General features: G+C 38.4%; 60 protein-coding genes and 1 pseudogene (1 of these 61 only partly in view). 17 read left to right on the forward strand and 44 right to left on the reverse strand.

Translation table 11 applies throughout. The features are described from left to right. Window positions 1-234 carry the 5' end (the start) of a YpbB family protein gene (locus AB1471_RS00320; protein ID WP_367777523.1) on the reverse strand. 891 nt of this gene lie to the left of the window's left edge, so 234 of the gene's 1,125 nt are visible here — the first part of the coding sequence; the start codon lies at window positions 232-234; its stop codon lies off the left edge, out of view. 223 nt (window positions 235-457) lie between these two features. Between AB1471_RS00320 and AB1471_RS00325 the strand changes: the two genes are divergently transcribed. Further along, a complete protein-coding gene (locus tag AB1471_RS00325) occupies window positions 458-706 on the forward strand; it encodes a ferredoxin (RefSeq protein ID WP_367777524.1) in 249 nt (82 codons plus the stop codon). A 55-nt stretch (window positions 707-761) separates the two neighbouring features. Here the strand turns inward: AB1471_RS00325 and AB1471_RS00330 are convergent, their stop codons facing one another. From AB1471_RS00330 to AB1471_RS00365, 8 genes are all read right to left on the reverse strand, one after another. Further along, window positions 762-1,919: an RsiX family anti-sigma factor gene (locus AB1471_RS00330; RefSeq protein ID WP_367777525.1), complete on the reverse strand. Its 1,158-nt coding sequence runs from the start codon at window positions 1,917-1,919 to the stop codon at window positions 762-764. Continuing rightward, window positions 1,888-2,460 (reverse strand): RNA polymerase sigma factor SigX, encoded by a 573-nt coding sequence (gene sigX / locus AB1471_RS00335; RefSeq protein ID WP_367777526.1) that lies wholly within the window; start codon window positions 2,458-2,460, stop codon window positions 1,888-1,890. Before sigX ends, AB1471_RS00330 begins: the two co-directional genes overlap by 32 nt. A gap of 147 nt (window positions 2,461-2,607) precedes the next feature. Then, window positions 2,608-4,380 (reverse strand): ATP-binding protein, encoded by a 1,773-nt coding sequence (locus tag AB1471_RS00340; protein WP_367777527.1) that lies wholly within the window; start codon window positions 4,378-4,380, stop codon window positions 2,608-2,610. Continuing rightward, window positions 4,377-5,093 carry a response regulator transcription factor gene (locus tag AB1471_RS00345; RefSeq protein ID WP_367777528.1) on the reverse strand — a complete coding sequence of 239 codons (717 nt, stop codon included), beginning with the start codon at window positions 5,091-5,093 and terminating at the stop codon, window positions 4,377-4,379. Before AB1471_RS00345 ends, AB1471_RS00340 begins: the two co-directional genes overlap by 4 nt. 70 nt (window positions 5,094-5,163) lie before the next feature. Then, complete coding sequence (gene ccsB, locus AB1471_RS00350) at window positions 5,164-6,357, reverse strand: c-type cytochrome biogenesis protein CcsB (protein ID WP_367777529.1); 1,194 nt, start codon at window positions 6,355-6,357, stop codon at window positions 5,164-5,166. Then, entirely contained in the window at window positions 6,335-8,014 is a 1,680-nt protein-coding gene (resB, locus tag AB1471_RS00355) for a cytochrome c biogenesis protein ResB (RefSeq protein ID WP_367777530.1), read from the reverse strand. Before resB ends, ccsB begins: the two co-directional genes overlap by 23 nt. A 17-nt stretch (window positions 8,015-8,031) precedes the next feature. Then, a complete protein-coding gene (gene resA, locus AB1471_RS00360) occupies window positions 8,032-8,577 on the reverse strand; it encodes a thiol-disulfide oxidoreductase ResA (RefSeq protein WP_437342312.1) in 546 nt (181 codons plus the stop codon). A 347-nt stretch (window positions 8,578-8,924) separates the two neighbouring features. Then, window positions 8,925-9,653, reverse strand: a complete 729-nt coding sequence (locus AB1471_RS00365; protein WP_367777532.1) for a pseudouridine synthase — start codon at window positions 9,651-9,653, stop codon at window positions 8,925-8,927. 552 nt (window positions 9,654-10,205) lie between these two features. Here AB1471_RS00365 and AB1471_RS00370 point away from each other — a divergent pair. Beyond that, window positions 10,206-10,553 (forward strand): DUF3870 domain-containing protein, encoded by a 348-nt coding sequence (locus AB1471_RS00370; RefSeq protein ID WP_367777533.1) that lies wholly within the window; start codon window positions 10,206-10,208, stop codon window positions 10,551-10,553. A 597-nt stretch (window positions 10,554-11,150) separates the two neighbouring features. Here AB1471_RS00370 and AB1471_RS00375 read toward each other — a convergent pair. The 5 genes from AB1471_RS00375 to AB1471_RS00395 all read right to left on the reverse strand — a co-directional run bounded on the left by AB1471_RS00375 (window position 11,151) and on the right by AB1471_RS00395 (window position 17,190). Beyond that, window positions 11,151-13,121, reverse strand: coding sequence for a TRAP transporter permease (locus AB1471_RS00375; protein ID WP_367777534.1), 1,971 nt, complete (start codon window positions 13,119-13,121; stop codon window positions 11,151-11,153). Beyond that, window positions 13,114-13,623, reverse strand: coding sequence for a DUF1850 domain-containing protein (locus tag AB1471_RS00380; protein WP_367777535.1), 510 nt, complete (start codon window positions 13,621-13,623; stop codon window positions 13,114-13,116). Before AB1471_RS00380 ends, AB1471_RS00375 begins: the two co-directional genes overlap by 8 nt. 10 nt (window positions 13,624-13,633) lie before the next feature. After that, window positions 13,634-14,644, reverse strand: a complete 1,011-nt coding sequence (locus tag AB1471_RS00385; protein WP_367777536.1) for a TAXI family TRAP transporter solute-binding subunit — start codon at window positions 14,642-14,644, stop codon at window positions 13,634-13,636. Between the two features lie 164 nt (window positions 14,645-14,808). Further along, entirely contained in the window at window positions 14,809-16,014 is a 1,206-nt protein-coding gene (locus AB1471_RS00390) for an acyl-CoA dehydrogenase family protein (RefSeq protein ID WP_367777537.1), read from the reverse strand. Window positions 16,015-16,029: 15 nt separating this feature from the next. After that, window positions 16,030-17,190: a CaiB/BaiF CoA transferase family protein gene (locus tag AB1471_RS00395; RefSeq protein WP_367777538.1), complete on the reverse strand. Its 1,161-nt coding sequence runs from the start codon at window positions 17,188-17,190 to the stop codon at window positions 16,030-16,032. A 714-nt stretch (window positions 17,191-17,904) separates the two neighbouring features. On the opposite strand from AB1471_RS00395, the gene AB1471_RS00400 reads away from it, so the two are divergent. Further along, the gene (locus AB1471_RS00400) at window positions 17,905-18,663 is read left to right on the forward strand and encodes a segregation/condensation protein A (RefSeq protein WP_367778098.1); all 759 of its coding nucleotides are present in this window, start codon (window positions 17,905-17,907) and stop codon (window positions 18,661-18,663) included. Beyond that, a complete protein-coding gene (scpB, locus tag AB1471_RS00405) occupies window positions 18,656-19,252 on the forward strand; it encodes an SMC-Scp complex subunit ScpB (RefSeq protein ID WP_367777539.1) in 597 nt (198 codons plus the stop codon). Before AB1471_RS00400 ends, scpB begins: the two co-directional genes overlap by 8 nt. Before the next feature lie 144 nt (window positions 19,253-19,396). Here the strand turns inward: scpB and AB1471_RS00410 are convergent, their stop codons facing one another. Together AB1471_RS00410 and AB1471_RS00415 are read right to left on the reverse strand one after the other, a co-directional pair. Beyond that, a complete protein-coding gene (locus tag AB1471_RS00410; protein WP_367778099.1) occupies window positions 19,397-19,759 on the reverse strand; it encodes a DinB family protein in 363 nt (120 codons plus the stop codon). A gap of 161 nt (window positions 19,760-19,920) precedes the next feature. Beyond that, window positions 19,921-20,694, reverse strand: a complete 774-nt coding sequence (locus AB1471_RS00415) for a Cof-type HAD-IIB family hydrolase (RefSeq protein WP_367777540.1) — start codon at window positions 20,692-20,694, stop codon at window positions 19,921-19,923. A gap of 371 nt (window positions 20,695-21,065) precedes the next feature. On the opposite strand from AB1471_RS00415, the gene AB1471_RS00420 reads away from it, so the two are divergent. Genes AB1471_RS00420 through AB1471_RS00435 form a run of 4 tightly spaced genes read left to right on the forward strand, consistent with a single transcriptional unit; the run spans window position 21,066 to window position 23,875 of the window. Continuing rightward, window positions 21,066-22,148: a D-alanyl-D-alanine carboxypeptidase family protein gene (locus tag AB1471_RS00420; RefSeq protein ID WP_367777541.1), complete on the forward strand. Its 1,083-nt coding sequence runs from the start codon at window positions 21,066-21,068 to the stop codon at window positions 22,146-22,148. 9 nt (window positions 22,149-22,157) lie between these two features. Beyond that, complete coding sequence (locus AB1471_RS00425) at window positions 22,158-22,751, forward strand: nucleoside recognition domain-containing protein (protein ID WP_367777542.1); 594 nt, start codon at window positions 22,158-22,160, stop codon at window positions 22,749-22,751. A gap of 2 nt (window positions 22,752-22,753) precedes the next feature. Next, on the forward strand, window positions 22,754-23,284 hold the full coding sequence (locus tag AB1471_RS00430) for a spore maturation protein (RefSeq protein ID WP_367777543.1): 531 nt from the start codon (window positions 22,754-22,756) through the stop codon (window positions 23,282-23,284). Between the two features lie 57 nt (window positions 23,285-23,341). Next, window positions 23,342-23,875, forward strand: a complete 534-nt coding sequence (locus AB1471_RS00435; protein ID WP_367777544.1) for a DUF309 domain-containing protein — start codon at window positions 23,342-23,344, stop codon at window positions 23,873-23,875. 11 nt (window positions 23,876-23,886) lie between these two features. Here the strand turns inward: AB1471_RS00435 and AB1471_RS00440 are convergent, their stop codons facing one another. The 10 genes from AB1471_RS00440 to AB1471_RS00485 form a co-directional block, all read right to left on the reverse strand. After that, window positions 23,887-24,267 (reverse strand): GNAT family N-acetyltransferase, encoded by a 381-nt coding sequence (locus AB1471_RS00440; protein WP_367777545.1) that lies wholly within the window; start codon window positions 24,265-24,267, stop codon window positions 23,887-23,889. Window positions 24,268-24,521: 254 nt separating this feature from the next. Beyond that, a complete protein-coding gene (gene lysA, locus AB1471_RS00445; RefSeq protein ID WP_367778100.1) occupies window positions 24,522-25,835 on the reverse strand; it encodes a diaminopimelate decarboxylase in 1,314 nt (437 codons plus the stop codon). Between the two features lie 84 nt (window positions 25,836-25,919). Then, entirely contained in the window at window positions 25,920-27,386 is a 1,467-nt protein-coding gene (locus tag AB1471_RS00450; RefSeq protein WP_367777546.1) for a spore germination protein, read from the reverse strand. Window positions 27,387-27,398: 12 nt separating this feature from the next. Continuing rightward, window positions 27,399-27,821 (reverse strand): stage V sporulation protein AB, encoded by a 423-nt coding sequence (locus tag AB1471_RS00455; protein ID WP_367777547.1) that lies wholly within the window; start codon window positions 27,819-27,821, stop codon window positions 27,399-27,401. Continuing rightward, window positions 27,811-28,428 carry a stage V sporulation protein AA gene (locus tag AB1471_RS00460; RefSeq protein WP_367777548.1) on the reverse strand — a complete coding sequence of 206 codons (618 nt, stop codon included), beginning with the start codon at window positions 28,426-28,428 and terminating at the stop codon, window positions 27,811-27,813. Before AB1471_RS00460 ends, AB1471_RS00455 begins: the two co-directional genes overlap by 11 nt. Window positions 28,429-28,453: 25 nt before the next feature. Then, a complete protein-coding gene (gene sigF / locus AB1471_RS00465; RefSeq protein WP_367777549.1) occupies window positions 28,454-29,203 on the reverse strand; it encodes an RNA polymerase sporulation sigma factor SigF in 750 nt (249 codons plus the stop codon). A 13-nt stretch (window positions 29,204-29,216) separates the two neighbouring features. Continuing rightward, window positions 29,217-29,657 (reverse strand): anti-sigma F factor, encoded by a 441-nt coding sequence (gene spoIIAB, locus AB1471_RS00470; RefSeq protein ID WP_367777550.1) that lies wholly within the window; start codon window positions 29,655-29,657, stop codon window positions 29,217-29,219. Continuing rightward, on the reverse strand, window positions 29,654-30,007 hold the full coding sequence (gene spoIIAA / locus AB1471_RS00475) for an anti-sigma F factor antagonist (RefSeq protein ID WP_367777551.1): 354 nt from the start codon (window positions 30,005-30,007) through the stop codon (window positions 29,654-29,656). Before spoIIAA ends, spoIIAB begins: the two co-directional genes overlap by 4 nt. A gap of 111 nt (window positions 30,008-30,118) precedes the next feature. After that, window positions 30,119-31,285 carry a D-alanyl-D-alanine carboxypeptidase family protein gene (locus AB1471_RS00480; RefSeq protein ID WP_367777552.1) on the reverse strand — a complete coding sequence of 389 codons (1,167 nt, stop codon included), beginning with the start codon at window positions 31,283-31,285 and terminating at the stop codon, window positions 30,119-30,121. A 225-nt stretch (window positions 31,286-31,510) separates the two neighbouring features. After that, a complete protein-coding gene (locus tag AB1471_RS00485; protein WP_367777553.1) occupies window positions 31,511-32,821 on the reverse strand; it encodes a pyrimidine-nucleoside phosphorylase in 1,311 nt (436 codons plus the stop codon). Between the two features lie 398 nt (window positions 32,822-33,219). Here AB1471_RS00485 and AB1471_RS00490 point away from each other — a divergent pair. Continuing rightward, window positions 33,220-33,601: pseudogene (locus AB1471_RS00490) on the forward strand (ArsI/CadI family heavy metal resistance metalloenzyme). A gap of 229 nt (window positions 33,602-33,830) precedes the next feature. Here the strand turns inward: AB1471_RS00490 and deoB are convergent. The 3 genes from deoB to fur form a co-directional block, all read right to left on the reverse strand. Further along, entirely contained in the window at window positions 33,831-35,018 is a 1,188-nt protein-coding gene (deoB, locus tag AB1471_RS00495; protein ID WP_367777554.1) for a phosphopentomutase, read from the reverse strand. Between the two features lie 103 nt (window positions 35,019-35,121). Next, window positions 35,122-36,009, reverse strand: a complete 888-nt coding sequence (gene xerD, locus AB1471_RS00500) for a site-specific tyrosine recombinase XerD (protein WP_367777555.1) — start codon at window positions 36,007-36,009, stop codon at window positions 35,122-35,124. A 208-nt stretch (window positions 36,010-36,217) separates the two neighbouring features. Further along, window positions 36,218-36,688 carry a ferric iron uptake transcriptional regulator gene (gene fur, locus AB1471_RS00505; protein ID WP_367777556.1) on the reverse strand — a complete coding sequence of 157 codons (471 nt, stop codon included), beginning with the start codon at window positions 36,686-36,688 and terminating at the stop codon, window positions 36,218-36,220. 317 nt (window positions 36,689-37,005) lie between these two features. On the opposite strand from fur, the gene AB1471_RS00510 reads away from it, so the two are divergent. After that, window positions 37,006-37,593: an NAD(P)H-dependent oxidoreductase gene (locus AB1471_RS00510; RefSeq protein WP_367777557.1), complete on the forward strand. Its 588-nt coding sequence runs from the start codon at window positions 37,006-37,008 to the stop codon at window positions 37,591-37,593. Between the two features lie 301 nt (window positions 37,594-37,894). Here AB1471_RS00510 and spoIIM read toward each other — a convergent pair whose 3' ends face one another. Both spoIIM and AB1471_RS00520 read right to left on the reverse strand, forming a co-directional pair. Then, entirely contained in the window at window positions 37,895-38,533 is a 639-nt protein-coding gene (spoIIM, locus tag AB1471_RS00515) for a stage II sporulation protein M (protein ID WP_367777558.1), read from the reverse strand. Between the two features lie 67 nt (window positions 38,534-38,600). Continuing rightward, window positions 38,601-39,176, reverse strand: a complete 576-nt coding sequence (locus AB1471_RS00520; protein WP_367777559.1) for an NUDIX hydrolase — start codon at window positions 39,174-39,176, stop codon at window positions 38,601-38,603. A gap of 132 nt (window positions 39,177-39,308) precedes the next feature. Here AB1471_RS00520 and AB1471_RS00525 point away from each other — a divergent pair, with 132 nt between their 5' ends. After that, window positions 39,309-40,235 carry an aldo/keto reductase gene (locus AB1471_RS00525; protein WP_367777560.1) on the forward strand — a complete coding sequence of 309 codons (927 nt, stop codon included), beginning with the start codon at window positions 39,309-39,311 and terminating at the stop codon, window positions 40,233-40,235. 166 nt (window positions 40,236-40,401) lie between these two features. Here AB1471_RS00525 and AB1471_RS00530 read toward each other — a convergent pair whose 3' ends face one another. The 4 genes from AB1471_RS00530 to AB1471_RS00545 all read right to left on the reverse strand — a co-directional run bounded on the left by AB1471_RS00530 (window position 40,402) and on the right by AB1471_RS00545 (window position 43,288). Beyond that, a complete protein-coding gene (locus AB1471_RS00530) occupies window positions 40,402-40,647 on the reverse strand; it encodes a YqkE family protein (protein WP_367777561.1) in 246 nt (81 codons plus the stop codon). Window positions 40,648-40,713: 66 nt separating this feature from the next. Beyond that, a complete protein-coding gene (locus AB1471_RS00535; protein WP_367777562.1) occupies window positions 40,714-41,376 on the reverse strand; it encodes a 3-oxoacid CoA-transferase subunit B in 663 nt (220 codons plus the stop codon). A gap of 20 nt (window positions 41,377-41,396) precedes the next feature. Beyond that, on the reverse strand, window positions 41,397-42,086 hold the full coding sequence (locus AB1471_RS00540) for a CoA transferase subunit A (protein WP_367777563.1): 690 nt from the start codon (window positions 42,084-42,086) through the stop codon (window positions 41,397-41,399). Next, window positions 42,083-43,288, reverse strand: coding sequence for an acetyl-CoA C-acetyltransferase (locus tag AB1471_RS00545; RefSeq protein ID WP_367777564.1), 1,206 nt, complete (start codon window positions 43,286-43,288; stop codon window positions 42,083-42,085). Before AB1471_RS00545 ends, AB1471_RS00540 begins: the two co-directional genes overlap by 4 nt. A gap of 148 nt (window positions 43,289-43,436) precedes the next feature. Here AB1471_RS00545 and AB1471_RS00550 point away from each other — a divergent pair, with 148 nt between their 5' ends. Further along, window positions 43,437-44,333, forward strand: coding sequence for a hydroxymethylglutaryl-CoA lyase (locus AB1471_RS00550; protein ID WP_367777565.1), 897 nt, complete (start codon window positions 43,437-43,439; stop codon window positions 44,331-44,333). 63 nt (window positions 44,334-44,396) lie between these two features. After that, window positions 44,397-45,323 (forward strand): alpha/beta hydrolase, encoded by a 927-nt coding sequence (locus tag AB1471_RS00555; protein WP_367777566.1) that lies wholly within the window; start codon window positions 44,397-44,399, stop codon window positions 45,321-45,323. A gap of 56 nt (window positions 45,324-45,379) precedes the next feature. Here AB1471_RS00555 and AB1471_RS00560 read toward each other — a convergent pair whose 3' ends face one another. Beyond that, entirely contained in the window at window positions 45,380-45,703 is a 324-nt protein-coding gene (locus tag AB1471_RS00560; protein ID WP_367777567.1) for an iron-sulfur cluster biosynthesis family protein, read from the reverse strand. 117 nt (window positions 45,704-45,820) lie between these two features. On the opposite strand from AB1471_RS00560, the gene AB1471_RS00565 reads away from it, so the two are divergent. Beyond that, on the forward strand, window positions 45,821-46,036 hold the full coding sequence (locus AB1471_RS00565) for a CDGSH iron-sulfur domain-containing protein (protein WP_367777568.1): 216 nt from the start codon (window positions 45,821-45,823) through the stop codon (window positions 46,034-46,036). A gap of 43 nt (window positions 46,037-46,079) precedes the next feature. On the opposite strand, the gene AB1471_RS00570 is transcribed toward AB1471_RS00565, so the two are convergent. Beyond that, window positions 46,080-46,409 carry a YolD-like family protein gene (locus tag AB1471_RS00570; RefSeq protein ID WP_367777569.1) on the reverse strand — a complete coding sequence of 110 codons (330 nt, stop codon included), beginning with the start codon at window positions 46,407-46,409 and terminating at the stop codon, window positions 46,080-46,082. Between the two features lie 3 nt (window positions 46,410-46,412). Then, a complete protein-coding gene (locus AB1471_RS00575; RefSeq protein ID WP_367777570.1) occupies window positions 46,413-47,687 on the reverse strand; it encodes a Y-family DNA polymerase in 1,275 nt (424 codons plus the stop codon). A gap of 246 nt (window positions 47,688-47,933) precedes the next feature. Between AB1471_RS00575 and AB1471_RS00580 the strand changes: the two genes are divergently transcribed. Then, window positions 47,934-48,125: a YqzH family protein gene (locus tag AB1471_RS00580; RefSeq protein ID WP_367777571.1), complete on the forward strand. Its 192-nt coding sequence runs from the start codon at window positions 47,934-47,936 to the stop codon at window positions 48,123-48,125. Between the two features lie 141 nt (window positions 48,126-48,266). Here AB1471_RS00580 and AB1471_RS00585 read toward each other — a convergent pair whose 3' ends face one another. The 6 genes from AB1471_RS00585 to AB1471_RS00610 form a co-directional block, all read right to left on the reverse strand. Beyond that, on the reverse strand, window positions 48,267-49,088 hold the full coding sequence (locus AB1471_RS00585; protein WP_367777572.1) for a carbohydrate ABC transporter permease: 822 nt from the start codon (window positions 49,086-49,088) through the stop codon (window positions 48,267-48,269). Continuing rightward, window positions 49,088-50,026 (reverse strand): carbohydrate ABC transporter permease, encoded by a 939-nt coding sequence (locus tag AB1471_RS00590; protein ID WP_367777573.1) that lies wholly within the window; start codon window positions 50,024-50,026, stop codon window positions 49,088-49,090. The genes AB1471_RS00585 and AB1471_RS00590 overlap by 1 nt, the downstream gene beginning before the upstream one ends. 206 nt (window positions 50,027-50,232) lie before the next feature. Beyond that, window positions 50,233-51,654: a response regulator gene (locus AB1471_RS00595; RefSeq protein WP_367777574.1), complete on the reverse strand. Its 1,422-nt coding sequence runs from the start codon at window positions 51,652-51,654 to the stop codon at window positions 50,233-50,235. 18 nt (window positions 51,655-51,672) lie between these two features. Then, complete coding sequence (locus AB1471_RS00600; RefSeq protein ID WP_367778101.1) at window positions 51,673-52,077, reverse strand: sensor histidine kinase; 405 nt, start codon at window positions 52,075-52,077, stop codon at window positions 51,673-51,675. After that, the gene (locus AB1471_RS00605) at window positions 52,078-53,079 is read right to left on the reverse strand and encodes a sensor histidine kinase (protein ID WP_367777575.1); all 1,002 of its coding nucleotides are present in this window, start codon (window positions 53,077-53,079) and stop codon (window positions 52,078-52,080) included. Next, entirely contained in the window at window positions 53,076-54,062 is a 987-nt protein-coding gene (locus AB1471_RS00610) for a sugar-binding protein (RefSeq protein ID WP_367777576.1), read from the reverse strand. Before AB1471_RS00610 ends, AB1471_RS00605 begins: the two co-directional genes overlap by 4 nt. A 556-nt stretch (window positions 54,063-54,618) precedes the next feature. Here AB1471_RS00610 and AB1471_RS00615 point away from each other — a divergent pair. After that, entirely contained in the window at window positions 54,619-55,272 is a 654-nt protein-coding gene (locus AB1471_RS00615; RefSeq protein ID WP_367777577.1) for a YczE/YyaS/YitT family protein, read from the forward strand. Window positions 55,273-56,073: 801 nt separating this feature from the next. Further along, window positions 56,074-57,666 carry a BglG family transcription antiterminator gene (locus AB1471_RS00620; protein WP_367777578.1) on the forward strand — a complete coding sequence of 531 codons (1,593 nt, stop codon included), beginning with the start codon at window positions 56,074-56,076 and terminating at the stop codon, window positions 57,664-57,666. Window positions 57,667-57,671: the final 5 nt, after the last annotated feature.

Below are 57,671 nucleotides of genomic sequence, written 5' to 3' on the forward strand. Positions count from 1 at the left end.
ATCTTGTAATTCTTGAACAAACTTTTCTTCAATCAAAAATTCGCATCTTTCATCGAAATAAGCTCTAGATAATTTGGGTAACGTTTGAAATAAATTTGACACACCATAAAGATGGGCATCTTGAATCGTTTGAGAGGTTTTTTTGCCTGTTAGTAAGTGGTAAATTGCGGAGCGACTTCGATCTCCATTGAATGTGCGAAAACAAGTTAATAAGATTGCATCTAAATATGTCATGGATGAACCCCTTTAGTTGGTTAATCGATTCTTTATTTTACCATAAATTTGTCGATTGATGACAGTATTCTTTTTATTCTTCAGGGAAATTTAAATGAAAATTCATAACTTCACACCTATAATTCAATCCTTTCTATTGAAAAAGTTATCATTGATGTTTAAAATGGTAAGTGATACTTTTTACTTTATTTTCGAAAGTTTTTTTGATTAGGAGGGAATTCAATTGGCAAAATACACAATTGTTGACAAAGATACATGTATCGCTTGTGGAGCATGCGGGGCAGCCGCTCCAGATATTTACGATTACGATGATGAAGGCATTGCATTTGTTATATTAGATGACAATGAAGGAACTGTGGAAGTACCTGACGTTCTTTTTGATGATATGCTTGACGCCTTTGAAGGGTGTCCAACCGATTCAATTAAAGTTGCTGACGAACCATTTAATGGTGATGCACTTAAGTTTGAATAGGTTATAAAAAAGCTGCGAAAACGAAAATTCGTTTTTGCAGCTTTTTTGCACTAATTTATCTAATAATCCCTTGATTTGCACCAACAGGAACTTCAATTGGTTTTGTTAAATCAAAACCATCAATAGGTTCACTTGAAAAGTTTGTGAATTGCACTTTTTCGTATCCAAAAGATTTGGCCGTAAGCAGAAACACTTCAATAAATTGTTGGCGTTCAATCTCTGTTTTACCATCAAGTGGTTGATCCAACGTTATAAATAATTGAGTATCTTTTGCTTCAATTGACAGTGATGCATTTTCAGGAATCGCACTAGTATAGCGAGTATTCGGAAGTGTCGTTTGAGCAGAACGAATTGCTTTTTTCATTGTTTCAAAAGATTCATATGAAGGAACATAATAATATTCCTCTTCTGAATTCTTATACATGTAATAGGCTTTGTGGGCATTTTTTAACTGTATGGGTTTTACCTGTCCAGTTTCACCCGTCTCTGCAACGTTCCCTTCTTTATCTACGATACGCAGTTCTTCATAATTACTGTTACTGAAAGTATGAAGCAATACTTCCATCAAATTAACTTCAGCAGTTGAGTGCATCGTATATTGTCCAGTATCATTTATGGTGTATGACACGGTTTCTCTTTCCTCACTTAATTGACCACTCATCGGATGATACTTCATAAATCCAAGTCCTTCTTCATCAATTGAATCTGACCACTCATTATAAAGCTCCACCATACTCTGACCTCTATCTTCAATTGGTAGAACAAATGTCATAGGAACCACATAATCGTCTTGAGTTATTAAAGCGGTAGTTAAATAAGCTCTATCTCCTAATTCAGTCGCATATAATGCTTTTCCTTTATTAATGATGGGTTGAAGCATCATTGCTGATTCATCAGCTGATTCTTGCGATGAATAGTCTGTCGAAGTAGCTTCACGACTTTCTTGAAGTTGCCCACTACCACTGGTTGGCATGTCGGTAGAACCTCCAGACAATTGTGAATCCGTTGTTTGAAAAGAAGGATTAAAAATAATAAACAGAAAAATCGCAGCTACGCTTGCAGCAATCGGAACCCAACGTTTTTTAGCTTTTTTCTTAGAGCCTTGCTGTATTTGATGATACATTGATTCAGCACTTAGATTACTTTTTATTTTTGGCATCTTTTTCAAAAGTTCTTTTATTTCATGATCTTCCCAGTTTGATCTCCTCATCATTTTCTCCCTCCTTTTCTTGTTTTGACATCATTTCTCTCAATTTTTTGATTGCTCGATGCTGTGTTGTTTTCACTTTTCCTTCTGTCCACTCCAGTGCTTCTGCAGTTTCTGTAATGCTAAGGTCTTGAATGAATCTCATGACAATAACAATTTTTTGATCCGTTGTACAAAGGTCTAAGCATTTATATAACCTACGAATTTCTTCGTTTTGTTCTGCAATTTCTTGTGGTAATGACTGATCTGAAACGATTTCTCTTTTACTCCAGTCAAATCGATCCATCACCCGTTTTTTAATTGTCGATTGTTTTCTAAAGTGGTCGATTGCCACATTTTTCGCAATCGAAAAAAGCCATGTTTTTTCTGAACTTTTCCCTTGAAAATGTTCGAATGATTTCATCACTCGAATAAACACTTCCTGCATTAAATCTTCAGCAGTGTCTCGGTTTTTCACTAAATAAATGAGAAATTGGAACACTTCCTGTTGATAATTGGTATATAGTCTCTGGAAAACGGAGTCCATCCAATTCTCCTCCCCGTTCATTACATTAGTCGTTTAAAGTTTAAAAAAGTTGCATATTTATTTTACTATAACTTTACTTTAGAAAGAAGGAGCGTTTAGTCCTATTCAAAAACAAAAGACCAATTCCCGGAAGAACTGGTCTAAAAAATAAAATTAAACTTGTTTTAATTAGCTACGAGGCAAATAGAAGCGGAAAGTTGTACCTTTATTCACATTGCTTTCAACTTCAATTGTCCCTTGATGTGCTTCAATTAAATTTTTCACAATTGCTAAACCAAGTCCTGTACCTGCTCTTCCACGAGTACGTGCTTTGTCCGCTTTGTAAAAACGCTCAAATATAAACGAAAGATCTTCTTTAGGAATACCGATCCCTGAATCCATTATTTCAACAATAAGCCCTTTAGACGTTATGTTCATAAAAACTTCTATTGTTCCACCATCAAGTGTATGACGAAGTGCATTATCTAGTAAGTTCGTTACCACTTGCTCTATACGATCTGGATCAAACGTCCATTGATCATCTCTAGATAGTGCTGTATTCACAGATAGGGAAAGATCCTTTTCTTTCGAAACGACTTGAAATTTATTAATAATGCGCTCCATAAAAGGAAGTACACCCATTGCCTCTTTATTAAGCGTAATGTGGCCAGCTTCCATTCTAGCTAGATCTAACAATTCATTAACAAGTCGACCCATACGTAATGATTCATCATAAATAATTTGAGCTATTTCTTTTTTCTCTTCTTCCGTTTGTGGGATCTCATCAACAATTGCTTCGCTATAGCCTTGCAACATTGAGATCGGTGTTCGTAACTCATGAGATACGTTTGCGATAAAGTCTTTACGAAGTATATCTAATCGGCGTTCCTCTGTCATATCTCGGATAACAGCGACAGCTCCTCTAACCATATTACCGCTATATAGTGGACTGACGATCGTGACAAATGTCCGACCGTGAATCATCACTTCTCCAATTTGCTCTTCATCTGTCTCCATGACAATTAAAAGTAACTCTTGGAATCGGGGAGGCAGTGCTTCGATTTTGGACGAATTTATTTCTTGATACCAATATTGTAAAAATCGCTCAGCAGGAGGGTTTGAAATTAGGATTGTTCCATCACGATTAAATGTAATCACACCATCAGCCATTGAGCTTAGAATACTTGAAAGTTGTTCTTTTTCTTGGCTTAATGCATCAAGATGATGTTTTAATTGGTGACCCATTTGATTAAAAGCAGTCGCTAATTCTCCTATTTCATCCTGCGTTAATATAGGGACTTTTGTGTCAAATTTACCTCTAGCAACTTCAAAGGCACCTTCTCTCATTTTACGAAGAGGTGCAGTGATTCTTGTTGATAAAAAGAAAGCGAAAATTGTTGTGAGGATAATCGCGATTCCTGCAGCTAAGATGATTAACCGCGTTGTTTGCTGAATCGTTTGCTCAATGGCTTCAAGCGATTGGTAAACAAATACAGATCCAGCTGTGCCATCAGTCAAATTAACAGGTGCTCCGATAATGATGACATTGTCGTAACGATTGGATGAACGATCTTCGCCAATCGGTATCTCCTGTTTTATCGTTGTTTGACGTTCTATTACACTTGACAGCTCTGCGTTATTTTGGATCATTTGTCGAATCGTTTGTTGATCGTCCGAAGATGTACTAGATGAAAACGTACGTTTGTCCTCCAACATAACCAATGCATAAACGGGAACATCCACAAGCTCAGACACGATTTGCAAGCTAAGGTCTATATCGCTATGATCCTCTAGTATCCGTGCAATCTTTTCTGCTTCAAACGTAAGTGATTCCTCGACTTCGTGTACATGGTAATCTTGAAAAAACTCTAGAAGCAAGATCGTTAAAATAAATAACACAAAGGACACAAGCAGCAAAATAGTCATCCACAGCTTGCCAACTACACTACGCCAGATTCTCATTCATTCAATACCTCAAACTTATAGCCCACGCCCCATACCGTTACAATCATTTTTCCAGCTTGTTCAGATACTCGATTTAACTTTTCGCGAAGTCTCTTCACATGTGTATCAACCGTACGTAAATCGCCAAAAAATTCATAGTGCCATACTTCTTTTAATAACTGTTCACGATCAAATACTTTATCTGGACTTTTTGCTAAAAATAAAAGTAACTCGTATTCTTTCGGTGTCAGTGTAACCTCATGTCCATCGGCTGTTACACGGTGTGCATCGTTATCGATTACTAGATGAGGATTAGCGATCATATCCTTTGCTTTCGTATCTGTTTGCAGATAATTCGTTGTGGAAGATCTTCGAAGCAATGCTTTTACACGTAAAACAACTTCACGCGGGCTAAATGGTTTGACGATATAATCATCTGTGCCAACTTCAAACCCTTGTACTCGATTCGCCTCTTCACCTTTTGCTGTAAGCATGATGACTGGTGTCGCTTTTACTTCGCGAAGCTCTCGACAAACCTCCACCCCATCTTTTTCAGGCATCATTAAATCTAACAAAATACAGTCAAAGTCTTCTTCAAGAGCCATCGAAAGAGCTTTTTCCCCATCTTCTGCTTCTTTAATTGAATACCCCTCACGCTCTAAGTACATTTTTAATAATCGACGAATTCTCTCCTCATCATCTACGACCAATATATGTCCCATCTCACTCATCTCATTTCCTCCTTCATATGTAAACTTTCTCATTTAAAATAAGCCCTCACGAAAAGTGGGGGCGTAAAATTTAGGCATAAGAATGTAAACCAGCAATGATCAAGTTTACACCTATTAAGTTAAACATAAGGATAGCAAAACCGATTACCGCAAGCCAAGCTGAACGATTGCCTTCCCAACCGCGCGTTAATCGGAGGTGAAGGAATGCAGCATAAAATAGAAACGTAATAAGTGCCCATACTTCTTTTGGGTCCCATCCCCAAAATCTAGTCCATGCGATTTGCGCCCAGATCATGGCGAATACAAGTCCACCTAATGTGAATACTGGAAAACCAATCAGTACAGATCGATATCCGACTTCATCCATCAAATTTAAATTCACTCGTCTTACAAGGGGCTGCAATAAAGCCGCAATACTCTTACGTGTAATCAAACGAATGAGTAGATAAAGAAGCGTACCAACCGCAATGGACCATAGCACTGAATTTAATGTTTTGGCATCCACAATTGCTGGTGTATTAATTGGTGATACGAATGCACCAGCTGTTTGAAGTTCCCCTTCATGAGGTGTGACTAGTGCAGGCATTTCGAATTGAGCAACGTCTTGTTCACCTGTAGGGGTAATGTAGGTAAAATCAGCTTCATACCCTGCTAGTTCAAATGATGTTGACGTTACGATAAACCCTACAACAATAACAAGACTAAATAAAACGGCTTCAAGCCAAAATGTCTGTTTGCCCTTTTTACTTAAATCAACATCTTTAAGTAAATAGATAAGTCCAGCCACAAAGCTTATCGACAGGATCGCCTCTCCGATCGCTACAGTTGATACGTGAATCGCTAACCAGTGACTTTGAAGTGCTGGAATCAGCGGGCTAAGTTCACGTGGAAACATACTAGAGTAAGCGATAATAAGCAATGCGATCGGTAACGCAAACACGCCTAACACATGTACACGGTAGATATAGTAAATAATGATAAACGCACCAACAAGCATCATGCCAAAGAATGTGATGAATTCAAATAGATTACCAACTGGTGCATGTCCTGATGCCATCCACCTTGTAAAAAAATATCCTAATTGAGATAAGAAACCGATGATGGTAATGGTGATAGCAATCGTTGCCCATCGGTTTTTTCCTGTTTGATTCGCATGTTTTTTTGATTTAATTGAACCTGAAAAAAAGACGGTCGCAATCAAATACAATACAAAGGCCACATAGAGTAATGTACTACTTAAACTAGCTAATTGAGTCACGATCATTTTCCTCCTTTTCTTCAAGAGCGACAGACTTTTTCTCTTTTTCTTCAAATTGATCCGTTATTTCGGTGAGATCAGTGCCTGCTATAGAGTATTCAATATCCTTTTTAAGACCAAACCAGTTTTTATTTGTATGGCCAGCTGCCATCAATTTACCGTCTTCTGTTATTTTTAACCACAAACGACGATGGTTAAAATAAGATCCTTGTATAACACCAATCATAAAGATCGTTCCACCAAGACCTAGGATCCAGAGTGTTAAATCTTTACGTACAGTTAAGCCAGACACATCATGTGTTTCAATTCCGCTAAAGCTTAATGCATAATCATTCTCACCAAGTGGTTCAAGTGTTTCTTGGATTGCAATAAAACTAACTTCACCTTCAGGGTTTTCGGGTGAGAAAAGATTAAATAAGAAAGCTGGATTATTTGGCACTGGTGTAGCGCTTTGAGGCTCTCCATTTTCAAAGCCCTCAAAGTCAGGATAATAACCCATGAGCTCGACTTTATGATTTTCATCTAGTTCATAAACGTCTTGTGGTTGAAATAAGTCAATGTCAAATGAGCCGACTGATTTCTCTGTCGCTTTGTTATCCATAGTAAACGACATCGATCGTATTTCATCCAACTTGTAAGTCACTTGATATACGGCAAAATTATCAAATTTCAAAGGTTGATTTACTTGGATCGCTTTTCTTTGCTCTTCAATCAATTCCCGTTGATCACCAGCAATGCCGCCTTCTTCTCGTTTATAAAGGATGGCGTCTGTTTGATAGTTTTTTACAATGGAACCAACTCGGTCAATCGTATCATTAAATACTTCTGAATCCTCATCCGTGTTGTATGTATCCACTGTAAAGCCTTCACTTTCTAGAAAATACTCCTGATCCGTCCCTGGAATTGCCATGGTTTCACCTTCACGAATCCACAATATCTCGTCCACATACATACCGGGAACGAAGCGGAGCAATCCCCCAATTAGAAAGATAATTAGTCCAGTATGATTAACATATGGTCCCCACCTTGCAAAGCGACCTTTTTCTGCAAGTAGATGACCTTCTTCCTCACGAATACGATAACGTTTATTTTTCAACTTTTCTTTGATTTCCGCAATTGTTTGGTTTGGGTCTGCTACCTCTTTTTCAGCAAACAATCGTTGTCTTTTCATAAAAGATGCATGCCGATTGATTCGCTGATTTTTTAACGCCTTATAGAGAGGGACGACACGGTCTATACTTGCAACGATAATGGAGATTCCAACGGCTGCAATAAAAAGCATATACCACCATGAGTTGTATAAATCATGAAACCCTAACATATAGTAAATTCTTCCAAACCAACCGTAGTGTTCTTCATAGTATACTTCCGGCGGTATTAAAGGTGGTATAAACAACACCTGAGGCAAAATCGTACCAAAAGCTGAAACGATTAGTGTGATAAGGATTAGCCACACGCCTACTTTAACCGAAGAAAAAAAGTTCCAAACTTTATCGATAATCGAAGCGTTGTAAGTTTGAGAGCGCCTGGCCATTCCTTCATAGCGCATAACATCGCTCGTTTTTTTGCTATCTGCATCCTTGGTTAGAGCACGACCACACGATAAACAAAGTTCTGTACCTTCTGGGTTTACGTGTCCACACTTACAGGCTAATTCCTTCATGCTAAAAACCCCTTAATTTATGGTTTGATCATGTCCATGTACGATGCAACCATTTCTTCTGTCATTCCACTTTTTATTATTTTTACGACTTCACCTTCTGGGTTAATGAGTAAGGTCGTTGGCAATGGACCAATGGAAAATGCATACATCACATCTTTTTGAACATCCCTTACAACAGGGAATGAAAGATTATGCTTTTCAGCGAAATTACGCACCTTAAAATCTGATTCACCAACATTAACAGCAATCGTCTGTACACCTTGATCTTTAAATTCCTGGTATTGGTTTTCCATGTAAGGCATTTCTTCTTCACATGGCTTACACCATGTACCCCAGAAATTCAGAAAAACACCTTGTCCTTTATAATCAGATAAACGATGAGATTCTCCATCTAAATCTGTCAAAACGAAATCGGGGGCATCGTCCCCCTCTTTAACGAGTGTACGCTCATCTTCTGACAATGTAGAATAGAGGGTATAGGCGACTGCTGCGATTAACACAGATAAAATGGTAACCCGCATTAGTAAACGCTTCTTCTTCTTGTTACTGGTCACTTTGTCCATCTCCTTAATTCATTGTGCACTTTTCCATAGATGCAATTATAGCATTTATTACTTACGATTCAGGCACAACTATTTGAATGAACTGTGAAAACTACAATCTTTAAAATAAGATTGTAGTTTCATTGTTAAGAAAAATATGAAATTTAATACATTCTTAGTAACAAAATGCCTTCTTGTGCAGATCGTCTTTTACTGCATTGGCTAGGTGGCCGCTTCTGCTTTTGAGGCATCCAGCTACTGCGGCTAGCTCCTCAGGGTCACAAACTATTCACTGCTGAAGGCAAAGAGCGACTTCTGTCAGTGCTCGTTTTGCTTGCCTTGGCTAAGCGAGCCTTCCGATTTTCCGGTTACTTAGTACCACTTTCAGCGAGTGCACGTAATTGCTTTACTTCGTGAGGGGTTAGTTCGCGTGAATCACCAGTGCCTAATCCACCTAAATGAAGAAAAGCATAGTTCTCACGTTTAAGTTTTTGAACTGGATGACCAATCGCATCAAACATTCGTCTTACTTGACGATTGCGTCCTTCATGAATAGTGATCTCAACAATTGTTTTATTTTTTGTTTTATCAGCTGACACAACTTTTGCGCGAGCAGGTGCTGTTATACCATCTTCCAGTTTTACTCCACGCTCTAACATACGTAACGATTCTCTTGAAACCAACCCTTTTACACGCGCCACATACGTTTTATGTACTTCGTATTTTGGATGTGTTAGAAGGTTTGCAAATTCGCCGTCATTCGTAAGCAGCAATAAACCTGACGTATCGTAGTCTAATCGTCCAACTGGATAAATCCGTTCCTTAACGTATGGTAAGAAATCCGTTACGACCTTACGTTTCTTGTCGTCACTAACAGCAGAAATAACGCCTGTAGGTTTATACAAGAGAAAGTAGACCTTGTTTTCCCCTTCAATCTTCACGCCTTCTACTTCAATTGTATCTGAGCTCGTTACCTTTGTTCCTAATTCAACAACAATCTTACCATTGACTTTAACTTTACCTGCTAAAATCAATTCTTCCGCTTTTCTGCGTGAAGCTACTCCACAATGAGCAATCACTTTTTGCAAACGTTCCATTTATTGCACCTCATTTTACATGTTCTCTATCCTTAGTGCATTATGGCACAATAACCGCAAAAAGCAAACATTAGATGGGCATGCATTCATAAATTGCAATATTAAATGTAACACTTAGTGAAACCCAGCCCAGATTGCAAATAAGTTGAGAGAAAAAGCTATATAAAATGGAATATAGAGAAAATCTTTATGAACGAAAGGATTGTCATAACAATAATCTTCAGTCTGTTTTAAATAAACTAAAAACAAAAGACTAAATTTTCAAACAAAAAGGTAGTAAAATAGATTTTGTGGAGGATATTAAGTACCCTGTAATTATTCCGTACAGAACTTAAAGAATATTTTAATAAAAGGAGGGCTGAATTTTAAACTCTTATATAAAGCGATGAATAACCTTATTTCCTTAACAGTTTGAGCTACACCCTATTCTTCTTTTTAAAAGTGTTTCTTCTATTCAAATTGGTAAAAAAAGTTGTTAGCCTCATTCCAGAGAAACACACTTAATGGAAGTGGCTTTAATAACAAAATAACTCCTGGAGAGGAAGATGCTTCATGTTTAATGGAAAAACAATTTTCATCGCAGGTCACGCACGTTTACCCCAGGGGATGGCGGCTAAAAGTGTCTTTGAAACACTAACGATTACAGCTGAAGTTGATGTTAAATATGGAGTTGTGCTGGAGGCATCTTGTACATTGGCAACAGAACACGCACGTGAATTTATTGGACGTCTATTAAAAGGGACTAGTTTAAATGACGGTATGGGTGAAGCCATTGACTCTATTCAAACGTATTACCGGGGCAAGGCAACAAATGCACTGATCGCTGCATTAAAAGAACTCGAACTACATTTTAAGCAAATTGAGTCTGGAGAAAAACGAAAGAAAACGAACACGGGTTAAATTTATTTGGGAAGATTAAAAACGAATTGACAAGTAATGTGTGTAAATAACATACGAACTGCTTCGCTATGACTCTATTTGCAAAGAGCGATGAAGTAAATATAAGCCAGTTTTACATATAAATCCCTTCGTTATTAGGGAACTTGTGCGGCTGGCTTTTTATATTTCCAGTTTGCCTGATTCACCTATTTCACACAATAACAGGAGGGATCATTCAGGAGTATTGCAGAAAAGAAGAAAAGCAAGTTTGAATAGAAAACTGTAACATTTCGATTTGTATTCAAGCATAGGGCGAAAGAACTTATACATTTTGCTCTGCCTCTTCCGGTTTTGAATGAGGGATTCTTTTAGGAAAATCTAATAATTGATTGCGGTGAAGGTGTTGAAAGAGCATATTCAAGCTTTGCCGTTGAACCGTCCTTCTAAAATAAAATAGTGGAAATTATTGGCTTAGGTGAGGACGTTTTTCGTCCTATTGATGACTCGATTGTTGAGCAGTTGTCTCATGTATTCATCCATTTCTATCTCTCTAGTTCTCTATCCAACCTTTCTCACAGGAAAGCAGCGAAGAAAACATGTCTACGCTGCCTAATCAAATTAGACTATTTTTTCCGGCGCAACTGCATTTCGTTTCCAATGAAGAACTTGCACGATCACCAAACCGATTACTAATGTTAGGCCGATTGCATCTGTTACTACATTTGGAATGATTAATGTCAATGCGCTCACTCCCGCAATTAAACGGAACAACACATTCACATCAGTGAGGAAATAACCTTCAAACGCAACACCGAGAGCAAGGATACCAAGCGTCGTTGTAATCATAACCCATGCGATTTCCCCTACCGATGCATTTTGCATTAATAACGCAGGCGCATAGACAAAAACATATGGGACCAGTATACCCGCTGCCGCAAGCTTAAGAGAGATGAATCCGGTTCGATTCGGTTCCCCGCCTGCAATCCCCGCCCCTGCAAATGCAGCAAGTGCCACTGGAGGTGTTAAATTAGCAAAAATACCGAAGTAAAAGACAAACATATGAGAAACAAATGGTTCAATTCCAAAATGCATTAAAGCCGGAGCTGCCATTGTTGATGTAATAATATAAGTTGGAATCGACGGGAGACCCATCCCTAAAATAATGGAAGCAATCATCGTAAAGAACAGTGTTAAAATAAGCATGTCATTTCCGAGAATCAGAATAGCCGAGGTCATCTTTAGACCAAATCCTGTAAGGGATGCTACACCGACTATGATTCCGACCATTGCACAAGCCATCGCTACTCCGAGTGCATTACGGGTACCTTCCTCAAGCGCTTGAAGGATATTTTTAATGTTCAATCGTGTAGTGGCTCTAAACATGGCAATAACGACGGTAGAAATAATGGCCCAAGAAGCTGCGTAAATCGGGGTGAATCCACCAAATAGCATATAAATTAAAATAACAAGCGGAATGACTAAATGTCCTCTCTCTTTCATGACTATTTTCATTCTTGGAAGCTCTTTGCGGGACATTCCCTGCAAACCAATTTTCTTAGCACGCAAATGGACTACAACGATCACTCCAAGGTAATACAACAAGCCAGGGATAATGGCAGCAAGAGCGATCTGGGTATAAGGCATTCCTAATGTTTCTGCCATTATAAATGCTGTCGCTCCCATGATCGGGGGAAGAATCTGTCCACCAACAGATGATGCTGCTTCAACAGCACCAGAAAAATTTTTAGAATAACCGGTTCTCTTCATAAGAGGGATGGTGAATGCTCCTGTAGTTACCACGTTTGCAACGGCCGATCCATTGATCGATCCAAGAAAACCACTAGAAATCACACCTACTTTTGCAGGTCCTCCAGAAGTGTGACCTGCAATTGCCATCGCCACATCATTGAATAACTGACCCATGCCAGTTCGGTTTAGGAAGGAACCGAATAAGACGAATAAGAAAATATATGTTGCAGATACGCCAATTGCTGTTCCGTATATCCCCTCGGTCGTTAAATACATATACGTTAAAATGTCCTCGAATGAATAACCTCGATGAGCAATAACTGTCGGAAGATGAGGGCCGAAAAGAGCATACAATAAGAAGAGGGAACACATAACGGTCAATCCCGTACCGACGACACGACGACCTCCTTCCATTACTAGCATGACAACTAAAAAACTAAAAATAATATCGGTATGATTAGGAAGACCTGCCCTTTGGACGATCCCCATGTAATCAACAAAAATATAGACGATCGTTGCAATAGATAGGAAGGCCAGTAAAAAATCAATAACTGTCGCGCGCTGTTGCGGTGCTTTTTTCCGTGCTGGAAATAACAGAAAGACAAGCGCTAAAATTACACCGGTGTGGAGTGCTCGATGCTGCAACGTTATGAGTGGTCCTGTAAAAGAAGTAAAAAGATGAAAAAGTGCCAGCCCGACTGCTAACAATGAAACTAATCGGATCATCCATGGAATATTCAAATTCCTGAAGCGTGACTCCGAATCGAACTTCTCCAATATTTCCTGACTATCTACTTCTACTGTTGTGTCTAATTGCTCATCTAATGATTCTTTATTCATCTGACTCCCTGCCTCTCTCTATAAATTTCAGGTAAATCCATTCATATAATAGAAGAGATTCGTAATGGATCTGAACAATCTGATTCTCAGGTACAAAGTCGCTTAGTGAATACTTTTTTCCACTAACTTCAATATAATAATGTGAAATCGGTAGATAGAAGAGCGAATAATAAGGGATGGTTCGTTCTATTTCTGTCAAACGTATGTAACCATTAGAAAGTACCTCAACGACTCCATCCATATCTGGAGTTCCGGCCCCGTATGACTTAAATGTCGTAGATTCCAAGACAAATTCTCCGCTATTTAGTACATGATAGGTCTCTTCCCAAGGAGTTAGTTCGACCGAATGACGCCAACCAATACTAATTTGTTTTTTGTCATTCGGAAGAAAATATAACGGTCTTCCTCCCTCTTCTGTCAACAAGAAACCAGATTGAACCGGAATGAGTAAAATTCCGGTTCCAATCAACAATAGAAGTAAAGTTAAAATTACCTTTTTCATCTACAACAGTTTATTCCGTAACCCCTTCTTCATCGAAGAATTTCTTAGCTCCTGGATGAAGAGGTGCGGGAAGATTTTCTAGAGCGGTATTTATATCAATGTCTTTACCTGCATTGTGGCTGTTTTGTAGCCGCGAAATATTTTCATATAACGCCTTTGTCATTGCATACACCACTTCGTCAGACACATCTTTATGCGTCATAAGGACGTTATTTACACCTATTGTGTTCACATCTTCTTCCATGCCGTTATATGCATCTTTCGGAATGGTAATTGGGAAAAATGTTGGATATTTTTTTTGCATTTCCAAGATCTTCTCTTCATGTATTTCTACGATAGCAACTTCCTCGCTCGTTGCTAGTTCTAAAATACCGGCGTTTGGAACTCCGGAGGAAATGACGACTGCGTCAATATGTGCATTCTTTATCCCTTCAATACCTTCTCCAAATGATAGATAGTCTGCTTGAATATCGTCATACGTCATATCATAAGCAGCAAGAACACGCTGAGCACTTATTTCTGTCCCAGAAGCGGGTGCCCCCACTGCGACTCTTTTTCCTTTTAAATCCTCGACTGTTTTAATGCCGGAATCTTTAGTAGCAACGATTTGTAGATAATTCGTGTAGAGGGATGCAAGCGATCGGATATTTTCTTGCGCTCCCTGTTCTTCCATACTATCGATTCCCTCATATGCGTCCGCGGCAGTATCCCCCATTAAAAATCCCATTTCTGCCTTTCCTTGATTTAGCGTTGTAGCATTTACTGCAGATGCGGCCGTCGATTGACTGTTGGATTTAGCTCCCATGTCTTGATAGATTTCCGCTATTGTTGCACCAAGCGGATAGTATACTCCTGAAGACCCCCCTGTAAGAATCGTAATGAATTCCCCATCAAGTGCTTGTGCATAATCTTCTCCACCAGAATCGGAATTTCCACTTTTGTCACCGTCTTCAGCGTTGCAAGCAGCAAGCATTAGGACAAGTGCCATGATCATGCTCACGAAAAATAATAATTTTTTCAAAATCAAATTCCTCCCAAGTTTGATAGTTATTTTTTCAATTACATTGGTTTATTCGAAACAAGGCCCATAACCTGATTGACAGCGTTTTCATTTTATCGAAAGAAAGCTAGTACCTTTAAATTGCCTTCCTCTAGCATTCAGGTAATATATAGCTAGTTTACGATTCAATTATATTGCAATTCATCATCCCAAGCAGGAAGCATTTTATTTAACTGTTTATCCTCTCGATAACCTAATACATATTCAGCTTGCATAATCGTATGGATTTCCCGTGTTCCTTCATAAATGACTGGAGCCTTGGAATTCCGTAAATAGCGCTCAACAGGATACTCATCGGAATAGCCGTATGCACCGTGAATCTGAACTGCATCATCTGCTGCCTTATTTGCGAAATCACATGCTTGCCACTTAGCAAGTGAGGTTTGTCGTGTATTGCGTTTACCTTCATTTTTCAATTCTCCTGCACAGTAGACGAGTAAACGGCTCATTTCAAAACCTGCTTCCATATTTGCAATCATTTGTTGAACAAGTTGATGTCTACCGATTTTTTTACCGAATGTCTCTCGTTCATGACAATAACCTACACTCGCTTCAATACATGCCATTATTTGTCCTACTGCCCCTGCTGCAACAGTGAAGCGTCCGTTATCCAGTGCCGCCATCGCAATTTTAAACCCTTCGCCTTCCTCTCCAAGCAAGTTCTCCTTTGGCACTTTAACATCCTCGAAAAATAGCTCACCTGTATTTCCTGAACGAATTCCATGTTTTCCTTTGATTGCTTTTGATGAAAATCCTTCCCAATCCCGTTCTACAATGAATGCCGATATCCCTTTATGCTTTTCTGACCGGCCTCCTGTATATGCAAAGATTAAAAAGGTATTTGCTATATCACATAAAGAAATCCACGTCTTTTGTCCATTTAATATGTAATAATCGCCATCTTTCACTGCGGTCGTTTGCAACGCTGCGACGTCGGACCCTGCTCCAGGCTCAGTTAATCCAAAAGCCCCGATTTTTTCACCTTTTGCTTGAGGAATTAAATATTTTTGTTTCTGTTCTTCCGTCCCCCACTGTAATAATGTAAGGCTGTTTAAACCTGTATGGACTGAAACTGCCGTACGAAAAGCGGTATCTCCGCGCTCCAGTTCTTCACAGACGATCGCTAATGAGTTATAATCCATTCCACTTCCACCGTATCTTTCGGGAATACAAACTCCCATTAAACCAAGTTCTGCTAGTTTAGGCATAATAGCTGGGTCAAACTCCCCATTCCGGTCCCAATCTGCAATAAAAGGCATAATGTTCTTATCTGTAAACCCTCTCACTGTGTTACGCAACATGACCTGCTCTTGTGAAAAAGAAAAATTCATTTACTATCTCCCCTTTTAATCATTTATTTTGGAACTAACTAAACGACCGATTATTTCTTCATTATGTTCTCCGCGATCAGGTGGATGGTACTTCACTTGGACTGGAGTTCGCGATAGCTTTAATGGACTACCAACCATTTTTATCATCCCGGCTGTCGGATGATCGTGCTCGATAAACATATTACGAGAGGCCAGTTGTGGGTCATTTACTACTTGTTCTAAATTTTGAATAGGACCACAAGGAATGTTATTATCTCTACACTTCTTGTGCCAATAGATCGACGGTTTAGTCAAGAATTTTTTTTGTAATATAGGAATTAATTCTTTTCTATTTTCAACACGCATTGGATTCGTCTTAAAGCGTTCATCAACCGCATAATGTAATTGACCCATTACACGACATAGGGATTTAAACTGATCGTCATTTCCAACCGCAATGACAATCTCACCGTCTAACGTCTGAAATGTTTGATATGGAACGATATTTGCATGTTCGTTCCCAAGAGGGGTTGGTATTGCTTCAGACATTAAATAATCACTACCAGTATTAACCAATGCACTTACAGCACAATCGTAAAGTGCTATATCCAGCTTCTGACCTTGTCCTGACTGCACTCGTTCAAGTAAAGCACTTTGAATCCCAATACATGCGTACAATCCTGTTAGAATATCCGTTATTGCAACACCAGACTTTAGTGGTCCAGATTTTTTATTACCAGTAATACTCATTAACCCGCTCATCGCTTGAATAATAAAGTCATAACCAGGCATATTTCTATCAGGTCCTGTTTCCCCAAAGCCTGTTATTGAGCAATATACGAGACGAGGATTGATTTCTTTAAGAGTATCGTAGTCTAAGCCGAATTTTTTCATCGTCCCTGTTTTAAAATTATTAATAATCACATCACTTTCGCCTACAAGTTTTTTAATAACCGCTACACCTTCTTCACAATTCAAATCAACCGTAATTCCTTTTTTGTTGCGATTGGCACTTAAATAATAAGCACTTACTCCATTTTGAAAGGGAGGTCCCCATTTACGCGTTTCATCATTTCTGTCCGGTGATTCCACTTTTATTACTTCTGCCCCAAGATCACCTAAAATCATCGTGCAGTACGGTCCTGCAAGCACGCGTGATAAGTCAAGGACTCGAATATTCTCCAGTGCCCCAGTCATCATTTCACTCCCCTACTAAATAAAAGCCAATCCAAAAATGACTACAGTTTTGCTGTAAGTCAAATTGAACTGGCTTTTACCTGCGACGAAATATCCGGCAAGGACTTTCAACAGATTAGGCAGTATTGGCTTTTTATTTTGTACTGATCATGCTTAATAAACGCTGTTAACATGATTAGTCACTTCTTATACTACTACATTCCAACCTAATTGAAAATATATTTAAAATATTCAGTTTGATATTTTATCGTAAATTGCACTATTACATGGAAGTGCTTAGTTAATTCCACCTCTAAGGATATAGCAAGGGTTGGTTTATGACCGTCCACTATAACCTACCTTTTAAGGATGGTTTTAAGCCCCTGTTATATTTCACCTGCCTCTGTGTTGCTAAGATGTTTAAAAGCGCGTGTTAGTGTGATAAATGGGACTGATTCCATAGTTGATCCCTCCGTTTAATTATTGACTATAGTTGACATTAATTAAACGGTTTCACTATGGCTTTTCTAAGTGTTTAAGGTGCTGCTTTTTAAAATGAAAAGAATCACCTATTGGAAGTGATGACACAATGATCTATACTAGTTAAGCGCAAGTGGCTCGTTCAGATCCGACAAGCATAAGATACAATGCAGAGGGAGATGTCCATTTCCTACTCAATGACCTAGAGGAGCAGTGCTTGTGCTGGTTAATGAAACAAAGAAAATGGTGATACATATGGAATACAACGTTAAAGTTGAAGCATTTGAAGGACCATTAGATCTCCTTCTTCATTTAATACAAGGACTTGAAATCGACATTTATGATATTCCTATGGCAGAAATTTCCGAACAATATATGCTTTATATTCGAGCGATGAATGTACTAGAGTTAAATGTTGCAAGTGAGTATTTAGTGATGGCAGCTACTTTGTTGGCAATCAAGAGTAGAATGCTTTTACCAAAACAAGAAGAAGACTGGAATGATGAAGATCTATCACTTGAGGAGGATGACCCTCGTGATGAACTCGTTGAACGCTTGATAGAATACCGTAAATTCAAAATGGCCGCCTCAGAGTTAAAGGACAAAGAAAAAGACCGAGGAAGCTTTTTTACCAAACCTCCAACAGACTTATCAGAATATGAATCAACCAAACAAGAATCTATAGAAGGTCTTGAACATGACCTTCATGATTTACTCGGGGCGTTTCATAAGCTTTTACGTAGAAAAAAACTTCAACGACCAATGTCAACAAGAATTACGCGTCAAGAAATTTCTATTGATAAACGGATGGATGAAATCCTGAATCAATTAAGAAAAAAAAGCGGATTACATCCCTTTCACGACCTTTTTCCGATTGCAGAAAAGCCACATATGATTGTATCATTTTTAGCAGTGCTTGAACTGATGAAACGGAATGAGGTCGTGGTTCATCAAGATGAAAACTTTTCAGAGATAATGGTTGAAGCATCAAAAGGAGTGACCATGGTTGGATAAACATGAAATACAAGCCATTATTGAAAGCCTTCTTTTCGCTGCTGGGGATGAAGGGCTTAACATTGCTCAATTAGCAAATGTTCTTTCACTAAGCGAAGAAGATATCCTAACTCACATGACAGACATGAAAGAACGTTATCTGCAAGAAGCATCTCGTGGGATACACATTGTCGAGCTTGCTGGAACCTTCCAATTTGCGACCAAACGGAATTTATCATCTTATATAAAGCGACTAGTAGAAAGTCCAACCAATTCAACTCTCTCTCAAGCTGGACTTGAAACGCTCGCTATTATAGCTTATCGTCAGCCCATCACTCGTATGGCAATCGAGGATGTTCGCGGGGTCAAGACTGACCGACCTCTCCAAACGCTCGTGTCCAAAGGTCTTATAAAAGAAAAAGGACGTGCAGAAGGAGCCGGAAGAGCTATTCTTTATGGGACGACAGGTGAATTTCTTGATTATTTTGGACTAAAGGATTTATCTCAGTTACCCTCACTACCTGACGATGTTCAGGAGCTTGAAGGTGACGAGGAAACAGACTTATTTTTTAAAACATTGCAAAATTCTTTTACAACTGAAGAGGGATAAAGCTACCTCTATTACAGATTAATCTTAAATTAAAGCATTGGTGATGTGGGTTTTAAAACTGTTGTGAAAGAGCGTATTAATTTAATTACACGAAACCATATGATACCCACTTCTTAAATTAGCCAAAAAGAAGTGGGGTTTTCATTAAGAATATTCTCTAACAATTAAATCAGATGAAATTGGTTTTAACCCAATTTCCCTAGACCATACGGATAATTGGCCAATGTGTTCAGGAGTCAACGATTCAATTAAACTTTGGGTAATTCGCATTGTTAGATTGGAAAATCTTTTAATATCATTAAGAGTAGCTATTGAGTTAATATCTTTTGTGACAACAGGCTCCCCCTTCATTTGATTAACCCATATTTGTTCGCAATCAATTACATGAAATAAATTATGTATAATGCTCCCCATACCACCGATACGTTTTTTCGTGAGCTCCTCATTTGAAATTGTTTCACACCATTTAAACCATTCTTCTCTGATTTGCCAATTATACAGAAACATATCTATCAATCAAATCACTCCAAAAATAAAGTAATATTTTAAAAGCGAGCTAGGGCTACTTCGGAAGTCTATTTCTTATTTAGCCTACGAAACGTATTAATAATTGATGGTTTTAATTAAGATAATAAGAGTTTCTTAAAAAAGAACTCCTTTGTTAATGGTTAGATTATCCCATACTTTTTTAATGCAAACTCGACCCCGTCTTCACTTGATTTTTTAGTTATGAAATCTGCAACTTTTTTTAATTTTTCAGTCCCATTCCCCATAGCTATACCAGGTCCTACTAATTCCAACATGTCTATATCATTCTCTCCATCACCAAACGCAATAGCCTCCGATTTATCAATGTCAAAATACTGTAGAACTTTTAGTATGGCTAAAGATTTAGATACCTCTTCTTGTAATACATTCAACACAAAAGGATGCCATCTTTTAAAGTTTAGATACGGAAATTTATGAATGTATTGATCAACCGTTTCGTCAGTTGCATACAAACACATTAAGTATACCTCTTGTTTATAAATCAGTTGATTTATTGCAGGATAGTCATTCAATGACAAAGTTTCCTTCAATGCTTTTAATATTTTAGGATCTTTGACACCGTTCATACTAAAATCTTCAGTGAAGAATGACAGACCATGATTTTCTGTGTACGCAAATTCAAACACTTCTTTAATTATATTTTTATCCATCGGCACTTTATGAATAACCTTTTGATTGTGCTTCACATACGCTCCATTTGCTGTGATGAAAGTATCTATTCCTAATTCTCTTATTTCTCTGCACATGGATAACGGTCTTCCAGTTGCCGCAACTACCCTTAGACCTTTGTTTTTTAATGCTTTTATTGCTTCTTTGGTATTATTTGAAATACTACCATCTTCATGGTGCGTAATCGTTCCATCAACATCGAAAAAAACAATTTTGTAATCCATAAAAACCCCCAAACAAGACAAATATTACCACACCCTAATACTATAAACGCGAATATAATATCACGCAATATTTTGATAAAAACAGTCCAGAAAATATACTTGGGTAGAACTATTTCTGGACTAGAATTGTCTACTCAGGTAGTGAGGAGGAGATCTTCCCTAGAGAATTATAAGGACAGTCATGCAGACCGAGTTAACGCAGTCGGAAACCTCGCCCACCTTTACACATTTAAGCTACACATCAAAATTATATGGATCATTTCTCGTCTGATTTCTGAACAAATGCAAGCTTTCAACAAAGCATTTTTTTGTCATGAAGAACATCTTTTCACATAAGCTAGTCGTATCATAAATGTTGGATGGTGAGGAGTTTGATTTATGTTTTACGCATCATAATGATTGTGATCTTAGGTTTTTCTGTAGCAAGCTATTCTACCTCTGCCGCTAATCCCCCATCCGCTTCAGCAGACCAAGCAATTTTGATCGAAGCAGAAAGTGGACGAGTCCTGTACGAGAAAAATGCACATGATGAACAAAAAATCGCCAGTATCACAAAAATCATGACTGCCCATCTAGCCATCAAATACGGCGATCTTGAAGAGATGGTTAAGATCAGTTCAGAAGCTTCTATTACAGAAGGATCGAGCCTTTATTTAAAAGCTGGACAAAAAGTATCACTGAATGATTTAGTCTATGGATTGATGCTACGATCAGGCAATGATGCTGCTGTTGCAATTGCTGAACATATAAGTGGCACGGTGGAAGAATTTTCAAAGCTTATGAATAAAGAAGCAAAAGAAATAGGAATGGAGAACTCTAATTTTACCAATCCACACGGTCTTGACTTAGATGATGTCCATTATTCTTCATCCTTTGATATGGCTATACTCACGCAAGAAGCGATGAAAGATGACACGTTTGCTTCTATTTTTGGCACAACGAACCATAAGGCGGAAAGCATTGATCCTTCTCCCGTTTGGAGAAACAAACACCGTCTTGTAAATGGGTTGTACCCTCATGCAACTGGTGGAAAGACAGGCTATACGAAACAAGCTGGAAGAACGCTTGTAACGGTTGCTGAACGTGATGGGATGGAGCTAATTGTCGTGACGATTCGTGCATCAAATGATTGGAATGATCATATGAGTTTGTTTGAATATGGATTTGAAAATTATAAAATGGAAACAATCTTACAGCCTGTCACATTCCCACCACTTCCTGGACAAGCTGAAAACGAGTACTACACAGTAACAGATGCCTTTCGTTATCCTGTCACTGAAGAAGAAGAATCCTTACTAGTTATTGAAAGTAAAATCAGTAATAACCGTAAAGACCCACCAACTGTTCTAGTTAAACTAGATCAAGAAATCATTCATGAACAAACCCTTATAAAAGAAATTCGGAAAGATTCTAGTTGGTGGAGTCGACTGATCAATAGATTATCGTTTTGGTAGGTGGATGAAATGGTAAACCTGATCTGGATTGCGATGATCGTCGTAGGAATTGTGTATAGTATGTGGAATGGTACTGTGTCAGAAGTCAATACGGCTATGTTTGATGCATCAACACAAGCGGTGGAGCTTGTTATTGGCTTTGTCGCAGTTTTCACATTTTGGTTAGGGATGATGGAAATTGCGAACCAGTCAGGATTACTCGATAAGCTTACCAAACTAACAAGACCACTACTGGTTAAAATATTCCCTGAGCTGTCCCCAAAAGATCCTGCCTTAGGATTTATTATGTCTAACATAACGGCTAATTTTTTTGGACTTGGCAACGCGGCTACACCTTTTGGGTTAAAAGCGATGTCTGCATTACAAGCAAACAATCCAAATCCACATGTACCTACAAGGTCTATGGTGACATTCTTATGCTTGAACACAGCTGCTTTAACGCTTTTTCCGACAACCGTGATTTCACTTCGAATGACTCACGGTGCAATTGAACCGATGGACATCGTCATTCCGGCTTTTCTTGCAACATGTTGTTCTTGTTTAGTTGCTTTAACACTGGATCGAATATTTTATTTCTTTACCATTAAAAAGAGGAGGAGATAAAGTTGGATGTAATCGCATCGATCTCTACCTTATTTCTCCCTCTTCTAGTGGTGCTGATTTTACTTTATGCATTAAGCAAAAAAACCGATGCCTATGGAGCATTTACTGAGGGTGGCAAAGAAGGCATTCGATTGTCTATATCCCTATTACCTTTTTTACTGGGAATGCTTGTGGCAATCAATATATTACGCGCTTCAGGTTTGCTAGATGCTATGAACCAAGCGTTATCTCCTGTCCTCGCCTTCTTATCCATTCCACCAGATTTAATATCTTTACTTTTCATTCGACCAATTTCTGGATCTGCATCACTTGGCATGCTGGCAGATCTAACTGCAACTTATGGCCCCGAGCACTTTATCTCTCGCGCCGCTTCGATTATACAAGGTAGTACAGACACAACTCTTTATGTATTAACCGTCTATTTTGGTGCTGTTGGAATTAAAAAGATGGGACGAGCTTTAACAATTGGGCTGTTAGCAGATATTGCAGGGATGACCATTGCGATTTTGATCACCATTTGGTATTTTTCATAAATCATTTAGGATAAAATCATTGTGTGCTATCATTGTAGTGAGGTAGGAGGTATGGAGATGAACAAAAACTATCCTCATGCGTATATTGACTATTTAGTTCATTTTCATGGCGACCGTGACTATTTTGAATGCCATGAAATATTAGAGCATTATTGGAAAGAACATACTCGTATGGACAGAGATTCCATATGGGTTGGGTGGATACAATTAGCAGTGGCGCTTTACCACTATAGAAGAAACAACTTGACAGGTGCTCTCCGGACGGTTGAAAAAGCGATTCCTAAATTCCGTTTGCACGAACAAGATCTTCCAGAATTCGGAATCAATAAGAAGTTATTCTTAGATCGTATGCAGTCGTTACAAGCCGCTATCAAATCGAATACACCTTACAGTAGCATCCATCTACCAATTGAAGATGAAGCATTAGAACACATTTGTATAGAGAAATGTACAGATAAAGGATTTGGATGGAGAACCTGTAGTGATCTCTCAAATGAAATGATTGTAGAGCGACACCGACTACGAGATCGTCAAGACATTATCGCCCTTCGACAACAAGAATTAAAAAAACGCCAACAGAAAAGCCACTGACGCTCGTTGAGTCAGTGGCTTTCGTCTTGTTGATCAGCATTTGGTAGATCTACACACGTGCATTTTGTTAAAAAGCCTTCTGTATAAGAAGTACTCACAAACACTTTACCTGAATGCATGTCTCGCAATGTCGCGACCATTTTCTTGCCAATCCCTTCATTACGGTGGGACGGACTTACTGAAATATGTTGGATCAGTAAATTATCATCACAATTTTTGACACCAATTAGTCCAATGATGTCTTCTTCTTTCCATAAAAAAAGCTCATTACTTTTATCTTCTTCATACATTTTCATCGATTGCTGCAACTGTTTAATTTCTTTCTCAGTTGGCATAAAGGACATAAGACCCATTGCAATCTTTTCAAAGGATTTCTTATATCTTATTAGCATAGTTATCCCTCATTATGGTCATGATAGTGTAAATCCTTGATAGGCAAGGAAGTTGTATCTTCTGCTATCGCTCTTTATCATACTAAAAAAAGAAGATTAGTTCAATAACCGAATAATTGTTGATTATACTATGAAAGACCAATAGATTATCCCCCAGACGATCGCCAAGATCATTAAAATCACGAAAACAATTCGATTTTTCTTTTTCATCTTTTCACTCCTTACAAACATGATTGTCCTTTGCGGTTGTACCACTATTCATGCGTGTAAAGTGGGAGATCATGACGAATAAGGTCATCAAACGATTCTCTTTTAATGACTAATGTAGTTTCCCCGTTTTCTACAAACACGACTGCAGGTCTAGTGATTCGGTTGTAATTATTCGCCATTGAATACCCGTAAGCACCTGTACAAAAAACTGCAAGAACATCACCAGCTGTTGTTTCTGAGATTGGCAAATCCCAAATCAACATATCTCCTGATTCACAACATTTCCCAGCAATCGACACCGTTTCATGTAGATTCGCTTCCGGCCGATTGGCCACAACTGCTTCGTAACGCGCATCATAAAGTGCTGGACGAATATTGTCACTCATCCCTCCATCCACAGCTAAATACGTGCGAATATCTGGTACGATTTTCGTTGAGCCAACGGTATATAACGTTGTACCTGCATCTCCTACCAGTGAACGACCTGGTTCAATCCAAATTTCAGGCATTTCCAATGAATGTTTTGCCATTAATGTTTTCACTTCGCTTATAATGTCCTCAACATAAGCAGATGGTTCGATTGGCGTATCATCCTTCGTGTACCGAATGCCAAATCCACCACCTAAATTTAATACCTGCGAAGTAAAATCATATAATTTATTCCACTCACCTAGTTTTTGAATCATTTTTTCAGCTGCTTTAATAAAACCTGTTGTTTCAAAAATTTGGGAACCGATATGACAATGAAGTCCGAGAACAGTTAAACGGTCTTTTTGTATTGTCTGTTTAAGTGCTGTTTCTGCTTGTCCATTGTGCAAATCAAAACCAAACTTCGAGTCTTCTTGTCCAGTTAAAATGTAATCATGTGTATGGGCTTCGATCCCAGGTGTGACACGAATCAAAATGTTTGCTTTTTTATCTTGTTCTTCGCATATTTGGGACAATAAATTTAACTCATAAAAGTTATCAACAACAAAACAACCAATCCCGTAATCAAGCGCCATCAAAATCTCATCTCTGCTTTTATTGTTACCATGGAAATGAATACGCTCTGCATCAAAGCCTGCCTTAATTGCTGTATATAGCTCTCCACCAGACACAACATCTAAGCTTAAACCTTCTTCATCAATGAGTTGGATCATGGCAATTGAAGAAAAAGCTTTACTTGCATAAGCAACTTGAGAGGGTACACCTAATCTCTCAAATGCTTGCTTAAAGCCTTTTGATCGCTCTCTTATTAAAGCAACATCGTATACATAAAGTGGTGTGCCATATTTTTTACCAAGCTCAACCGTATCAACTCCACCAATTGTTAAGTGACCTAATTTATTCGTGCTTGATGTTCCGTAATAATGCATCATACTGTTCCTTTCTACACTGGACAAAAACTATCCGTTAATAATTATAAGAACTGTACCATAATCAAGCATTATAACGCAACGTCATTCACCTGTCTTATGCTGTCTCACTCTATTCTTCGTTTTCACAATCATTGGTCTAAGCATGGCACTTGTCATCGGAAAACGCATGATAATTTGAAAAAATGCTTTTGGACGAAACGGAGCTAACGGCCAAAGGTACGGTGTGGAGAATGATTTTATATTCATTAAATACAAAACATAAATAGTCAGACCAATGACAAGCCCATCCACGTGCAGAAGCCAGACCAAGAAAAGCAACATTACTCGAACCATTTTATTGGCTACACTTAGCTCATAGCTTGGTGTTGCAAAGGTCCCGATTGAGGCTACAGCAACGTAAAGAATAACCTCTGGTACAAATAGGCCGACATCAATCGCTATTTGCCCAATTAATACAGCTGCGATAAGTCCCATAGCAGTTGCTAAAGGGGTAGGCGTATGGATAGCTGCGAGCCGTAAAAATTCAATTCCAATATCCGCAATGAGTACTTGTACAATTAATGGTACATTCGTATCATTATCTTTCATCCCTAAAAATGATAACGAGTCTGGCTTAAGCGTGGGATCAATTGCAAGTAAATACCAAAGTGGTAATAGTACGATTGATGCGATAATTCCAACTAGTCGTATCCAACGTATAAATGTACCTACTGCTGGAGACTGACGAAATTCTTCAGCATGCTGCACGTGGTGGAAATACGTTGTTGGTGTGATCATGACACTTGGTGACGTGTCCACATAAATACAAACATGTCCTTCAAGGATATGGGTAGCAGCAATATCTGCACGCTCCGAATATCGTACTTGTGGAAATGGATTGAACCCTTGCTTAACCAAAAATTCTTCAAGTGATTTGTCTGACATGGTTAGGCCATCAATATCAATTGCTTCTAGCTCGTTTTTAATTACATTCACTAAATCTTCATTTGCTAAATCTTTTATATAACCCACAGCGACATCGGACTTTGATCGTTTACCGATCTCCATCATGTCAAAACGCAGTCGCTCATCTCGTATGCGCCGTCTCGTAAGTGCTGTATTTATAATAATATTTTCGACAAATCCATCTCGAGAGCCACGGACTACTTTTTCTGTATCAGGCTCTTGAGGCTCTCTCCCTGGATAACTTCTGACATCAATAACATAAACATGGCGATCCCCTGAAACTTTAATCGCAAGTAGTCCAGCAAACACTTGTCTGATGACATCATCTACCGTGTCGACCACTTCTACGGATTCGCTAATTAATCGATTATGTATGATCGCTGATAGTTGACTTTTATCTTGTTTAGATACTTTCGTATCGACTAATTCTTCTAGAATTTGTATAATATCACGTGATTCACAAAGACCACTTATTGAATACACATGAACTGGTGTACCTGCAATAATGAATTTTCGAACGATAAAATCATAGCTTTCACCTAATCCAGCTCTAGTTGTCAAAATTTCGTCTAAGTGTTCTGCCTTTATAGGTATTGACTGCATGCTCTCTCTCCTTTACTGAAATGGGACAAATAGCAACCAATAAAACAGAGATCCGGCTATTTTCCCTAATACAATAGCTAACATGATCGTTTGAAGTTTTGCTTTAATACCCAGCCTTCTTTTGACAAGCGGGATCACATCAAGCACTTCTGTTAACGCGGCAGCAAGCATCCCAACAAAAACTCCTGATAACAGTCCAACAATAGGTACTAATAGGACGGCATAGCTTGTCTGTACATCGTATAAACTTCCCCCTACCCCCATTAATGTTCCTAGCACAATCGCTCCTTCTAATGCTCGTAAACGCTGCTTTGACCCAAGCAGTTGTATGAGTCTAGGAATAATTCCAAGGACAGTTAAAAATGCAACAAAGCCCCCTCCAACAGCAAGCCCTGAAGCTAAACCTACAAAGGAAACGAGTACATTACTGACCATTTTGAGCCCTTTTTTTACGTTCTTGATCCACAATATAATCTTCTAAAGACTGTTCATAGTTAAACACTTCAACATCCAGTGGACTAGGCTCTTCATTGAATTTCTTTTGAAACAGATGATTAAAAAATAGGATCATACCAAGTCCAAGTCCAAAAGAATAAGGGATTTGAAACCATAGCGGATGCTCCGTCTCCTTACCTGTCATCATCTGAACAAGGGTAATTTGTGTTTCTTTCATACCGACGTCTTCATGGAAGTACATAATAGTTAAGCCTGCACCTACAAAAAGTAAGCTCCACACAAAAAGAAAAAGCGGAAGAGAGCCTTTCTTTTCTGGATCTTTAAGTTGGATAAGTGTAGCTGAAGCACCTAAAAACTCAACATTTACAGTTGGCATGTCCTTTTTCATTAAATCAAGCACATCCAGTTGATCGATCAACACGTACGTTTCTGACGTATTCTGTTCTGTACTGATTAATTCTAACTTAGGCATCCTTTTCTTTAATGTAACAGGGGCAGTAATATTTGCTATATCAGATAATAAAACTGAATTGCCTTTTTGTATGTTAGTTGTTCGCTTTAGCTTAATATAGGCAGTTTGAGACATGGCTCTCCTCCTCCTTTCTTTTAGTTTACGCCTCTTTTACGTCATCCATCCATTTCCGTATAGATTGCAGCACTCTTTTTTCAATTCGGGAGACTTGCACTTGGGATATACCTAAACGATCCGCTACCTCAGATTGTGTACAGTCTTTGTAATAGCGGAGGAAAATAATCACTCGGTCTCGTTTCTCTAAGGTTAATAACGCTTCTTTTAACGCAAGCTGATGAAACCATTGCTCTTCATCTTTCGCAGCCATTTGATCAAGCAACGTAATAGGGTCCCCTTCATTTTCATATACCGTTTCATGAATCGAAGTCGGTGACCGAGAGGCTTCTTGTGATAACACAACCTCATCAATCGTCACCTCCAAATCTTCGGCTATTTCCGATATGGTAGGAAGACGTCCAAACTTACTGCTTAACTTTTCCCTTGACCTTTTTACTTTAATGGCAAGCTCTTTGATGGAACGGCTTACTTTTACGGCTCCATCGTCACGTAAAAAGCGCTGTATTTCACCGATAATCATTGGTACAGCATAGGTTGAAAACTTAACACTATATGACAAATCAAATTTATCAACCGCTTTCAATAAACCAATCGAACCGATTTGAAATAAATCATCGGCATCGTGTCCACGGTTTAAAAACCGCTGAACGACTGACCATACAAGTCTAACGTTATTTTCAACCATCCTACTTCTTGCCTCTTGATCTCCAGCTTGGCTTTGACGTATCCATTCCCGAACGGTTTCATGGCTAATTGTCGTCTTCGCACTCATGGACTTTGCACCCTTAGTGACACCCAGCCTGAACGGAGGCCAAGTGTTTACTCATTCGAATCGTTGTGCCTTGTGAATGTACTGAAGACACATCAACAGAATCCATAAAATGCTCCATTATTGTAAAGCCCATTCCTGATCGTTCCATTTCTGGCTTAGTTGTAAAAAGAGGTTGCCTTGCTTCCTCAATGTTACTCATCCCTAAGCCCTCATCTTTTACTTCAATCGACAGAACGTTGTCTTCCATCGTAAGTGTCATATACACCCACTGATCATCTCGACCTTCGTAACCGTGAATAATAGCATTCGTGACCGCTTCTGATACGACTGTTTTAAGATCGGTAAGTTCACCAATGGTTGGGTCATAAGATGCTACAAAGGATGCAACGACCATTCTCGCAAACGCTTCGTTGTCACTAATTGAACGGAATTTAAAAGCTGCATGGTTGTTCATCCCGCTACCCCCAATCTCATTAACGCTTGATCCTCTGACGGCTCGATAACCATAATACGAAATAGACCTGACATTTCAAACAGTCGTTTCACTGGTTTTGAAATCGCACATATGACCATACTTCCCTCTTTTTTTTGCAAATGCTTGTATCGGCCAAGCATTAAGCCAAGACCTGAACTATCCATAAAGTCTAGTTTTGCAAGATTTAAAACAATGTGCTTAATGTTCTGTTCTTCCATTAACTCAATTAGCTCTCCTCGAATTTTTTCAGTCGCATGGTGATCAAGTTCACCTTGCATGCGAAGAAGTAACACGTCTTTTTTTATTTCAGCTTGGACAGTGAAAGCCATTCGGTTCCCTCCTTAAATTTATTGTTCAGAAAGACAATTCCGCGTGGCTATTCTTAAATCCTGCATGCTGACAATAATAGAAGAAACTAGTGCGCATTCGACTGTTTTTACTTAGCGAATCATTATCATTTCTTTTATCGAACGACCAAGTAATTCACCCCATGAAGCTTGTTGGACGTCCGTTTTCGCTACGATTGGAACTGACGACATTTCTTCGCCATCGACAATGAGTGACATACTGCCTATTTGTTGCCCTTTTTTAATTGGTACTTTTAAATCCGACTTTAATTCGAGTGTTTTCTCCACTTGTTGATCACTATTTTTTACTGGAGCTAACCAAGACAACGGCTCACTCAATACGCCTTTGACGAGAAATGGAGAGCCTTTTTCAATTGGCACTTCAGCGACCATTTTGCCTTCTTTTTCTAATGTTTTGCTTTCGTAGTTCTTAAATCCATAGTCGAGCATCGAAGTGACGATTTCATTTCGTTCTTTTGACGTAGGTGCTCCAAATACAACAGCAATAAAGCGCATATCTTTCTTTTTAGCGGTAGCCGTTAAACAATACATGGCTTCTTTTGTAAACCCTGTTTTTAATCCATCTGCTCCATCGTAAAATCGAACGAGTTTATTTGTGTTTACTAACCAAAATGGATCGTCACTGTCCTCCCGTAAATAATCTTCATAAATGCTTGTAAAATCAATGATTTCTTCATACGCAAGAAGTTCTTTTGCAAGTTGAGCCATATCGTATGCGGAACTGACATGCCCTTTATCAGGAAGACCTGTTGTATTTTTAAAGACTGTGTTTTTAAGTCCTAATGATTTTACTTTATCGTTCATTTGCTGAACAAAAGCTTTTTCAGATCCAGCAATATGCTCAGCCATTGCTACAGATGCATCATTCGCTGAAGCAACTGCAATTGCTTTGACCAGATCTCTTACCGACATCTCTTCTCCTACTTTCAAATACACTTGAGATCCACCCATTGAAGCGGCATTCTCACTTGTTGTAACGACATCATCCCAAGAAATTTTTTCCGTTTCTATCGCTTCCATAATGAGTAGCATCGTTGCAATTTTTGTCATCGATGCGGGTGGTAATGATTCATCATTGTTCTTTTCTAATACGATCATTCCTGTATGCTGGTCAATCAAGATGGCTGATTTTACATCATCTAATGGTAAAGCTGTTTTTTGTTCATTTGCCAACATCGTTTTTGGTACTAAGGAAAACACCAATACTATGCATAAAACTCTTTGGATCCACTTCGTCATTGTGATCGAACCCTCCACATGCTTTTGGTTTATTTTTTCCTAGAAAGGTCACTTTATACGTAAAAGGTAGGAGTATTTTTAGACATCCAAGAAAATTTATGTGCTGTGGTTTTCTTCAATGGGAGTTTAGCGGAGACCATTTATGTGTTTCCCCAACATAAAAACGCCTTCCCATGTTGGGGAAGACGTTTTGTTGGTTAAAAAGATATCTTCAATTATTATCGATTACTCTCCAGTTACAGTACCAACAATAAGTGTTGGTACTGTAACTTTTTGAGTAGTAATCTTAATGCTTTCAAGAAGTGTTTCTTTTACTTTTTCTACTTGAGAAAGATCATTCGCGTAAATAGTGACGAGCGATTCCCCTTTTTCAACTTTATCACCGACTTTTTTATCTAACATCAAGCCGACAGCAAGATCGATTTGAGAATCTTTCGTTGCTCGACCAGCGCCTAACCACATTGCAGCCGTTCCGACATTATCCGCTACAATCTCTGAAACAGTTCCAGCATTTTCAGCTGGTAATTCAATGCGATGCTCAGCTTGCGGAAGTTTTGATGGATTATCCACTACACTCTCGTCTCCACCTTGCCCAGCTAAAAACTCTTTAAAGCGCTCAAGTGCTTTACCGTTGTCAATCGCATGTTCTAGCTTTTGACGTGCTTCTTCAAGTGAAGAGGCCTTCTCGGATAGATACACCATATAACTTCCTAGCTCTAAACAAAGCTCGGTTAAATCTTCTGGCCCTTCACCTTTTAGTGTATCAATCGCTTCTTTTACTTCTAGCGCATTTCCGATCGCGAATCCCAGTGGCTGGCTCATGTCTGAAATAACTGCCATCGTTTTTCGTCCAACATTATTGCCAATACGAACCATAGCTTCTGCTAACTCACGTGCTTGCTTTTCGTCTTTCATGAAAGCACCAGCACCAGTTTTGACATCAAGAACAATCGCGTCAGCACCGGCAGCAATTTTTTTACTCATAATGGAAGACGCAATAAGAGGAATGCTGTTTACTGTTGCTGTAACGTCACGAAGTGCGTATAATTTTTTATCAGCTGGCGTTAGGTTTCCACTTTGCCCCATTACAGCTACTTTTATTTCATTTACAAGCTTTGTGAACTCATCACTCGTAAGTTCCACATGAAAACCTGGAACAGCTTCCAGTTTATCGATCGTTCCACCTGTGTGACCAAGTCCACGCCCACTCATTTTTGCAACAGGGACATCAATCGCTGCTACCAAAGGACCTAGGATTAATGTTGTTGTATCACCAACACCTCCAGTAGAGTGCTTATCAACTTTGATGCCTTCAATAGCTGAAAGATCAATCTGATCGCCTGATTCTACCATTGATAAGGTTAAGTCAGCTCGTTCTTGTTCAGTCATTCCTTGGAAGTAGATTGCCATTAGTAATGCGCTTACTTGATAGTCTGGAATATCGCCTGACGTATAGCCCGCTACTACGAACTGAATTTCGTCTGTTGTAAGAGCTTGTCCGTCACGTTTTTTTTCAATTATATCTATCATTCTCATCGTTATCGATCGCATCCCCTCTATTCATTCTCAATAATCTAATTCTTTATACTATTATGAATATCCTTCTTTTTGGGCAAAAAACATACCTACAACAAAGACTGCTCGGGATATTTAGCGTACACACCCTTCATCAAAATTTTTTCCACACGCTGAACAAGTAAGGATAAATTCATCCATCATCTTCTGCATTCGTTTCACTTAGTAAAAAGTAGTTCAAAAAGTAATTTGCTACGTGGTAATATATAAAATCAAAAAAAATTGATTTAATAAGAAGAAATAAATTGTCCTTGTATCTCCCTTTATTAAATCAACAAAGATTACAAATCATGAGTTAACTCAAGCTAGTTATTTTTTTAATTCATTCATCAAAAGAAATTGATTCAAGGAGTGATTTTATGTTAAAAACACACGTTGGTTTAAATGTAACAGATTCTTCAAGCATCCATTGAATTTTACTCTAAGATCTTTAATGAGAAACCGGTCAAAATCAAAGATGATTATGCAAAATTTCTCCCAGAGGAGTTAACATTAAACTTTACATTGAATGTAAGAAATGAAGTAAAAGGTAATCAGGTTGGTCACTTTGGTATTCAAGTAGCCAGTCTTGAAGAGGTATTAAAACATAAAGAACGACTAGAAAAGCTTGGTTTCTTCGCCAAAGAAGATATGAATACAAACTGTTGTTACGCTTTGTAGGATAAGTTTTGGGTGACGGATCCTGAAGGAAATGAGTGGGGATTTTTCTTCTCAAAAGGCGATAGCGAAGATACAAATTAGAGAAAAAAGAAATAGGCTGTACAATAATTGTATTTCAAGTTGGTAAAAAAGAAACAGCTATTGAAAGGAGAGCCAGTTGTTCATCATTTAACGAATCACCGGCTTTTTTAACTTCATCCTATTCATGTTAAAGGAAGTTATTTTTATCCCTAATCTTTTATTCACACAAACAAACGTACTCTTCTAATCCCTGTAATCTCAGATACTTTAGTGTATAAGTCTTTAATAATTAGTCGTTTAGATCTTTCAGGAAACTCTTTCCGAATGCAGGCATCTTCACATTGAAATTTTCTGCAATCGTCGCACCAACATCAGCAAATGTGTCACGAATAGCTAATTCTTTGCCGTTTGAAATGCGTTTAGAATATACAAGCAACGGAACAAATTCACGTGTGTGATCAGTCCCTTCATGAACTGGGTCATTCCCATGATCTGCGGTGATGATCAACAAATCTTCATTTGTCATTTTTTCAAACACTTCAGGAAGACGGGCATCGAACGCTTCAAGCGCTTCACCGTACCCTTGAGGATCACGACGGTGGCCAAATAACGCATCAAAATCAACAAGATTTAAAAAGCTCAATCCAGTGAATTCACGGTCAAACGTTTCAATTAGTTTATCCATCCCATCCATGTTGTCTGTCGTACGCAACGAATCAGTGACTCCTTCACCATTAAAAATATCTGAAATTTTCCCGATTGCAAGTACATCAAAGCTACCGTCTTTTAGTTCATTCATAACTGTCCGCTCAAACGGCTTTAGCGCATAGTCATGACGGTTTGTCGTACGTTTAAATGCACCAGGTTCACCAACAAATGGACGGGCAATAATACGACCAACCAAATATTTTTCATCGAGTGTAAGTTCACGTGCAATTTCACAAATACGATAAAGTTCTTCTATTGAAACCACTTCTTCATGTGCTGCAATTTGTAGAACAGGGTCAGCAGATGTATAAACAATAAGCGCACCTGTTTTCATGTGTTCTTCACCAAGTTCATCTAAAATCTCTGTTCCACTTGCAGGTTTGTTTCCAATCACCTTGCGACCTGTTTTTTCTTCAAGAAGTTCGATTAGTTCTTGAGGAAAGCCGTCTGGATAAACTTTAAATGGCTTATCAATATTGAGTCCCATTAGTTCCCAGTGACCTGTCATTGTATCTTTACCAACAGATGCTTCTGCCATTTTTGTATATGATGCTAATGGTTGCTGCGCTTTTTCAATTCCTTGTACATTTTCAATATTAGAAAGACCTAGCTTGGCCATGTTTGGCATGTTTAAGCCATTCATATGTTCAGCGATATGTCCTAACGTGTTAGACCCTGTATCGTTAAATTTAGCAGCATCAGGTGCTTCCCCGATCCCAACAGAATCCATCACTACTAAATGTACACGCTTATATGTAGGGTTTGTCATTTTTTACTCCTCCTCAAATTCACTTTTCTTCTATTTCACCTATTATATTCAAATTTCGACAAGGAATTCGTCTGAAGTCTGACAACTAACTTTAAACCGAGCACTATGCCCTCGGATGAAACTTCGAATACACGTCTCGAATCCGTTTCGTCGAGACATGTGTATAAATTTGAGTTGAAGAGATATCAGCATGTCCAAGCATCTCCTGTACGGCGCGTAAATCTGCTCCATTTTCCACTAAATGCGTGGCAAATGAATGGCGCAATGTATGAGGAGTCAGTTCTTTTTCAATTTTAGCTTTTTTGGCAAGCCCCTTTAGTATTTTCCAAAAACCTTGTCTTGTTAATCGGTTTCCTTGCTGATTCAAGAACAATGCATTGGTCGTTTTTGGCCGTAGCTGGTTTCGCGTTTGACGAATGTAAATGTCTAGAACTTCAGACGCTACTTTCCCGATCGGAATAATTCGTTCCTTGTTGCCTTTCCCAATACAGCGTATAAATCCCATTTCCAGGTTAGCATCATCCGTATTCAAACCAATCAATTCGCTTACACGCATGCCAGTCGCATACATGAGCTCAAGCATTGCGCCATCACGGTAACCGCTCGGCTTAGATAAATCAGCAGCTCCAAGCAATTGTTCAACTTCTTCTACACTTAATACTTTCGGTAATATCTTCTCGGATTTTGGTGTTTCCAGGTGCTCAGTTGGATCTTGCTCACAGCGTCTTTCTCTCATTAAAAAATGGTGAAATGAGCGAATCGATGAAGTGTGACGTGCGATCGTTTTTGCAGACTTTCCTTGCGCTTTTAAATGAGCGAAAAATTGTAAAATATGTACGCGTTTCACTTCACAGATAGCCTCAACTCGTTCGACTTTTTCAACATACACCAAGTATGCCTTCAAATCGCGCTCATAAGACTGTACGGTATTAGATGATAGTCCTTTTTCCACAATCATGAATTGAATAAAATCGAGAAGCTGATCCTTCATCTTGACGCCTCCTAATTGTCCTCATTCTATTGTAGTACGCTTTCATACTATTGTCACTCACAAAACGGCTGTTCAGTCCCGATAAGCCCATGCCGCTTAGCCCAATAGGTACCTTTTGCTAGACTATGGAGCCATGATTCCGAATGCTAGCTTCTCAAGTTAGACTTATTTCTTTCCACTGTAAAAGTCATGCATCTCAGCATGACTTTTACTCTTTATTTGATGAATCATCTTCAGCAGATGACTCTTGGCAACGATAACAAATTCCGTGAAATGTAAGTCTGTGATCTTTTATTTTAAACTTCCAATCTCGCTCTACAATTTCTTCTACGTCCTCAAGCAAATCTTCCTGAATTTCATCGACTGAACCACATTCAATACAGATTAAATGGTGATGAAAATGAGCAGCGCCTTCTTTTCTAAGGTCATAACGCGAAACACCATCTCCAAAATTAATCTTATCGACTACTTTCAACTCTGTTAGTAATTCAAGTGTTCGATAGACGGTCGCCAATCCAATTTCAGGTGCTTTTTCCTTCACGAGGAGGTATACATCCTCAGCGCTTAAATGGTCTTCCTCATTCTCAAGCAAAACCCGAACAGTGGCTTCTCGTTGAGGTGTCAATTTATAGCTTGCTGAATGCAGTTGTTTTTTAATTCGTTCAATTCTGCTTTCCATGATTAACCCTCCCTCGCACTGTCATAAATATTATATCAAAAGGAGGGTTAATTGCAAACAATAATCATTATAAATTAGTAATTATAAATAATACTATATAATACTAATTTTAATATACTGTATTGACTGGCTACTTTTTACCCATTATGTACACAGTCCCCAAACATTATCATTTTGAAAATAGGATGAATTTTTCACCAGTTAAAAAACGAGCCTCTTTGGGTATTCCTATATTTGGTTAATCAACCGACGAGTTATCAAAGTAATGGTTGTGGGAACAATAAAAAGAATACACGATGATGAAGGAGAGATTTGTTTTGAAACACCTCGTTATATATGCTCATCCAAATCCACAAAGCTTTAACCATGCCATTCTAGAAAAAGTTGTACAAAAGCTAGAAGACCACGGTGAAGAGGTTATCGTACGTGATTTATATGCTTTAAATTTTAAACCTGTACTAAGCGGTAGTGACTTTACAGCATTCCAATCGGGTCATACACCGAAAGATATTCAAGAAGAACAAGAACATGTAAAACAAGCTGATGTCATCACCTTCATTTATCCAATCTGGTGGACTGGACTACCAGCTATTTTAAAAGGCTACATTGATCGAGTATTTGCATATGGCTTTGCTTATGCTGTTAACGAGCAAGGTGGCTATGAAAAACTTTTAGCAGGTAAAAAAGCGGTACTATTTAATACCATGGGGCATCCTGAGGATTATTATGAGGAAATCGGTATGATTGAAGCAATGAAACAAACGAGTGATAATGGTATCCTTGATTTCGTAGGTATTGAAACAATGGAGCATAAGTTCTTTGGGTCTGTGCCATCAGTTGATGATGCAGCTAGAAAACAAATGCTTGTTGATGTAGAAAATATTATTGCTACACTGTTTGGATAAAGGTAAATAAATCTAAAAAGTCTTACTCGATGTAATAGATCTATCGAGTAAGACTTTTTTGCGAAATGAAGCACCTGAACAATCACGTAAAAAACATCAATTTCGCTTGATTTCCTTTACGGATCAAGAGAGGCACTGCTGATCGTCACGCAAATGTAAAAGATTTTTTGTCAGAAGACATTCCCGGCATTACCAAGCAAGACAAGCGCCTGACATTCGCGTGGGAAACGAGCTGAAATCTTTTATCGGTAAAAGAACGGGCCTATTAGGTAGCCTGCATTCAATAGTTATGTCATTCTAATTAAGCACTTGGATGAAACCATTTCATCCACAATGGCGAAATAAATGCCTCAATTACTCCTCCTAAAACGACGAAAACAATCATGCATGTAAATAAAATCGTGTAGTTCAAGCTCGCCATTTTAAATGTAGGTGTAAAAGCTTGTCTCGTCACAACTCTTCTCCACAGATGAAGTGTGATTATGATCGCATGTACACACACAATCACATAAACTGGAACTAACAAAAGATTTTGTGGCAATACAACCCCGAACGAAATCCAAACACCTTCCCAACCGTATTGGGTGATAAATAGACCGGATGTAAAACCAAACATCATCCCTTTCACAAATACGATCAACCAAGCAATTGGAAGACCGATCAACGTAAAGCCTGTACACCATATAAGAAACATGAGCGCAATGTCTAACATAATATAGCCTCTAACCTGTTCATTGAGCAGCGAAAACAATTTTATTTCACCTGCTGCTTCGTAGGCTCTAAATGGATCGAGTAATGGCTGTAGCTGGTCAGTTGGTAGTCTATTAACTAATAGTGCACCTGTTAAAACCCCTCCACATAAAAGTGCCATAACAAAAACATAAAGGGATGCATGTTGCTGGATATGGTAGATGAATTTGCGTGCGATTGATTTCTGCATCGAAATGCCCCCTCACAATAAACTTCATCCCATTCTATGTATGAAATGAGCGTATCATGAGTCCGTTTTATATTTTATTTTGAGATTTTTTCTGTTGGTCAATCATCTTTTGCAAACGTAAATATTGCACCGCATAAGCCGTTTTCGCATCAAAAATTCGTTGATCAACTAGACACTCCTCAGCCTCTTCAAGTGTTAGTTCATAGAGTTCAACAAATTCATCTTCGTCTGTACCCTTAGCATTTTGAATCTTATATAAATTATTTGCAACAAAAACATGAACAAGCTCATCTGCAAATCCAGGTGACGTGTAAAACGAAATTAAATGTGTTAGTGTCTCACTGCCATAGCCCGTTTCCTCTTCTAGTTCACGTGCAGCTGTTATAACAGGCTCTTCACCTGGCTCAAGTTTCCCCGCAGGAATTTCTAAAATGGAACGTTCCAATGCTTTACGATATTGCTCAACCATAATCAGCTTATCGTCATCTGTCAGCGCAATCACACAAACCGCACCTGGATGCTTGATAATTTCACGCGTGGAAGTTTTCCCGTTTGGCAATGCTACTTTTTCAACTTGTAAATTGATAATTCGCCCTTCAAACAAAACCTCTTTTTCAATCGTCTTTTCTTCAAACCTGTTCATATGTAATGACCTCCTTCTTCTTTCATACTTATTGTACCAATTGTTTAAGGTCTTATGTTCCACATGTTCTTGTTTGAAGGTGAGAACGAGAATACAATAATATCTACAGGTAGTTATAAAGGAGATGATCAGATGGAAAAACGAAAAATTGGAAGTTCAACTCTTGAAAGCTCGTTGATTGGACTGGGCTGTATGTCACTTGGCACTGAGGAGAAAAAAGCACGGGAGATTATTGAAGCTGCACTTGAGAGCGGAATTACGTATTTCGATACGGCTGATTTATATGATTTTGGTGTCAATGAAAAAATAGTTGGCAACGCATTAAAAAAAGTCCGTAATGATGTTGTCATCGCATCAAAAGTCGGTAATCGCTGGAAAAACCAAAAAGATGGGTGGACATGGGATCCTTCAAAATCCTACATAACCGAGCAAGTGAAATCGAGTTTGAAACGTTTACAGGTCGATTACATCGACCTGTACCAACTTCACGGTGGCACACTTGATGACCCAATTGATGAAACCATTGAAGCGTTTGAAACACTAAAAGAGCAAGGCTACATTAAAGAATATGGGATTTCTTCTATCCGACCAAATGTGATCAAAGAATATGCCGAACGTTCTCAAATTGCATCCAACATGATGCAATACAGCCTACTTGATCGCCGTCCAGAAGAACAAGCCTTTCCGATTTTAGAAAAGCATAACGTTTCTGTCATGACTCGAGGACCACTTGCAAAAGGAATGCTTACAGAGAAAACATTCGAAAAAGCAAGTGAATCGATTAAAAAAGACGGCTACTTATATTATTCATATGAGTCGTTAAAAGAAACGCTTTACTCCTTGCTTGAACGTTTTAAAGAAGACCGTACAATGAATGAACTTGCTTTAAAATTTAATGCAGCTAATCCAATTGTGGGTTCGATTATTACTGGTGCAAGCTCACCAGAACAAGTGAAGTCAAATGTACGAGCGGTTAGTGGTGATCCACTTTCTAAGGAAGAGTATGAGTTGTTAAAGGCATTGACGAATGGCCGTGGTTATTCAGTGCATAGAATTTAAGAAAATGAAAAGCGGTCCCGATCATTGTGGGGACCGCTTTTTTGATGTTTAGTTCTAGTAGCTTACTAGCCATCTCGAGTCATAACTCGCTCACTGCGGTGATGAAAATACCCTCGTCAATCGGCTTATGCTGGTCAGTGCTGGACAAGCCATTTCGCTTTTCAGTCTACTTTTTGTAGTCTTTCCAGTTCATCGAGCTTTCTTCAAACAATTCTTCAAATGATTTGTTTTTCTCTCGAATTCTGCGCTCTTCTTCTTTTTTCTTTTGTTCTTCTTCGCGACGTACATGCTCTTGATCAACAAGCGCTTTTTTCGTTGCTTGAAGCTTTGATAAAAGATCGCTGTCGAGGGAATCTTTTAAAGTCGCTTTACGATCATCATTTTTTTGTATAGGCTTCTTTCTTTTTTTCATATACATTTCCTCCTCATCCGCTTTATTCTAACCGAAAGCGAAGGATGAACAAAGAGAATTGTGCTCTTAAAATGCGTCTAGTATGACGTTATCAGACACATGAAGTTTAGGTTCAGTTGACTCCACAATATCTTCAACAGAATAGCCATTCGCAACTTCCACTAGGACAAGTCCTCTATGTGTTACATCAATAACTGCACGCTCCGTTATAATTCTATCCACTACTTTTTTCCCTGTTAGTGGTAGTGAGCAATTGCTCAAGATTTTAGATTGACCATCACGATTTATATGCTCCATGATGACGATGATTTTTCTCGCACCATGAACCAAATCCATTGCCCCACCCATTCCTTTAATCATCTTGCCAGGAATCATCCAATTTGCAAGGTCGCCATTCTCAGAAACTTCCATCCCTCCAAGTATCGCGATGTCCACGTGTCCACCTCTAATCATGCCAAATGATTCCGCACTGTCAAAGTAAGCAGCTCCACGTACGGCCGTTACAGTTTCTTTTCCTGCATTGATCAAATCTGCATCAACTTCATCCTCTGCCGGATAGTGCCCGATACCGAGCAATCCATTTTCAGATTGCAATACAACTTCTTTATTTTCGGCTAAATGGTTGGCTACAATCGTCGGCATTCCAATTCCAAGGTTTACGTAGTCACCGTCGTTTATTTCACGTTCTGCACGTTTTGCGATTGTTTCTCGCACCCTTTTTTTATCCATTATAATCATCCTTTCTACGCTTAATTTGCTATTGTTCTGCGTTCAATTCGTTTTTCTTGCTCACCTTGAAGTAGATATTGCACGTAGATGCTTGGTGTGTGGATTTCGTTCGGATCTAGATCTCCTTTTCCCACGATCTCTTCTACTTCGGCAACTGTTACTTTGCCAGCAGCTGCAATCATCGGATTGAAATTGCGTGCTGTTTTGCGGTAAACAAGGTTACCCATTTTATCCGCTTTCCACGCACGCACAAAGCTTATATCCGCATGCAATGCTTCTTCTAATAAATATTCTTTTCCATTAAATTCACGAATTTCTTTTCCTTCAGCAATTGGTGTACCAACGCCTGCTGGTGTGAAAAAAGCAGGGATCCCTGCTCCACCTGCACGAATTTTTTCTGCTAATGTACCTTGTGGAACAAGCTCAACTTCAAGCTCGCCAGACAAGACTTGACGTTCAAATTCTTTGTTTTCACCAACGTATGAGCCGATCATTTTTTTTATTTGACGATTATGTAAAAGTAGCCCTAACCCCCAATCATCAATGCCGCAGTTATTTGAGATTACAGTCAAATCTTTCACACCACTGTCACGCAAAGCTAAAATCAAATTTTCCGGGATTCCACAAAGGCCGAATCCTCCGACCATAATGGTGTCTCCATCTTTCACATGTGAAACCGCTTCTTGTGCGTTTTGATAGATCATTTTCATCTCAGTTCCCCCTTTTCGTTTACTCGCTCAACGATGGTTGCGACACCTTGTCCACCACCGATACATAACGTTGCAAGTCCTAATTTCGCTTCACGTTTTGTCATTTCATGAATCAATGTGACAAGAATACGCGCACCACTTGCTCCGATTGGGTGACCAAGCGCAATCGCTCCTCCGTTTACATTTAAAACCTCTTTATTAAATGACAGCTCGCGATCGACAGCGAGTGATTGTGCGGAAAACGCCTCATTTGCTTCAATCAGCTCTAATTCATCCAATGAAACGGCTGCTTTTTTCAGTGCTTTGTTAACAGCTTCTACAGGTCCGATCCCCATAACGCTTGGATCAACTCCAGCACTCGCATTGCCTTTAATCGTAACAAGTGGCGTTAATCCAAGTTCATTCGCTTTTTCTTTCGACATCACCACAAGTGCTGCTGCACCATCATTAATTCCTGATGCATTACCCGCAGTGACTGTGCCATCCTTTTTAAACGCAGGACGTAATTTTCCTAGCGACTCTTTCGTTGTTTCTGCTCTTGGATACTCGTCCACTCGAAATGCGATTGGGTCCCCTTTGCGTTGCGGAATCATCACTGGCACAATTTCATCTTCAAATCGACCTTTTTCAATCGCATCAACAGCTTTTTGCTGACTGCTTGCTGAAAATTCATCTTGTTCATCCCGCGTTAGTGAATACCGATCACACAAATTTTCAGCTGTTGTACCCATATGATAATCATTGAACGCGCACCATAGACCGTCTTTGATCATGCTATCAACTAACTTTTGATCGCCCATTTTAAAGCCTTCACGCCCATTTGGAAGAAGATGTGGCGCTCGGCTCATATTTTCCATTCCACCTGCTACAATAATATCTGCATCACCCGCTAAAATAGCTTGTGTCGCTAAATGAACAGCCTTTAGACCCGATCCACACACTTTATTGATCGTCATGGCCGCTACATACGCTGGAATTCCTGCTTCAATGGATGATTGACGTGCAGGATTTTGTCCAAGCCCCGCTTGTAGCACATTCCCCATGATCACTTCATCTATCTGTTCTGGTTGTACGCCTGCTTTTGTCACAGCTTCTTTAATTACGGTTGCCCCAAGTGTTGTTGCGCTTATTCCTTTTAGGGCTCCATTAAATGACCCAATGGCTGTTCTAGTTGCACTAACAATAACGACTTCCCTTGACATGTTCTCCCCCCTTAAATTGCTTCCACTTACACACATTCTATGAAAGCGCTTTAATTCCTTCTTTTTCGCCATGAGAATTTCTGTTAAAATTAACTTCAGAATGTTTTTACAATAATAATTATAACAAGATAAAAAAGGGGATGTCATGATGCAATACCCAACAAATGTAACCATCATCGAAGTAGGTCCTCGTGATGGACTACAAAACGAGTCACAATTTGTACCTACTGAAACCAAAATAACGTTCATTCAAAAACTTTGGGGTGCTGGAGTTAAAGAGATGGAAGTGACGTCTTTTGTGTCACCTAAATGGGTACCACAAATGATGGACGCCAAAGAAATTATGAACGAGGTACGCGGGACACCTGGCACCATTGCGTTAACACCAAATAAAAAAGGAATTGACGAAGCACTTCAGGCTGGTGCAGAAGCTGTTGCCATATTTATTGGTGTAAGTTCCACCTTTAACGAAAAAAATATTAACCGAAAAACAGAGGAAGCGATGGAAGTACTGGTTCCCCTTATCGCTGATTTAAAAGAACAAGGAATTTTCGTTCGTGCATGTATCTCTACTGCCTTTCACTGTCCGTATGAAGGAAAAATTGACCCACAAGATACATTGGCCCTATGCAAGCAATTTGTCGAAGCCGGAGTGAACGAATTGAGTGTGGCTGATACGATTGGAAAAGCGACACCAAGAGAATCCTTTGATCTATTTACCTTACTAAAAGAACATGTCCCAAACGTCTTGCTGACTGCTCATTTTCATGACACGCGGAAAATGGCTCTTGCAAATATTTATGCTGCGTTATTGGCTGGAGTGGACCGTTTTGACAGTTCAACAGGTGGGTTAGGTGGTTGTCCCTTTGCTCCAGGTGCCAGCGGAAACGTTGCGACAGAAGATGTTGTGTACATGCTTCACGAAATGGGCGTCGAGACAGGGATTGACCTTGATGAACTTGTTGAAGCCATCAATATTGTTAAGCCTTATGTATCAAGAGCGTTTACTAGTGGATACTATATGAATAAATCATTAAGTACGTAAAAAGTTTTTAGTCTCTACTGCTATATTTTAACTAGCAGATAGACTTAAACATGAGGTGATCGTTTGAGAAAAAAAGGATTAGCTGTTGCCGTTAGCTGCGCTGGTGTACTAGGTGCTGCCGCTGTAGGTTTGGGTGTCTATTTTTCCAACCGAATTATGTACATGGCAACGAAAAAAGAGGACATTATTTTAGAGCGTGAAATTTCAGCTAAACGGTTAATAATGAATGAGTACAACTCCCTTCCGAAAGAAGAGGTTTGGATTCATTCACCCAATGGCTATAAAATCAAAACGGTTTTTATCCACCCTCACCCCGCAAAGCGATACGTGATCTTTTGTCATGGTGTAACGGAAAATAAAATGAACTCTGTTAAATACATGAACTTGTTTTTATCGAAAGGGTTTAATGCGGTTATTTTTGATCATAGACGACATGGTGAATCCGGAGGGAAAACAACCAGCTTTGGTTTTTACGAAAAAATTGATTTAAAAGCAGTAGTGGATGCACTTTTAGAACGTGAAGGCAAAAATGTCACCTTTGGTATTCATGGAGAATCGATGGGTGCTGCAACGACCTTGTTGTACGCAGGATCGTTGGAAGATCGTGCGAATTTCTACATTGTGGATTGTCCATTCTCTGATTTTAGTGAGCAACTAGCTCATATGTTTCAAAAAGAAAGAGAGCTCGTTCCTTCATCAAAGCTTGCAATTCCTCTGGCAAATTTTTTTATTAAATTGCGCGACGGCTATACAATTCAATCCGTTTCGCCAAAAGAAGCGGTAAAACACATCGAAAAACCTGTGTTATTCATTCATAGTAAAGATGATAACTTCATCCCTGCTCACATGACTGAAACGCTTTACGAACTAAAAAAAGGACCGAAAAAGCTTTTTATTGCCGAAAAAGGTGATCATGCACAATCGTATGTTGAAAATAAGGGAAAGTATAGTCAATGCGTGGATGATTTTCTAGAGGAAAACGACGTATAACTGGGCGCTGTGCTGTTGGACCACCGTATATCGGTGATCACAGTACAGCGTTTTTCTTATTTATTTTTAAATGACATCCGTCCGTTGATCGTTTGACTAGGGCTTTTCAACTGGAACATTCCTGATTGCTCAGAGTAATCAATTTTCAATTCTTTATCGTAAAAAACCATTTTTGATTTTTCTACTAAAACCTGCATGTTGTTCGTCTCGATGACTACATCTTCTTCCTCAATCACTTCATCAACATACCATAAAATCGGGACACCATTCATGACACAGCCTGTTCCTTCTGTATCATATTTTAGTTTCAAAAAACCACCCTTACCATTTATTTTTTCAAGAATTTTCTCTTTCGCTATTTCGGTTATCGTAATTTGCATTATGTCGTTCCTCCTTGTGGATCATAGTATAGCACGGACGTTTAGATTATTAGCGCATCTTGCTTTTTAAAGAAAGTTCCAGTAGGATCAAGGATAGTAAGAATGGGAGGAATTAAAATGGATAAGGTACAAATTAAGGTCATGGATAACGGCTCATTACGTGTAACAGGTAACGTTGAACTCGTTGATGTAGATGGCAATCGCTTCACTACAAAACCTACATTCTCATTATGCCGTTGCGGTCTCTCACAAAACATGCCATTTTGTGACGCTGCGCATAAAGGAAAGTTCGATTCTTGTGTTCGCGCAGAAAAAGCGTTGGCTGAAAAATAATATATGTACATACTCCCAGTCGATGTGGCTGGGAGTTTTTCAATTAAGTACGCTCAACAGACCGTACCGCAGATAGTTTGATGAAACGCGTCTTCCCGGTTTTCTCAAGCAGCTCGAGCGTTTGCGTAAATGGATCAATTTTCCTCACATATCCAGAGCACTTCACATACAAGTTTCCGTCATGATAGGTCATGTTGATCTTCACTTTTTCCTCTAAAGCAAGCACCAATACGTTGTTCCACTCTTCCATTTGCTGTTCATCCATATCCGCCTGCTGCTCGTATTGATCACTTTCTGCCCAGTTTCGTATCATTTTGACGTGCTCCGGCAACATCATGGACGTCCATTTAATCGTTCCTCGATCGCGTAGCATCCTCTAAACCTTCCTCTCTGTTGATTTGTGTCCACCAATGAGTGTGGCTCTTCTTCTTGATGTTCCTGCTTTCGTATAGGAGATGGCCCTTAGCAATGAGGCTGAACCATAGCGTTCGCGCACTGCATCCATCGTGTAACCGAGCTTATGTTGACGATCTCGGTTTGGATTAAATAAATCCATTTGCAAGGAGTGATCAGGCACAAGATTCGTCAACGAAATCGAAATTTTCCTGACCGGCTGTGGCTGCAGGTTTTCGCGAAGTAGCTCAAGACATAATCGGTAAAGCTCCATCGTGATCGCTGTTGGTTCGTGTAGCGAACGCGAGCGATGAAATGAATCGGCAGTTGCCAGATGACTATAGCCAACACCTAGATGCAAGGTACGCGCTGCTAAATGGTGTTGACGTGTTCTTCTTGCTACCTCTTCACACATTTCCAAAAGGACATGCTCAATTTCATGCAACTCTGTATAATCTCGAAGTAAAATTTGACTTCTCCCAAAACTAATTTGTCCATCCATAATCGGCGCACCAATTTCCGATAAATCAATGCCATGCGCATGGTGATAGAGCTGGTTGCCCATCACGCCAAATTCGCCCTCAAGACGTTCGAGACTGTGTTGCGCCAAATCCCCCACTGAAAAAATCCCCATGCGGTTCAAACGTTTTTCCATTCTTCTACCGATTCCCCACATCGTTGACAACGGCGAAATCGGCCAAAGCTTCGTTTTGACTTCGTCGTATTTCCACTCCGCAATCCCTTTACGCTTCGCTTCAATGTCCAAACACAGTTTAGACATCAGCATATTCGGTCCTATGCCAACGGCACACGATAAACCAAATTCCCGCGTCATATCATCGGTAATGTGACGTGCTACTTCCCACGCATCTCCCCATAATCCATTTGTGCCATCAATTTTCAAAAAACTTTCATCCACACTGTAAATATGAATGGATTCTTTCGGTACATAGCGATGGAACAGCTTTGTAATTTCAGTTGAAATACGTAAATATTGCTTCATATTCGGTTCACGAAGCTCAATCCGCTCATCACTTGGAAGCTCATGTAACCTCGAACCTGTTCGAATTCCAAATTCTTTTTTTAATCGCGGTGAGGCAGCTAGGATAACACTCCCCTTTTGTTTTTCATCTCCAACAATAGCGATTCGGCACGTCAGCGGATCCTGCCCCAACTCAACGGCGGTACAGCTAGCATAAAAACTTCGCATATCCACGCACAAAATTTGATGCTTGGGCATTGTTCCATAATCAATCATACACCTCACCACCAGAACGTTTGTTCTTATATTATCAGCGAATATGTGAAAAGACAAGTGGCATTTAATGGTGAAACCGAAGAAACGTACTGATGGAGAATAAATCGGCCCTGACGAGTAATAAATAAATTCCTACGGTGACTAAAACAAATCGCACCTCACCTACCCGTTCTTTAACATACCTAATTGAATTATTCGTTCATTAGACCCTATACTTATTTTAGAAACTAAAAAGCGAGGATGGCAATGGAAAAAAGATGGGTTAAAAAAGGGATCACAAGAGTGATGGCACAATACGGAAGAACTAGCAACGAACCGATTTCGCAACAAGATATGGATACATTAGTAGAGGAAATATTCGAACGGTACCACTCAGGAGAAGAAGGTACGCTCGATGACTGGCTTCATGATGTTGTGTATGGGTTTTTGACTGACTGAACTGGCTTGTCATCTGGTTCCCTGATTTAGGGGTGATAGGGTTGAGGGGTTTCCACTAACTTTCCAAATATCTATTATCCAGGTTAACGTACTAAACCTGGATAATAGCTTTCATTAAAGACTAATCAATCATTTTCTAACCTACCCCTTAACAGACCCCGCCAAAAGACCTCGTACAAAATACTTCCCTAAGAATATGTAAACAAGCAATGTCGGCAATGCTGCAATGAGCGCCCCCGCCATTTGTACATTCCATTGTACGATCTGACTTCCGGATAGATTCTGTAAGGCTACCATAATCGGTTGTTTGTCAGAGGTTGTGATCGTGACAGCAAATAAGAACTCATTCCATATGTTCGTAAACTGCCAAATCGCCACAACGACAAAACCAGTGATCGAAAGAGGAATAATAATATGTCTAAATATCCCAAAAAAGCCTGCCCCATCTATTTTGGCCGATTCGATCATTGAATCAGGAATATTCGCATAAAAGTTTCGAAACATCAATGTAGTAATTGGCAAGCCATATACGACGTGTACGAGAATTAAACCTGGTATTGTATTGTACAATTCAATCAAACGTAAAAACTGAATGACTGGAATTAAAATACTTTGATATGGAATAAACATCCCAAATAAAATGAACGTAAATATTATGTCAGAGCCTTTAAATCGCCATTTTGACAAAACATAACCATTCATCGCACCCAATAAAGCAGATAATAATGTGGCAGGGATAACCAAGTAAATGCTATTCATAAAATTCGGAGCTAAATTCGAAAAAGCTTCCGCATAAGAGCTAAAATCGATTGAAGTTGGCAAGGCCCACATAGTTGCAAGTGACACTTCATCTATTGGCTTTAAACTTGTAACTAGAATTACATAAACAGGCATTAAAAAGATTACTGCGAAAAAGATTAAAATAAAATATTTGAATGCTTTTCCAATACTAAACGACGCCATCAGTTATCACCCTTTCTACTACTCCATAAATATGGAACAATAAATACTGCCACTAAAAGTAACATGATAATTGCTATAGCAGCACCATTCGCATAGTAATTTCCTCTGAATGTCGTTTCGAACATATACACCCCAGGAACATCGGTTACAAAATTCGCACCTGATCCTGTCATTGCATAAATTAAATCAAATATCTTCAACGAAATATGGGCCATAATAATAATGACACTGACCGTAATTGGCATCAGCATCGGTAGAACGACTTTACGATAAACCTGAAATTCGCTCGCCCCGTCCATTCGTGCTGCTTCTCGTAATTCATCTGGAATCCCGCGTAACCCTGCTAAATACATCGCTAATGAGAAACCAGTCATTTGCCATACTGCAGCAATAACCACTGCAATAATCGCTACCGGCAAACCAAATTCAATACTTCCCCACTCAAATCCGGCTAGAATATTTGTATCAGTATACCATTTCGGTTGGATTCCAAAAACGCTTAAAAACTGATTAAATCCAGTAGACGGATTTAATAACCATTGCCATACTACTCCAGTAACAATAAAAGATAACGCCATTGGGAATAGAAATATATTCCGAAAAATGGCTTCCCCTTTTAGCTTCTGATCGATTAAAATAGCTAAGCTCATTCCAATGACAATCACCAAGCCAATAAATAAAATAGTAAAAAATAAAGTATTACGTAGATCGGCTTGAAAACGGAAATCATTAAATAAATAAATATAGTTTTTCAACCCCGCAAATGAAAAGTCTGGAATAATTGAATTGTAATTACTTAATGAAACATATCCAGTCCACCCGATAAATCCATAGACAAAAACAAGGATTAATAAAAATGATGGAATTAAAAACGCTATCGCTGTCCAATGATCTTTTGAAATAATTTTTTTACTTTTCATCTGCACACCCTTTGTCATATATATCCTCCTCACATCGAGGTCCCTTGGTTCGAAATAAGTGTTCAAAATGTGCCTAATAAAAAGATTCTACTTTACCACTTACACTGCCTCCATCTTTTCACGACTAATAATCCCCCTTCATTATGATGGCGCTTTCATTATGTATTATAAAAAAATTCAAACAATTATTACGTGCAAATTACTGTACTATTTTACGTTTTTCTTCATTTTTTAAAGATGCCTTGTTGATATTGTTTAGGGGATTCATGATAAAACTTTTTAAATACTCGACTAAAATAATTTGGATCTTTATAGCCTACCATAAAGCAAATTTCTTTTAATGAGTGCAAATTGCCCTCAATTAATTCTTTTGCTTTTCGCAAGCGAACCTTTGTTAAAAAATCAATAAACGTCTCGCCAAACTCTTGTTTAAATATATTCGAAAAGTAATTTGGACTTAAATTCACTGAAGCTGCTACATTTTCTAATGTTATTGCCTCATTAAAATGATTGTGTATATATTTTTTTGCTTGAGCTATATATTGCTTAGACTGATAAAATTCATTTATTTTCATACAGCATAAATGAAGATATGAATACCAGTCCTGATCCGTTTGTAATGCAGTAAAGGAGCTTTTATGCATGGTAATATCATGATTGCTTAGTATATTTTTTAGATTAATATATAAATCTTCTTTTTCACCGGCTGTTAAACGATCATAGTATTTTTTAAAATAGATTATAGCCTCATCACTATGTCCTTTTTCCACCATATAGCCTATTCCGGCAATTACATTTTCTTCATTTCCTATCTTTTCATTTGCTTGAAAAAAACCATATTTACTTTTATTCTCTGAAGCTAGTTGCAAACAAGCTTCATAAGCTTCATGGTAAGATTTCGAAAGTTTTTCTAATGAAAAGGATGGAAATCCAATGCCGATATACATATCTTCACCGAGCACAATGTGTAACTTTCTTGCTAAGGTTAATACATCTGCTTTCTCTATCATGATAGGTGCGGTAATACACATGACAACCGCTTCTTCGTTTTGAAATAATATATAGGAATAGGAGGCATTCGTTGCAAGAGCTTTTTTAATATCCCCTAAATCATAATCAGTATTTGACTTCATAACGAAAAAACAGCCACTCTTCATGGTAGGAAATAACGCTTCTTGCAGTGCAAATAGATCTTTAGGGAGAGGGGCTTGCATCGCCTTCGTAATAAACAGTTCCTTTAGCAGCTCAGTCGATTTCATTTTACTCTCCCGTGTTAGTTCAATTTCCTTTACCACACGTAATAATGCTTTAACAATTTCCTCTTTTTTCCCTGGTTTTAAAATATAATCTTTAATCCCAAATCGCATCGATTCTTTCGCATAATCAAATGAATCATAAGCTGAAACTAAAATAAACTTAATCTCTGAATTTGCCGCATAAATCTTTTCAATTGCCTCCAATCCATTTATCCCCGGCATCTTTATATCCATAAATATAATATCTGGATTCGTCTTCTCAGCTAATTCGATTGCCCTTCTTCCATTTACTGCCTCCCCAACGACAACCATATCTGTAAAATTAGCTTCTATAAATTTCTTCATTGCTTTTCTCTCTACCAATTCATCTTCAGCAATTAGTATTCGCACCTTTTGAAGCCCCTTTCATTAATGATTTTTAGGTAACAATAGACGTATTGTCGTTCCTTTTCCTCGTTCCGAATCAATCTCCACCACATCACGAACCTGATAATGTAACTGTAAACGTCGAATCACATTTGTTAATCCGATCCCAGTAGAATGTCCAACATGCTCTTCATCCAATTTCGACAATGTTAGAACCTGCTTAATTTTGTCTTGTTCCATCCCAACACCATCATCACTAACTTCTACAATTATATCATTAGCAGTTTGGTAAATTTGTAAGGTTACCGTTCCTCCATCCTCTTTTTCCTCAATTCCATGAATAAAAGCATTCTCAACTAACGGTTGTAAAGTTAAACGTGGTATCTCTATCCTTAGACAGCTCTCATCAATTTTCAGTTTAAATTGACTCCGTTCCGAAAAACGTATTTAATAATCCTTCACTATCTCCACTTCATCGCGAAGCGCAACGTTCTTATCAATCTGTCCTAAACTATGACGAAGCAGGGTTGCAACGGAATCTATTAACCTTGAAGTTGATTGGGCATCCTCTAAATAAGCCATTTTAGATATTGTATTTAACGTATTAAATAAAAAATGTGGATTAATTTGATTTTGCAAATGCTTCAATTCCATTTCCTTTAATAAACGATCCAGCTCAGACTGGTCTCTTATTTCTTCAACCAATTCATGAATATTCGAGCGCATATGATTAAAGGTTTCTCCAAGCAATTTCAATTCATCGTTTGATTGAATGTTAATCGGTTCCCCAAGTAAATCTCCTTTAGACACTTCATTTGCTGCATGAGATAATTTATCAATAGGCTGTGTAATCCCTTTCGAGAACCATAGCGCGAAGAATATTGCTAGCATAATCGTTGTAATAAATAAAAAAAAGATGAACAAGAAGAAGTTTTCATTTCGCACTTGTAAATCCTGATAAAAAGATTGGTAAGCCGTTAATTCCACATCAATTATTTCTAAAGCAGACGTCTGAATATAATCTGAAGCTGTTCTTGTTTCCTCTAAGTGGTATGTATACTGTTCAATATCATCTTTTAAAACAAAACCAATCGTAAGCTCACTCTCGAGGATAAAGGTCTCAATTAAATTGATATAATTTTTTATTTTTATTTCATTCGTATCATCAAATGATTTTGTTAACCGATCCTTTTCATTTTCTAATACACGCTTCGTCTCAAAATAATTGGTTCCATTATTCGCTTTGTTATCGGTCACAAAGTTTTTTGTTTGTGTATATAACTCTTCAGACTTTTGCGAGATAGAGTTTAGTATTAAAAACCGTTGGAAACTATCATCGTAACTATTCGTAAATTCATTTGAGCTTACAAAAATAGATATTGCCGTTACTTGAAATAAAATAACAAACACAAAAAAATATACTAATAGCTTTCCACGAATCGTCTTCATTGCATTCCACCGTTGGCTCGCTGTAAATCCTTCCTCTCTACAATTTTAGAAGAAGTAAAAATTTGATTTTCTAATACCTCTTGTTTTTGTAAACTGATCATCACATTCACGGATTCAAAACCCATTTCCTCGGGATACTGTTCAATTGTGGCATCGATTTTATTATCTCGAATTAACGCTAACGTTTCTGGTAAAACATCAAAAGCAGTAATATATATTTCTTTATTCGGAGCTATTTCATGCAGACCTTCAACCATTCCAATTCCATCAAGTGAACTTGTTCCAACTAATGCAGTGATCTGCGGATATTCCTTTAGCAACGAATATGTTGCTTGGGTTGCGCCAATTTCGGTGATATCTGATTCTTGTATATCTACAATGTGAATTCGTGAATTAGATTCAACCGCTTGTTTAAAGCCAGCGATTCTCTCCTGCTGATTGATTGCCTCAAAACGCCCAGTAACAATTCCCACATATTGCTCTCCAGTCGTATTTTCAATAATCGTTTGACCAGCAAGCTGGCCCGCATAAAAATTATCCGACCCAACGTACGCCTTTCGTTCACTGCTTTTCACATCTGTATCAATCGTTATAATCGGTATATCACGTTCGACCGCTTTATGTACAAGATCCACAAAACGCTCCCCTTCAATTCCTTGCACAATAATGCCATCCACTTTCGCAGATATCATTCGATCTAACAGCCTTAATAATTGATCATTATCAGCTTTTTTAGGCGCTACATATTCCAAGTAAATATCATTTTGTGCAGCTGCTTCTTTCGCTCCTTTTTCTATTAAGCGCCAATAATCATTTTCCGTCTCCTCAGCAATCAACGCAAAATGATACGTATATTCCTTTGGCACTACGTTATCCATTTCAATGTAAAATGTTTTATACCCATAAATCAACATCCCTATAAAACTGCTCAGAAAAAAAACACCACTTATTATGTAGAGTAATCGTTTAGTGCTAGTAGTCATGTTGTTCCTCCTCTAAATAGTATTTGTTTTCAGAATCATAGCGCTGTCTACACGACTCTTCCAGCCTCTTTTTTCCATCTCTTTTCCATTCCCTCCTCATTTTTTGCTTTCTAAACCGAAAGACTATCGAAAATATGAATACATTAGCCTATTTCGCAGACTAAATAAGCGGGTGAACCTTTGATGTACTTTTCTATTTCAGCGTTTTCTTATGTAGGTACAAGACTCGGTTAAAGTCTTACCAAATAGGATTTCCATCTGCTAAATCCCCTTGCTAAGTATCTCCGAAAGTTGAGCAAAGGAAATAGTAAGAACGTACTATTTCTTCAGACCAGTCCATTTCTGCACACTAATATGTTCATCATTTGGACTTCTATTCTCATATAAAACGATTCTATAATAAATTTCCGGGGTTGATACGACGTTCGTGAAATTAAAAATGCAGAACGTCATCCATTCTTCTATACTGAATTCTTGAAAAACAAGTATAGATTGGATCGAACCCAAAAGATCAATCATTTTTAAAAAAATTGACCAAAGGAAAGAAGGTAGAATGATGAGACGGTACTATTTGTTGCGTTGGCTCTTTTTTATGACAGGTCTTGTCCTGTTAGCACTTGGAATCACCTTAACAATAAAAGGACAACGATTGGGTATAGGTCCATGGGATGTTTTCCATGTTGGATTATTCCAAAAAAACGGTTTAACCGTGGGTATGTGGTCGATCATTATAGGAGTTCTTATTATCGGGACCACTGTAATTATAACGAAGAAGCTACCTAGAATTGGCACCCTTTTAAACATGCTGTTGCTCGGAATTTTTATCGATATATTTAATTTTTTTATTCCAGAACCCTCCACTTGGCCCGGAGTCATTTCCATCTTTTTACTAGGTGTCGTAGCGGTGGGATATGGTACGGGAGTCTATGTATCTGCAAACCTCGGTGCTGGTCCTAGAGACAGTATTATGATGCTCATTGTAGAAAAAACAGGTTGGAACATCTGTATGGTTCGAAGAGGAATCGAGCTTGTAGTACTTGCAATCGGCTTTTCCTTAGGGGGACCTGTGGGTGTGGGAACACTCGTCACAGCGCTATTTGTCGGGTCAATTATCCACGTGTCGTTACCACAAAGCAAATTGATACTTCAACGTTCGATGGGCCATAATAATGCCCAAACCGTGTCTTATTTGGAATCAAAAAGATTCTAAGTTTCAGAAGAAAGAAAATGGTCATTGTTACACTTACCTAGATTCCACGCGAAACAATTAGAAATCACCCTTACAACGAGTATCCATATTTGGCTCAGAAGGTTGCAGAACCAAACCATTCCGTAAAAATGAATTTCTCCCTGTCCCTAAAGTCTAACTGTAAATAAAAACCAAAGGAACAGTACCACCTTTATTCAAGTCTTGTCTTTTTGTCTAAAATACTGGAAGAATTAGTTTCTGATTATTGCGTTAATTTTTATGCAATATTAGTGGTGGAATTTAACTAATTAAAAAAATCACTCAGTCATTTCGATTAAGTGGTTTTTGTTTAATCCATAAAACAAAGGTTTTAAAAACGTTATTTTTAAAAATACGCATAAACTACACACGAAACACACATTGCCTAGTTATAATAAGTTTTTGTATTAACAAAGTTGTTGATACTAATACATAAAAAGGCGAGAACAACATGAATAAAACAAACTTTTAACAGGTGCATTACATTAAGTCTAGGAATTGCAGGGACGAGTATTTTCGGACTTTGGAGAAGGAGAAAAAGAGATACTGGAAAATAGGCACAATCGATACAAAAGATGATTGCTACTTGCGTCAACATTAGACCGTTACAATTAAGAGCCACGACTTTAAAGCAACCGTCCATGGTACCCTGGCCAACCAGTTTCACTTCACCTAAACATTTGACGTAAAAAACCGATACTACTTATTACAAGAATATTAGAGCCATTAAACTCCTTGAAATAATAGATTTGCTAGTTAGCTTTAAACAAAGAAGGTGATGATGTGTCATTAGATCAACGAAGTTCTCAATTACTCCATATATTAATTCAAAAAAATTCTCCTATCTCAATAAAGGAGTTATCTCAAACTTTACGAGTATCAAGGAGAATGGTTTACTACAATCTTGAAAAAATAAACGATTGGCTAAAAAAACAAGAGTTGGAAGAAGTTCAAAGAGTAAAGTCTTTAGGCATCTTTGTAACAGAAGATACAAAAGCTCGCATCCCCATTCAACTAAACAGTACGATTGACTATTATTTCGCAGCACCTGAACGTGAAAGATTAATCTTAATCACATTACTTACAAATAACCATTCACTTTATCTAAAAGAATTGATGAGTATCACCAAAGTGTGCCGAAACTCTTGTTTAAGTGATTTAAAAGCTGTTAAGCGAACATGCTATCAATATCAATTAGAAGTTCAATTTGAACGACTTAGAGGATATTTCTTAACTGGCTCTCAGTTTCAAATTCGAAAGTTGTTTGTAGACACTTTTGATTATCAGACTTCGAGTGAGTTATCTAAGGAAATGATAGCAATCTGGACTAACTTTGATCCTAACTTACATGATACAGTAAAGCAATGTACCACATTGGTGATGAACTTTCAAAAAGTTTTGAATTTGAAACTTGATTATGAATCAACCTCTCAACTCTCATGGCAGCTTGCTTATTTCATCCATCGAGTCAAGTTAGCAACGATTGTTTCACTAAGTACAGATGAGAAAGAAACATTAAAATCAAGACCAGCCTTTCATCAAGCTTCATTTATCACAGATGAACTAAAAAACAAATTCAACCTTATCATTCCTGAAGATGAGGTCTGTTACATCACGATGTTTCTGTTGAATTTTAGAAATCAATCAGAAAAACAGTTAGATATAGACGACATTCACACCATTGTCCAAAAAATGGTAATCGACTTTCAACGATTCTCATGTATTGAATTCAACAATTATCAAGCTGTTGAACAAAGCTTACTTATTCATATTCGTCCTGCTTACTATCGATTGAAGTATGGCATTCAACCAAAGAATCCATTAACATCCTCGATGAAAGAGAAGTATGGTGCAGTATTTCAAATAACTAAGAAAGTTGTTCATCATTTAGAAAGCTTTGTGGGAGCAACCGTTGATGAGGATGAACTTGCTTATATTGCTATGCACTTCGGTGGTTGGATGAGAAAAGAAGGTAGCACTCCAGTGTCTAGAAAATATGCCCTCATCGTTTGTTCCAGCGGTGTAGGTACGTCTCAGATTCTAAAAAGTCAGCTAGAAACGTTGTTCTCTACTCTTGATTTTGAAGTAGTGACTGCGATTGAAGAATCGAGAAACGATGCAGAAATTATATTCACCACCGTACCCATCCCAGATCAACATTTACCTACCTATCATGTGAATGCAATTTTAAGTGATTTGGAAAAAGAACGACTTTTAACATATGTGAATCGAACATTAAATCAAAAATTTGTCACATCAAAAACAGAACAAGCCAATCAGATTCTGCAAGCCATTGAAAAACATGTAACCGTTCACAATCAAAAACAATTACTAATAGAAATCGAACATATCCTTGCCGATAAACATCTCAGATAAAGGAG

Origin of the sequence: Jeotgalibacillus marinus, assembly GCF_040801915.1 — a bacterium.
GTDB classification, from domain to species: domain Bacteria; phylum Bacillota; class Bacilli; order Bacillales; family Jeotgalibacillaceae; genus Jeotgalibacillus; species Jeotgalibacillus marinus.

Bases quoted from the DNA above. Each gene is read 5' to 3' on its own strand.
- AB1471_RS00615 (WP_367777577.1), top strand. From the start codon at position 54,619: ATGAGACGGTACTATTTGTTGCGTTGGCTCTTTTTTATGACAGGTCTT.
- AB1471_RS00540 (WP_367777563.1), bottom strand. From the start codon at position 42,086: ATGAAAATGATCTATCAAAACGCACAAGAAGCGGTTTCACATGTGAAA.
- sigX (WP_367777526.1), bottom strand. From the start codon at position 2,460: ATGAACGGGGAGGAGAATTGGATGGACTCCGTTTTCCAGAGACTATAT.
- spoIIAB (WP_367777550.1), bottom strand. From the start codon at position 29,657: ATGAACAACCATGCAGCTTTTAAATTCCGTTCAATTAGTGACAACGAA.
- AB1471_RS00380 (WP_367777535.1), bottom strand. From the start codon at position 13,623: ATGAAAAAGGTAATTTTAACTTTACTTCTATTGTTGATTGGAACCGGA.
- AB1471_RS00395 (WP_367777538.1), bottom strand. From the start codon at position 17,190: ATGACTGGGGCACTGGAGAATATTCGAGTCCTTGACTTATCACGCGTG.
- AB1471_RS00370 (WP_367777533.1), top strand. From the start codon at position 10,206: ATGTTTAATGGAAAAACAATTTTCATCGCAGGTCACGCACGTTTACCC.
- AB1471_RS00545 (WP_367777564.1), bottom strand. From the start codon at position 43,288: ATGTCAAGGGAAGTCGTTATTGTTAGTGCAACTAGAACAGCCATTGGG.
- AB1471_RS00415 (WP_367777540.1), bottom strand. From the start codon at position 20,694: ATGGATTACAAAATTGTTTTTTTCGATGTTGATGGAACGATTACGCAC.
- xerD (WP_367777555.1), bottom strand. From the start codon at position 36,009: ATGAAGGATCAGCTTCTCGATTTTATTCAATTCATGATTGTGGAAAAA.
- AB1471_RS00565 (WP_367777568.1), top strand. From the start codon at position 45,821: ATGGATAAGGTACAAATTAAGGTCATGGATAACGGCTCATTACGTGTA.
- AB1471_RS00460 (WP_367777548.1), bottom strand. From the start codon at position 28,428: ATGTCTCAAACTGCCTATATTAAGCTAAAGCGAACAACTAACATACAA.
- resB (WP_367777530.1), bottom strand. From the start codon at position 8,014: ATGAAGGAATTAGCCTGTAAGTGTGGACACGTAAACCCAGAAGGTACA.
- AB1471_RS00440 (WP_367777545.1), bottom strand. From the start codon at position 24,267: ATGCTAATAAGATATAAGAAATCCTTTGAAAAGATTGCAATGGGTCTT.
- AB1471_RS00590 (WP_367777573.1), bottom strand. From the start codon at position 50,026: ATGACAAAGGGTGTGCAGATGAAAAGTAAAAAAATTATTTCAAAAGAT.
- AB1471_RS00585 (WP_367777572.1), bottom strand. From the start codon at position 49,088: ATGGCGTCGTTTAGTATTGGAAAAGCATTCAAATATTTTATTTTAATC.
- AB1471_RS00345 (WP_367777528.1), bottom strand. From the start codon at position 5,093: ATGAGTGAGATGGGACATATATTGGTCGTAGATGATGAGGAGAGAATT.
- AB1471_RS00340 (WP_367777527.1), bottom strand. From the start codon at position 4,380: ATGAGAATCTGGCGTAGTGTAGTTGGCAAGCTGTGGATGACTATTTTG.
- AB1471_RS00530 (WP_367777561.1), bottom strand. From the start codon at position 40,647: ATGAAAAAAAGAAAGAAGCCTATACAAAAAAATGATGATCGTAAAGCG.
- AB1471_RS00610 (WP_367777576.1), bottom strand. From the start codon at position 54,062: ATGACTACTAGCACTAAACGATTACTCTACATAATAAGTGGTGTTTTT.
- AB1471_RS00455 (WP_367777547.1), bottom strand. From the start codon at position 27,821: ATGGTCAGTAATGTACTCGTTTCCTTTGTAGGTTTAGCTTCAGGGCTT.
- fur (WP_367777556.1), bottom strand. From the start codon at position 36,688: ATGGAAAGCAGAATTGAACGAATTAAAAAACAACTGCATTCAGCAAGC.
- AB1471_RS00390 (WP_367777537.1), bottom strand. From the start codon at position 16,014: ATGAATTTTTCTTTTTCACAAGAGCAGGTCATGTTGCGTAACACAGTG.
- spoIIM (WP_367777558.1), bottom strand. From the start codon at position 38,533: ATGCAGAAATCAATCGCACGCAAATTCATCTACCATATCCAGCAACAT.
- AB1471_RS00435 (WP_367777544.1), top strand. From the start codon at position 23,342: ATGAACAAAAACTATCCTCATGCGTATATTGACTATTTAGTTCATTTT.
- deoB (WP_367777554.1), bottom strand. From the start codon at position 35,018: ATGACAAACCCTACATATAAGCGTGTACATTTAGTAGTGATGGATTCT.
- AB1471_RS00450 (WP_367777546.1), bottom strand. From the start codon at position 27,386: ATGCAGTCAATACCTATAAAGGCAGAACACTTAGACGAAATTTTGACA.
- AB1471_RS00375 (WP_367777534.1), bottom strand. From the start codon at position 13,121: ATGAATAAAGAATCATTAGATGAGCAATTAGACACAACAGTAGAAGTA.
- AB1471_RS00520 (WP_367777559.1), bottom strand. From the start codon at position 39,176: ATGAACAGGTTTGAAGAAAAGACGATTGAAAAAGAGGTTTTGTTTGAA.
- AB1471_RS00400 (WP_367778098.1), top strand. From the start codon at position 17,905: ATGGAATACAACGTTAAAGTTGAAGCATTTGAAGGACCATTAGATCTC.
- AB1471_RS00570 (WP_367777569.1), bottom strand. From the start codon at position 46,409: ATGCTACGCGATCGAGGAACGATTAAATGGACGTCCATGATGTTGCCG.
- spoIIAA (WP_367777551.1), bottom strand. From the start codon at position 30,007: ATGGCTTTCACTGTCCAAGCTGAAATAAAAAAAGACGTGTTACTTCTT.
- AB1471_RS00560 (WP_367777567.1), bottom strand. From the start codon at position 45,703: ATGCAAATTACGATAACCGAAATAGCGAAAGAGAAAATTCTTGAAAAA.
- AB1471_RS00365 (WP_367777532.1), bottom strand. From the start codon at position 9,653: ATGGAACGTTTGCAAAAAGTGATTGCTCATTGTGGAGTAGCTTCACGC.
- AB1471_RS00535 (WP_367777562.1), bottom strand. From the start codon at position 41,376: ATGGATAAAAAAAGGGTGCGAGAAACAATCGCAAAACGTGCAGAACGT.
- AB1471_RS00485 (WP_367777553.1), bottom strand. From the start codon at position 32,821: ATGAGAATGATAGATATAATTGAAAAAAAACGTGACGGACAAGCTCTT.
- AB1471_RS00425 (WP_367777542.1), top strand. From the start codon at position 22,158: ATGGTAAACCTGATCTGGATTGCGATGATCGTCGTAGGAATTGTGTAT.
- AB1471_RS00480 (WP_367777552.1), bottom strand. From the start codon at position 31,285: ATGACGAAGTGGATCCAAAGAGTTTTATGCATAGTATTGGTGTTTTCC.
- AB1471_RS00330 (WP_367777525.1), bottom strand. From the start codon at position 1,919: ATGATGAGGAGATCAAACTGGGAAGATCATGAAATAAAAGAACTTTTG.
- AB1471_RS00605 (WP_367777575.1), bottom strand. From the start codon at position 53,079: ATGAAGACGATTCGTGGAAAGCTATTAGTATATTTTTTTGTGTTTGTT.
- sigF (WP_367777549.1), bottom strand. From the start codon at position 29,203: ATGAGTGCGAAGACGACAATTAGCCATGAAACCGTTCGGGAATGGATA.
- AB1471_RS00550 (WP_367777565.1), top strand. From the start codon at position 43,437: ATGCAATACCCAACAAATGTAACCATCATCGAAGTAGGTCCTCGTGAT.
- AB1471_RS00580 (WP_367777571.1), top strand. From the start codon at position 47,934: ATGGAAAAAAGATGGGTTAAAAAAGGGATCACAAGAGTGATGGCACAA.
- AB1471_RS00525 (WP_367777560.1), top strand. From the start codon at position 39,309: ATGGAAAAACGAAAAATTGGAAGTTCAACTCTTGAAAGCTCGTTGATT.
- AB1471_RS00410 (WP_367778099.1), bottom strand. From the start codon at position 19,759: ATGTTTCTGTATAATTGGCAAATCAGAGAAGAATGGTTTAAATGGTGT.
- ccsB (WP_367777529.1), bottom strand. From the start codon at position 6,357: ATGATCGTGACTCAATTAGCTAGTTTAAGTAGTACATTACTCTATGTG.
- AB1471_RS00575 (WP_367777570.1), bottom strand. From the start codon at position 47,687: ATGATTGATTATGGAACAATGCCCAAGCATCAAATTTTGTGCGTGGAT.
- lysA (WP_367778100.1), bottom strand. From the start codon at position 25,835: ATGCATTATTACGGAACATCAAGCACGAATAAATTAGGTCACTTAACA.
- resA (WP_437342312.1), bottom strand. From the start codon at position 8,577: ATGGACAAAGTGACCAGTAACAAGAAGAAGAAGCGTTTACTAATGCGG.